This window comes from Neobacillus sp. YIM B06451, from assembly GCF_032667185.1.
Taxonomy (GTDB): domain Bacteria; phylum Bacillota; class Bacilli; order Bacillales; family Cytobacillaceae; genus Bacillus_D.
Map to the genome: position 1 here is coordinate 115,344 of NZ_JAVFKJ010000004.1, position 57,671 is coordinate 173,014.

General features: G+C 44.8%; 55 protein-coding genes (1 of these 55 only partly in view). 34 read left to right on the plus strand and 21 right to left on the minus strand.

The window, feature by feature from the left end; translation table 11 throughout:
• Positions 1-44: 44 nt before the first annotated feature.
• Genes RB160_RS10315 through RB160_RS10325 form a run of 3 tightly spaced genes read left to right on the plus strand, consistent with a single transcriptional unit; the run spans position 45 to position 3,321 of the window.
• On the plus strand, positions 45-1,175 hold the full coding sequence (locus RB160_RS10315; RefSeq protein WP_316570172.1) for an ROK family protein: 1,131 nt from the start codon (positions 45-47) through the stop codon (positions 1,173-1,175).
• A gap of 11 nt (positions 1,176-1,186) precedes the next feature.
• Positions 1,187-1,939, plus strand: a complete 753-nt coding sequence (locus RB160_RS10320) for a 6-phosphogluconolactonase (RefSeq protein ID WP_316570173.1) — start codon at positions 1,187-1,189, stop codon at positions 1,937-1,939.
• A complete protein-coding gene (locus RB160_RS10325; protein WP_316570175.1) occupies positions 1,936-3,321 on the plus strand; it encodes a family 4 glycosyl hydrolase in 1,386 nt (461 codons plus the stop codon). Before RB160_RS10320 ends, RB160_RS10325 begins: the two co-directional genes overlap by 4 nt.
• Before the next feature lie 72 nt (positions 3,322-3,393).
• On the opposite strand, the gene RB160_RS10330 is transcribed toward RB160_RS10325, so the two are convergent.
• The gene (locus RB160_RS10330) at positions 3,394-4,206 is read right to left on the minus strand and encodes a CPBP family intramembrane glutamic endopeptidase (RefSeq protein ID WP_316570176.1); all 813 of its coding nucleotides are present in this window, start codon (positions 4,204-4,206) and stop codon (positions 3,394-3,396) included.
• Between the two features lie 191 nt (positions 4,207-4,397).
• Here RB160_RS10330 and RB160_RS10335 point away from each other — a divergent pair, with 191 nt between their 5' ends.
• Positions 4,398-5,366 (plus strand): NAD(P)-dependent alcohol dehydrogenase, encoded by a 969-nt coding sequence (locus RB160_RS10335; RefSeq protein ID WP_316570396.1) that lies wholly within the window; start codon positions 4,398-4,400, stop codon positions 5,364-5,366.
• 62 nt (positions 5,367-5,428) lie between these two features.
• Positions 5,429-6,040: a class I SAM-dependent methyltransferase gene (locus RB160_RS10340; RefSeq protein WP_316570178.1), complete on the plus strand. Its 612-nt coding sequence runs from the start codon at positions 5,429-5,431 to the stop codon at positions 6,038-6,040.
• 71 nt (positions 6,041-6,111) lie between these two features.
• Here the strand turns inward: RB160_RS10340 and RB160_RS10345 are convergent, their stop codons facing one another.
• The 4 genes from RB160_RS10345 to rbsK form a co-directional block, all read right to left on the minus strand.
• Positions 6,112-6,567: a GNAT family N-acetyltransferase gene (locus RB160_RS10345; protein ID WP_316570180.1), complete on the minus strand. Its 456-nt coding sequence runs from the start codon at positions 6,565-6,567 to the stop codon at positions 6,112-6,114.
• 154 nt (positions 6,568-6,721) lie between these two features.
• Complete coding sequence (locus RB160_RS10350; RefSeq protein ID WP_316570182.1) at positions 6,722-7,204, minus strand: hypothetical protein; 483 nt, start codon at positions 7,202-7,204, stop codon at positions 6,722-6,724.
• A complete protein-coding gene (locus RB160_RS10355; protein WP_316570183.1) occupies positions 7,173-7,871 on the minus strand; it encodes a class I SAM-dependent methyltransferase in 699 nt (232 codons plus the stop codon). The genes RB160_RS10350 and RB160_RS10355 overlap by 32 nt, the downstream gene beginning before the upstream one ends.
• Positions 7,872-8,017: 146 nt before the next feature.
• Entirely contained in the window at positions 8,018-8,911 is an 894-nt protein-coding gene (gene rbsK, locus RB160_RS10360) for a ribokinase (protein ID WP_316570185.1), read from the minus strand.
• A 360-nt stretch (positions 8,912-9,271) separates the two neighbouring features.
• On the opposite strand from rbsK, the gene RB160_RS10365 reads away from it, so the two are divergent.
• Entirely contained in the window at positions 9,272-10,177 is a 906-nt protein-coding gene (locus tag RB160_RS10365) for a hypothetical protein (RefSeq protein WP_316570187.1), read from the plus strand.
• Positions 10,178-10,257: 80 nt separating this feature from the next.
• Here RB160_RS10365 and RB160_RS10370 read toward each other — a convergent pair whose 3' ends face one another.
• A complete protein-coding gene (locus RB160_RS10370; protein ID WP_316570188.1) occupies positions 10,258-11,049 on the minus strand; it encodes a CAP domain-containing protein in 792 nt (263 codons plus the stop codon).
• Positions 11,050-11,442: 393 nt separating this feature from the next.
• On the opposite strand from RB160_RS10370, the gene RB160_RS10375 reads away from it, so the two are divergent.
• The 4 genes from RB160_RS10375 (at position 11,443) to RB160_RS10390 (ending at position 13,978) form a co-directional block, all read left to right on the plus strand.
• On the plus strand, positions 11,443-12,387 hold the full coding sequence (locus RB160_RS10375) for a hypothetical protein (RefSeq protein ID WP_316570190.1): 945 nt from the start codon (positions 11,443-11,445) through the stop codon (positions 12,385-12,387).
• 96 nt (positions 12,388-12,483) lie between these two features.
• Positions 12,484-12,654, plus strand: a complete 171-nt coding sequence (locus tag RB160_RS10380) for a hypothetical protein (protein WP_316570191.1) — start codon at positions 12,484-12,486, stop codon at positions 12,652-12,654.
• 267 nt (positions 12,655-12,921) lie between these two features.
• Complete coding sequence (locus RB160_RS10385) at positions 12,922-13,317, plus strand: CidA/LrgA family protein (RefSeq protein WP_316570192.1); 396 nt, start codon at positions 12,922-12,924, stop codon at positions 13,315-13,317.
• Entirely contained in the window at positions 13,295-13,978 is a 684-nt protein-coding gene (locus RB160_RS10390) for an LrgB family protein (protein ID WP_316570193.1), read from the plus strand. The genes RB160_RS10385 and RB160_RS10390 overlap by 23 nt, the downstream gene beginning before the upstream one ends.
• Positions 13,979-14,066: 88 nt before the next feature.
• Here the strand turns inward: RB160_RS10390 and RB160_RS10395 are convergent, their stop codons facing one another.
• Together RB160_RS10395 and RB160_RS10400 are read right to left on the minus strand one after the other, a co-directional pair.
• Entirely contained in the window at positions 14,067-14,957 is an 891-nt protein-coding gene (locus RB160_RS10395) for a manganese catalase family protein (RefSeq protein ID WP_316570195.1), read from the minus strand.
• A 78-nt stretch (positions 14,958-15,035) separates the two neighbouring features.
• Positions 15,036-15,260, minus strand: coding sequence for a YuzF family protein (locus RB160_RS10400; protein ID WP_316570196.1), 225 nt, complete (start codon positions 15,258-15,260; stop codon positions 15,036-15,038).
• A 233-nt stretch (positions 15,261-15,493) separates the two neighbouring features.
• On the opposite strand from RB160_RS10400, the gene RB160_RS10405 reads away from it, so the two are divergent.
• Positions 15,494-18,922 carry a trypsin-like peptidase domain-containing protein gene (locus tag RB160_RS10405; RefSeq protein WP_316570197.1) on the plus strand — a complete coding sequence of 1,143 codons (3,429 nt, stop codon included), beginning with the start codon at positions 15,494-15,496 and terminating at the stop codon, positions 18,920-18,922.
• Between the two features lie 151 nt (positions 18,923-19,073).
• Here the strand turns inward: RB160_RS10405 and RB160_RS10410 are convergent, their stop codons facing one another.
• Positions 19,074-19,286 (minus strand): hypothetical protein, encoded by a 213-nt coding sequence (locus tag RB160_RS10410; RefSeq protein ID WP_316570199.1) that lies wholly within the window; start codon positions 19,284-19,286, stop codon positions 19,074-19,076.
• 180 nt (positions 19,287-19,466) lie between these two features.
• On the opposite strand from RB160_RS10410, the gene RB160_RS10415 reads away from it, so the two are divergent.
• The 8 genes from RB160_RS10415 (at position 19,467) to RB160_RS10450 (ending at position 28,709) form a co-directional block, all read left to right on the plus strand.
• Complete coding sequence (locus tag RB160_RS10415) at positions 19,467-19,754, plus strand: DUF5658 family protein (RefSeq protein WP_316570200.1); 288 nt, start codon at positions 19,467-19,469, stop codon at positions 19,752-19,754.
• Between the two features lie 1,206 nt (positions 19,755-20,960).
• Complete coding sequence (locus tag RB160_RS10420; RefSeq protein WP_316570202.1) at positions 20,961-22,178, plus strand: S-layer homology domain-containing protein; 1,218 nt, start codon at positions 20,961-20,963, stop codon at positions 22,176-22,178.
• Positions 22,179-22,194: 16 nt separating this feature from the next.
• Positions 22,195-23,802 carry an ABC transporter substrate-binding protein gene (locus RB160_RS10425; protein WP_316570204.1) on the plus strand — a complete coding sequence of 536 codons (1,608 nt, stop codon included), beginning with the start codon at positions 22,195-22,197 and terminating at the stop codon, positions 23,800-23,802.
• Positions 23,803-23,968: 166 nt separating this feature from the next.
• Positions 23,969-24,931 carry an ABC transporter permease gene (locus RB160_RS10430; RefSeq protein ID WP_316570205.1) on the plus strand — a complete coding sequence of 321 codons (963 nt, stop codon included), beginning with the start codon at positions 23,969-23,971 and terminating at the stop codon, positions 24,929-24,931.
• Between the two features lie 15 nt (positions 24,932-24,946).
• Positions 24,947-25,858 (plus strand): oligopeptide ABC transporter permease, encoded by a 912-nt coding sequence (opp4C, locus tag RB160_RS10435; RefSeq protein ID WP_316570206.1) that lies wholly within the window; start codon positions 24,947-24,949, stop codon positions 25,856-25,858.
• A gap of 14 nt (positions 25,859-25,872) precedes the next feature.
• A complete protein-coding gene (locus RB160_RS10440; RefSeq protein WP_316570207.1) occupies positions 25,873-26,874 on the plus strand; it encodes an ABC transporter ATP-binding protein in 1,002 nt (333 codons plus the stop codon).
• A gap of 5 nt (positions 26,875-26,879) precedes the next feature.
• Complete coding sequence (locus RB160_RS10445; RefSeq protein ID WP_396954703.1) at positions 26,880-27,899, plus strand: ABC transporter ATP-binding protein; 1,020 nt, start codon at positions 26,880-26,882, stop codon at positions 27,897-27,899.
• An 81-nt stretch (positions 27,900-27,980) separates the two neighbouring features.
• Positions 27,981-28,709, plus strand: a complete 729-nt coding sequence (locus RB160_RS10450; protein ID WP_316570208.1) for a response regulator transcription factor — start codon at positions 27,981-27,983, stop codon at positions 28,707-28,709.
• A gap of 155 nt (positions 28,710-28,864) precedes the next feature.
• Here RB160_RS10450 and RB160_RS10455 read toward each other — a convergent pair whose 3' ends face one another.
• Positions 28,865-29,353, minus strand: coding sequence for an STAS domain-containing protein (locus RB160_RS10455; RefSeq protein ID WP_316570210.1), 489 nt, complete (start codon positions 29,351-29,353; stop codon positions 28,865-28,867).
• Between the two features lie 158 nt (positions 29,354-29,511).
• Here RB160_RS10455 and RB160_RS10460 point away from each other — a divergent pair, with 158 nt between their 5' ends.
• The 10 genes from RB160_RS10460 to RB160_RS10505 all read left to right on the plus strand — a co-directional run bounded on the left by RB160_RS10460 (position 29,512) and on the right by RB160_RS10505 (position 41,736).
• Positions 29,512-30,534 (plus strand): LacI family DNA-binding transcriptional regulator, encoded by a 1,023-nt coding sequence (locus RB160_RS10460; protein WP_316570211.1) that lies wholly within the window; start codon positions 29,512-29,514, stop codon positions 30,532-30,534.
• A gap of 117 nt (positions 30,535-30,651) precedes the next feature.
• Positions 30,652-32,748 (plus strand): amylo-alpha-1,6-glucosidase, encoded by a 2,097-nt coding sequence (locus tag RB160_RS10465; protein ID WP_316570212.1) that lies wholly within the window; start codon positions 30,652-30,654, stop codon positions 32,746-32,748.
• Positions 32,749-32,829: 81 nt separating this feature from the next.
• On the plus strand, positions 32,830-34,095 hold the full coding sequence (locus RB160_RS10470; RefSeq protein WP_316570213.1) for an ABC transporter substrate-binding protein: 1,266 nt from the start codon (positions 32,830-32,832) through the stop codon (positions 34,093-34,095).
• 146 nt (positions 34,096-34,241) lie between these two features.
• A complete protein-coding gene (locus RB160_RS10475) occupies positions 34,242-35,141 on the plus strand; it encodes a carbohydrate ABC transporter permease (protein ID WP_316570214.1) in 900 nt (299 codons plus the stop codon).
• Between the two features lie 16 nt (positions 35,142-35,157).
• Positions 35,158-35,985, plus strand: a complete 828-nt coding sequence (locus RB160_RS10480; RefSeq protein ID WP_316570215.1) for a carbohydrate ABC transporter permease — start codon at positions 35,158-35,160, stop codon at positions 35,983-35,985.
• Positions 35,986-36,055: 70 nt separating this feature from the next.
• Positions 36,056-37,696, plus strand: a complete 1,641-nt coding sequence (locus RB160_RS10485) for a glycoside hydrolase family 13 protein (protein WP_316570216.1) — start codon at positions 36,056-36,058, stop codon at positions 37,694-37,696.
• 73 nt (positions 37,697-37,769) lie between these two features.
• Positions 37,770-37,925 carry a DUF1540 domain-containing protein gene (locus tag RB160_RS10490; protein ID WP_316570217.1) on the plus strand — a complete coding sequence of 52 codons (156 nt, stop codon included), beginning with the start codon at positions 37,770-37,772 and terminating at the stop codon, positions 37,923-37,925.
• Positions 37,926-38,110: 185 nt separating this feature from the next.
• The gene (locus RB160_RS10495) at positions 38,111-39,361 is read left to right on the plus strand and encodes an ATP-binding protein (RefSeq protein ID WP_316570218.1); all 1,251 of its coding nucleotides are present in this window, start codon (positions 38,111-38,113) and stop codon (positions 39,359-39,361) included.
• Positions 39,362-39,555: 194 nt separating this feature from the next.
• Positions 39,556-41,238, plus strand: a complete 1,683-nt coding sequence (locus RB160_RS10500; RefSeq protein WP_316570219.1) for a glycoside hydrolase family 13 protein — start codon at positions 39,556-39,558, stop codon at positions 41,236-41,238.
• A gap of 117 nt (positions 41,239-41,355) precedes the next feature.
• Positions 41,356-41,736, plus strand: coding sequence for a RidA family protein (locus RB160_RS10505; protein ID WP_316570220.1), 381 nt, complete (start codon positions 41,356-41,358; stop codon positions 41,734-41,736).
• A 39-nt stretch (positions 41,737-41,775) separates the two neighbouring features.
• On the opposite strand, the gene RB160_RS10510 is transcribed toward RB160_RS10505, so the two are convergent.
• Entirely contained in the window at positions 41,776-42,288 is a 513-nt protein-coding gene (locus RB160_RS10510) for a hypothetical protein (protein ID WP_316570221.1), read from the minus strand.
• 96 nt (positions 42,289-42,384) lie between these two features.
• Here RB160_RS10510 and RB160_RS10515 point away from each other — a divergent pair, with 96 nt between their 5' ends.
• The 4 genes from RB160_RS10515 (at position 42,385) to RB160_RS10530 (ending at position 47,243) form a co-directional block, all read left to right on the plus strand.
• Entirely contained in the window at positions 42,385-42,972 is a 588-nt protein-coding gene (locus RB160_RS10515) for a vWA domain-containing protein (RefSeq protein WP_316570222.1), read from the plus strand.
• A gap of 11 nt (positions 42,973-42,983) precedes the next feature.
• Positions 42,984-43,538, plus strand: coding sequence for a DUF4352 domain-containing protein (locus RB160_RS10520; protein WP_316570224.1), 555 nt, complete (start codon positions 42,984-42,986; stop codon positions 43,536-43,538).
• A 379-nt stretch (positions 43,539-43,917) separates the two neighbouring features.
• Positions 43,918-45,645: an ABC transporter ATP-binding protein gene (locus RB160_RS10525; protein ID WP_316570225.1), complete on the plus strand. Its 1,728-nt coding sequence runs from the start codon at positions 43,918-43,920 to the stop codon at positions 45,643-45,645.
• 227 nt (positions 45,646-45,872) lie between these two features.
• Positions 45,873-47,243, plus strand: coding sequence for an MATE family efflux transporter (locus RB160_RS10530; protein ID WP_316570227.1), 1,371 nt, complete (start codon positions 45,873-45,875; stop codon positions 47,241-47,243).
• Between the two features lie 75 nt (positions 47,244-47,318).
• Here RB160_RS10530 and RB160_RS10535 read toward each other — a convergent pair whose 3' ends face one another.
• A complete protein-coding gene (locus tag RB160_RS10535) occupies positions 47,319-47,519 on the minus strand; it encodes a YwbE family protein (protein ID WP_316570229.1) in 201 nt (66 codons plus the stop codon).
• Position 47,520: 1 nt separating this feature from the next.
• A complete protein-coding gene (locus RB160_RS10540; RefSeq protein WP_316570231.1) occupies positions 47,521-47,715 on the minus strand; it encodes a hypothetical protein in 195 nt (64 codons plus the stop codon).
• Positions 47,716-47,915: 200 nt separating this feature from the next.
• Between RB160_RS10540 and RB160_RS10545 the strand changes: the two genes are divergently transcribed.
• A complete protein-coding gene (locus RB160_RS10545) occupies positions 47,916-48,485 on the plus strand; it encodes a hypothetical protein (protein ID WP_316570233.1) in 570 nt (189 codons plus the stop codon).
• Between the two features lie 474 nt (positions 48,486-48,959).
• Here RB160_RS10545 and ilvA read toward each other — a convergent pair whose 3' ends face one another.
• The 8 genes from ilvA to ilvB all read right to left on the minus strand — a co-directional run.
• A complete protein-coding gene (gene ilvA, locus RB160_RS10550) occupies positions 48,960-49,913 on the minus strand; it encodes a threonine ammonia-lyase (protein WP_316570235.1) in 954 nt (317 codons plus the stop codon).
• 73 nt (positions 49,914-49,986) lie between these two features.
• A complete protein-coding gene (leuD, locus tag RB160_RS10555) occupies positions 49,987-50,568 on the minus strand; it encodes a 3-isopropylmalate dehydratase small subunit (RefSeq protein WP_316570236.1) in 582 nt (193 codons plus the stop codon).
• On the minus strand, positions 50,569-51,987 hold the full coding sequence (gene leuC, locus RB160_RS10560) for a 3-isopropylmalate dehydratase large subunit (protein ID WP_316570238.1): 1,419 nt from the start codon (positions 51,985-51,987) through the stop codon (positions 50,569-50,571).
• Positions 51,988-52,002: 15 nt separating this feature from the next.
• Positions 52,003-53,109 carry a 3-isopropylmalate dehydrogenase gene (leuB, locus tag RB160_RS10565; protein WP_316570239.1) on the minus strand — a complete coding sequence of 369 codons (1,107 nt, stop codon included), beginning with the start codon at positions 53,107-53,109 and terminating at the stop codon, positions 52,003-52,005.
• Between the two features lie 34 nt (positions 53,110-53,143).
• Positions 53,144-54,688: a 2-isopropylmalate synthase gene (locus RB160_RS10570; protein WP_316570398.1), complete on the minus strand. Its 1,545-nt coding sequence runs from the start codon at positions 54,686-54,688 to the stop codon at positions 53,144-53,146.
• 272 nt (positions 54,689-54,960) lie between these two features.
• The gene (gene ilvC / locus RB160_RS10575; protein WP_316570240.1) at positions 54,961-55,971 is read right to left on the minus strand and encodes a ketol-acid reductoisomerase; all 1,011 of its coding nucleotides are present in this window, start codon (positions 55,969-55,971) and stop codon (positions 54,961-54,963) included.
• A 44-nt stretch (positions 55,972-56,015) separates the two neighbouring features.
• Positions 56,016-56,537 carry an acetolactate synthase small subunit gene (ilvN, locus tag RB160_RS10580; protein WP_316570242.1) on the minus strand — a complete coding sequence of 174 codons (522 nt, stop codon included), beginning with the start codon at positions 56,535-56,537 and terminating at the stop codon, positions 56,016-56,018.
• Positions 56,534-57,671, minus strand: the 3' portion of a protein-coding gene (gene ilvB, locus RB160_RS10585; protein ID WP_316570399.1) for an acetolactate synthase large subunit. 572 nt of this gene lie beyond the right edge of the window; only the last 1,138 of its 1,710 coding nucleotides appear in the window; its start codon lies off the right edge, out of view; its stop codon occupies positions 56,534-56,536. The genes ilvN and ilvB overlap by 4 nt, the downstream gene beginning before the upstream one ends.

Sequence of the window (57,671 nt, forward strand, 5' to 3'; positions counted from 1 at the left end):
TTTTAACTTTGTTAATTAATGTAGTTAAATAAGAGGGTGAAGCAATGAAATCTTTTTTGCCGCACGATATCAAGGACGAAAATAGAAAAATAATTTTTGATATTGTCATGCAGCACCCTGAGCTCGCGAAGGTTGAAATTACCAAGAAGACAGCGATGAGCTTTGTAACGGTTAGCAAGATTGTTCAATATTTTGAGCAACTCGGAATTTTGGTTCCAACGGGTGAAAGCCGCGATGGTTCGGGCGGACTTGGAAGAAAAAGGACTGTATACCGATTTAACGAGAATCGGTATGCAAGTATAGGGCTTCAGGTTATTGGCGGCCAGATAACGGCCGTTCTCATTAATTTGCATTGCAACGTGCTTTATACGTACTCAATTGATACAGGTATTCCTTTTTACAATGAAGAATTTATCGGTGTTTTTAAAAATATTGTCTGCCGCATGAGTGAAAAGGCTGAGGAAACTGGCAGCAAGATTGTTGGGGTTGGTATTGGCGTGGATGGCGCCATCAATAACAGGAACAAAACAATTAGGATGAGAGTTCAAAACGATAAAGAAGGGGATTATTTTTTTGAGCCTATTATTGAAAAACTAAAAATGGCCGTTGGATTGCCTATTATTCTTGAAAATGATGTAAACGCTTCAACGGTTGCGGAATACCGGAAAATCGAGGATCAGGAAAATGGGCTCGAAGATTTAATCCATATTTCTTTGGGCGAGGGAGTAGGCGCGGGAATGATCCTGAATAAAAAGCTGCATAGGGGCGTTCATGCAAGTGCTGGTGAGCTTGAATACATGTGTTTTGATCCGGATTATATAAAAGCGCCACATTCGGTTGGCTGGCTCGAGGGCAAATTGGGAATGAGGGCTTTGCTCAATCAATTCGATTTGAGCCTTGATTCCGGGAGAGAAGCCTTTGTAGAGTATGTATCCAAACATTTGGCTTTAATCATTACAAACATCAATAGCCTTTTGGATGTTGGAACCATCATAATTAGCGGAAAAACAGCATTATTATACCCGGAGGAGCTGTTAGCCAGGACGCAAGCTTATGTTAAACAGTTTACAGATTGGGAGCCATTCATTATTGTCAGCAGGTCTTCGCATTCCACGGCGGTAGGGGCAGCCAATCTTGTTCTTCAGGATAGAATGATGGAAATCATCTCAGGATAGGACGTGAAAGCATGATCCGAATTTTTAATAATGAACAGGAAGTCGCTCTCCAAATTGCCAAGGAGATGGAGGAGCATGTAAGAACAGAAGCAAAGCCGGTATTATGTTTAGCATCAGGCAGCACCCCCAAGATATCCTACCAGCTGTTTGCCGCTGGTATGAAAGGCCAGCCCGCGCTTAAAAAAGTGAAATTGGTAAGCCTTGATGAATGGGTGGGAATAAGAAGGGAATCGGAGGGCAGCTGTTTTCAAATGCTCAATCAGGATTTATTTTCCCATCTGGAACTGGAACCCGGGCAAATTGAATTTTTTGATGGAACCGCTAATGATTTGCAGGAGGAGTGCTCGAAGATTGACAGTTTTATAGAGGAACATCCGATTACATTCAGTTTAATTGGCGTTGGCATGAACGGACATATTGGCTTGAATGAGCCCGGGTGCCAAGTATTGGGCCATAGCAGTGTTGTCGATTTATCCGAAACGACAAAGACAGTTGCCCAGAAGTATTTTTTACAACCAACAGAACTTGAGAAAGGCATTACGTTGGGATTAAGGCAGATAGCGGAAAGCAAGCGGGCCATTGTTGCCATTACAGGTGAAAGGAAGGCTGAAATCGTAAAGGAAATGGCCATTCTTAAGGATAGGAAGCTGCCTGCCCAGGAACTGCTTGGCTATGAACATATTGATTTCTATTTGGATAGGGCGGCAGCGAAATATCTAAAGTGTAAATTTATAGGGGAAAAGTCGGGAGGAGAACAAATATGAAAAAAGTAAAAGTAGCATTAGTCGGGGCGGGCAGCATTTCGTTTGCGCTTGGCTCTCTTCAGGATTTGGTCCTGTCCGAAAGGCTAAAAAATGAAGTGGATCTCGAAATCGCCCTTATGGACATTGTTGATGAAAATTTAACAAAAACGTATATCTATGCGAAGGAAATGTTTACTGAATTCTCTCACCCGGCAAACCTTTGGAAAACGACAAATCTGGAAGAAGCACTGACTGGCGCTGACTTTGTCATTACTGCGATTGAAGTAAACCGATATTTTTACTGGTCACAGGATTTCCATATCCCGCGCCGGTATGGCAGCAAACAGATTTTTGGCGAAAATGGCGGCCCCGGATCGATGTTCCACACACTCCGAAATCTCGGCCCGATGCTCCACATCGCGCGCACCATGGAAAAAGTTTGTCCTGATGCCTGGCTGCTCAACTATACGAATCCCGAAGCGAAATTGGTTGAGGCGATATCAAAGTTAACCTCTATTAAAATAGTAGGCTTGTGCCATGGACTCGATATGGGCGTCGACCAAATCTCAAAGTTCCTGGAAATGGACAGAAATGATTTGGGCTTTGAAGGGGGAGGCTTGAACCATTTTGGTTTCTTCACGAAACTATGGGACAAGAATACAGGGGAGGACATATACCCCCTCTTCAATGAAAAAGAAAAGCAGGCCAATCGCCTTGCCCAGTTTGACCATATTTCTTTATCCCGGACGATGTACCATATTTATGGGCTTTACCCTTATCCGGGTACAAACCATATCGGGGAGTATGTTTCGTTTGCCGGGGATTTTTACGCGGGGCTTCCGCTTCAATTCCATTATGACCCAGTAAGGGAAAGGATATGGGAAAAGGATTCGAGGACTCCTGAATTCGTTTACTGTGCCCATGGCGGGATACTTGATAAAGGCTTGTTTGACGAGAACATGACCTATGAAGAGTGGGCCGAAACGATGTTTGTTTTTAAAAAGGAGAATGTCCATAAGAGTGGCGAGTATGCGATACCAATCATTGAAGCGATTTTCTTTAATGATGAAATCGAAATCAATTCGGCCAATTTGCAAAATAATGGTGCAATCAAAGGCCTGCCGGATGATATGGTTGTCGAAACGCAGGCGGTCGTGAATGGTGATGGAATCAAATTAAAACCAATGACTATTGAGCTGCCAACAGCAATCATCGGAACGATCCACATACAGGGAATGATTCATAGATTGCTGATTGAGGCTTACGTGGAAAATTCGAAAACAAAGCTACTGCAGGCGATTTTGCTTGATCCGCAGGCGCCTAGCTATTATCAGGCATGCGCCATGATTGATGAAATGTACGACCGGCAAAAGGATATTCTTCCTTTGTTGGAATGGAAATGACCAAAATGTTAAACAAGAAAGCCGCCCTTTACATTTGAAAAAGGGCGGCTTTTTCATGTTTTGAATGCTGGGCTACATCGAAGGAGATTTCCCCTGTGGGATGTCATTGCTTCTCGAATCAAGCTTTTTCCGAATGGCCATGACAAAAAGAAACATCAGCAACGGAATGAGATAATTTTTCACCTCTAGAAAAAGGGAAGCGGAATGGTTCGAGGTAAGATTGAAAATACCTCCGTTATCCTGGCCGAGCGTTCCGTTAAAAAGGCCGTAGCATACATTCAGCCCCCAGTGGATTCCTGTAGTTGCCCAGATTGAACCTGACTTGTAAAAGGCATAGGTCAGCGAAAGCCCGACAAGGACGGAGAACAGCGTATTGGAAAGGCTGAAGCCTTCGTTCCAAATATCGTCAAAGGAATACGCAACGATTGAAATAACGAAAATCCAATGGACGGGGATACGGTTCCTGAGCTGGGCGAAAATATACCCTCTCGTGATAATGTCATTAAAAAATGAGCCGATAAAAAATGTCCCCAAAACCATTCCGGTTATCGCAACGGATTCTCCGAATGGCTTTATCCCTGTTAGTTCAAATGAGCCAAATCCCCATGAGAGGAGATAGCTCATAAGCCAGAAAGAAAAACCGGTACCGAAGCCGATTAACAGGTTTCGCGTCCACTTTTGATGGAACCGGATGCCAACGTCCTTAAACCCAACCAGCCCGTTCCATTTTAACAATAAATAAAGGAGAGGCAAGAAGCCGGCAACGAGCAATAGCTGTAAAAAAATATTCCCGGCCCCCGCGATTGCCACATTTAAATACACGTCCAGCAGGATGAAGCCTAAGAAAGCTTTTGCGTAGTCCCATATCGCTTTATTGGTTTTCAAAAAAACCACCGCCATCCATAAGATATTTTTAATCATACCATGGCGAATTGGCAATTGGTAAAAACTTTCCTTTAATGGTCTTTTAAACCATAATAAAGATACATCCAGATACATAATTTTTCCTAACCCAAATAGGCTGTAAATGAATTAGTTTTTTGGAAACAAATCCAACCATAGTAGGGGGAGTCTTTATCAAGGCGATTGTTTGTAGCAAATATGGCGCGCCGGATGTTCTGGAGGTAAAAGAAGTTGAAAAGCCCGTACCTAAGGACAATGAAGTGTTGGTCAAGGTACACGCGGCATCGATTAATTATGGGAATCTCGTTCTTTTAAAAGGGGAACCGTTCCTGGCCCGTTTTGCATTTGGCCTTTTAAAACCGAAATACCCAATTCCAGGGGGCGACATCTCCGGACGTGTGGAGGCGGTTGGCAAGGATGTTAAGCTGTTCAAGCCCGGGGATGAAGTGTTTGGGGACCTTTCCGGAAGCGGCTGGGGCGGGTATGCGGAATATGTGGCTGCTCCCGAGGATGCATTTGCCTCAAAGCCTGCGAATCTATCATTTGAAGAAGCGGCCGCGGTGCCGATGGCAGGAGTCACAGCGCTGCAGAGTTTGCGTGATAAAGGGAAGATTCGCCGTGGACATAAGGTTTTAATTAATGGAGCATCCGGCGGTGTCGGAACGTTTGCGGTCCAAATCGCCAAATCTTTTGGCGCCGAGGTCACCGGGGTGTGCAGCACAAGGAATATAGAAAGAGTCCGTGCCATCGGGGCGGACCATGCCATTGATTACACAAAAGAGAATTTTACAAGAGGGACGGAGCGCTATGACTTGATCATTGGCGCCAATGGGAACCACCCGGTTAGTGCATACAAACGTAATTTGAATCCAAACGGAATCTTTGTCCATGTTGGCGGCGCCGGGGCGCAAATGGCGCAGACCATGTTGCTTGGCCCCTGGATTTCCATGGCCGGCAGCAGAAAAATCAAAAGTTTCTTGCAGCGCCCAAACCAAAAAGACCTATATTTTATGAAGGAGCTGCTGGAAACAGAGAAGGTAAGGCCTGTTATTGACAGGCACTATGCCCTGGACGAAATTTCAGATGCCTTTAGCTATTTTGCCGAAGGCCATGCGCAGGGGAAAGTGGTCATTACAATGTAGGCCTGAAGGGATGCCTCTTTTAACCGAATTGATAAAATTGGCCAATCAAGGAGGCTTGTAAGTTGGAAATCAACCGGCAAATCCAATTGTTTGATAAACAGGTTAAGCGGTATGCGAAGCCACTTAAAGAAAATTCGTCTGAGTACCGTTTAAGGAAAAATCTATTGGGCTCTGCGAATGGAGACATCCTTGAACTTTCAGTGGGAGCGGGAACGAACTTCATATTTTATCCAAAGAATGCGAAAATCACTGCTGTTGATTTCAGCCCATCAATGATTGGACATGCGAGGTTAAAGGCATCTCAGGAAAGGCTTAATGTGGAGTTTATAACCGCTAATGTCGAAGAAGCTGATCTAGAGGCTGGCCAGTATGATACAGTCATCTCCACACTATCGTTATGCTCTTACCCGAATCCGGAAAAGGTGCTTGAACGGATGGCTCATTGGGTAAGGCCGGATGGCCAAATTCTTTTAATGGAGCATGGAATCAGTACGAATCCCGTATATGCCTGGCTGCAGAACAAAGCCAATCCTTTTCTTTTGAAAAAATTTGGCTGCAATCACAACCGGGATATCGTAAAACTGGTGGAAGCATCCCCAGTGAGGGTCAAAAAGGCCGAAAGTTTTTGGCTGAATTCGCTTCACCTGATTTGGGCAAGCCCCAGAAATAAATAAGTAGGGAAGGTTCCAGGAATGGGCCTTCCCTTTTTTCATTTTGGCAAAAAGCATGATGAGCCAGCCGCCGTTCAACCAAAATTCTTCTTGAAAAAATCGATCTCCATAACGGTTGAAATTTCTCTGAAACCAAGCTTTTTGTATAAGGACTTTGCCGGGTTCCCCGCAAAAACGTTGAGCTGGATGGTGCCAATCCCTTGGGACTGAAGTTCGTGGATTGCTGCTTCCATCAGTTTCTTCCCGATGCCAAAATTTCTGTATAGGGGAAAAACGTATAACTGAAGAAGGTTGCCGGTTACTTTGCCGGTCAGCGGATTCCAATTGGAGCCAAGCAGAATCCAGCCCCTAATTTCGCGATTGTGGTCGTCAACCAGGTAATAGGCCCCGTTTTTCACGATGGGCTGAAACATGTTATAGCCATTCTCCAAATTGTTGGTGGCGTATCCCATCGTGCTTTCTTCAATCACATGTCCAGACACCCTCAATATATAGTCAGTCTCCAATTTGCTGGCTTTTCTAATGGTCATACAGCACCTCAAAGAAAATTAAGATGTAATACTATATCCCCTTACCACCCGCCATGTGCCTATCCCTAATGTTGCAATGAGGAAAGGCTGTCCATTCTTATTCCCATTAAGGGACACTACTTCCCGCGTCAGTCAAGAGGGGATTAGTCCCCTGCTACACTGCAAAAACTCGGAACCCAAACATGCTGCTGGGAATAGGTTGTAATTGTAGTGAATCAGAGGAGGTAGACAAATGCAGCATAACAGCAACCCTAATACTTTTGATTTTCAGCGGGATCACAAGGATTTTCATGATAAATGCAAAAAGCATTTGTATCAATAGGATGGGGCAGTCTACCAGGGAATCCTTCATAGCTACGACAAGGAGAAGATGTACATCATCATGCCAAATATACACCATCCAGGAATGCAAACGGAATCGAGTGATGAAAGTAGGCTTTTTCCTTTCTTCGGGCCATTCGGGCTCTTTGGATTCCCGTTTTTTGGCATTCGGGCATTTGGCCCATTTTTCCCATTCTTCATTTGACAGATACAAAAACGCTTGCAGCAGAAACATCCGCTGCAAGCCTTTTAATATGAGAACTATAAAATATGCTGTTAATGCGTTATTTCGTACAAGTGAGAATTCGATAATCAAGAATGTCCTGGTATTTCAGCATAATCATATAATGCTGGTTAAATACCTCGAAAAGTTTCGGTTCAATAACATCTGAATAATGGAATTCTGGCATGTTATGTGGTTGAAAGATGGATTTGCTGTTTCTAGTTATAGAAATATTTTCAAAACCCGTCTGATCAAGTAAAACCGCCCAGTCCGATTCGAATGGAAGGGAATCGAATCCATAAAATGCTTTTATTTCTTCGGCTTCCTTTGGCTTGGGCTGCTTATTGATGGTTAACTCGTTTGCAATAAACCGGCCGCCGTCCTGTAAGACCCGATAAATCTCCAGCAAAGCCTTTTGTTTATTTACAAAGGAAAGCACCGATTCGCAGAGGATAAAGTCGAAGCTTTTGTCCTTCAACGGAATATCCTCGATTGATCCGTGAATGATTTCAACGGGAAGCTTGTGTGTGGCCATTCTATTTTTGGCTTTCTCGACCATTATGGGATTGATGTCCATCCCGGTTATGTTCGCCCGATATTGCAAAGCAAGAAAGGCGGCAGTCTGCCCTGTGCCACAGCCAACATCCAGAATTTTGGATGATTCGTTGATTTGCTCTCCTATGAGAATTTCCTGAGTGAGGTTTAAGCCTCCTGGGTGGGCACCGCCAATCCCAAATTTGGACAAGAAATCTAGATACAATGAAGCCCCAATTGGAAACACCCTCTTCAATTCAGCTTATTTGCATCATATGACAGGAATTTTAGAAGGTTCGCCCCATTTTCATCCAATCAAGAAGGATGTGTAATTTAAAGATTGGCAGGTGCGGGAAAGGAAATGTGGGGAAATTAACTAATCACTGCTTCATTTTTTAAGATAGCTTCAACTTCTTCTTTTTTAGGCATTCCTTTTTGAGCCCCAAGTTTCATCGTTGAAAGGGCGCCGACAGCATTTCCGTATTTGCATGCTTGCTCAAGAGAGAGCCCAGTTCCGAGTGCAAAGGCAAGTCCGCCGTTAAAAGAATCCCCAGCGCCAGTTGTATCGACTGTATTCACCTTGAATGCCGGGATTTCCAGTTGAATACCTTGCTGGAAGAACGCAACGCCCTTGCTTCCTTTCGTCATAATGACCTTTTCTTGTATCGTATTTTGATCCATGTTTTTAATCAGGCTTGCGTATTCATGCTCATTCGGTGTCAAATAAGTAACCTGCTCAAGGATTTCATCCGGCAAATCGCAAATTGGGGCAGGGTTTAATATGGTTTCTACCCCATTTTCGCTCGCAATAGCGACCGCTTTCTTTACTCCTTCCAGAGGTATTTCCAACTGGAGGATTAAAATATCGCTATCGGCAATGATGTCCCTTTTCGATTCAACGAAATCGGCCGTAACGTGCAGATTGGCTCCTGGAACAACGATAATGCTATTATCATTGTCAGAAACGATGATCGTGGCTGTACCGGTTGAATCTGAAACCGGTTCCACATGCGTTATATCAATGCCTTCTTTATGCAAGTGCTGTGTGAGGCTTTCGCCAAAACTGTCATCGCCAACACATCCAATCATCCGAACGTGCGCACCAAGCCTGGCGGCTGCTACCGCCTGATTGGCGCCTTTGCCTCCCGGGTTCATAAAAAATTTCTTGCCCATCAAAGTTTCGCCTTTTTGAGGAACTTGGTCAGTTATCGAAACCAGATCCATATTGATACTGCCAACAACCGTTATTTTTGGCTTTTTCTCCATCCCCAATCATCTTCCTTCCTGTTAATAATCTAGTTGAAAAGCAAATAAATATAAATGGCATAATGTTTCAGAATGTTAGTACCCTAGCCGGTTGATTAACAGATAGGTAACCGGTTACACATATCAAAGTTTATATTGAATTTTTCTTTAAGTCAAATGAAAATTAGGAAACGGAAAGAAATGGGCATGGAAGGTGTGTTTCCTCATTTTCTTCTTAGAGTAGCAATCCTGCCTGCATTTTGAAGGGGAACGTACTTCTGAATTGACGAAAACTCCGTGTTATATCTTAATGGGAAATAACGAATCTTATTTAAGTTCTATTCGTATGTTAGAAAACTAGTTTTGGATAGGGGGACCGAAATGGCCGGGTTTTTAAAGTGGATTGCCTATGGAATAATATGTTTTTCTTATCTAATGGGTATGATTGCTACGAGTGAATGGCTTGCTGACAGGACCCCAAATTATATTGTGGGATATTTGGCCATGGGGCTTGGCGCCTTTCTCATCGGCCTTCTCCTTTTAAGAGGAAGAGACTTATTTTCAACGTATATTTTTAAAAGCAAAGCCTTGCGTACGTATTTGTTTTTGACGATTGCGGGTCCTTTATCGTATTCATTATTTGAAGCATGGAGCCATGGAAAGTACCAGGAATTCGCCAACCTGAAGGATGTGTGGCTGTCTCCCGGTTCAGTGGGCTGGCTGGATTATTTTTTATGCATTGCAGGGGCGGCTTTTTTCTTTACCGCGGGGTGCCTCTTTATTGCGGGAATAAAGGAAGCCGGCAAATATTGTGCATCGCTCTGTGCTTTTTCATTTCTGTTAACAGCTACATTGGTCTATGTTACAAATAATGACTATGAAGCGATTAGGACGGACGGTATTGTGATTCAAAAACTTGGTGAAAAAGAGGAAATTGGCTGGTCCGAAGTCAGCCACGTCGATATCATCGGTTATCTTTCACGGGATGGGGCGTCAGCGAACAGTACCCGAAGCTTTAAATGGGAGTTTGTTTTTTACCTGAAAGACGGAACAAAGAAAGTCATTGGTCCGTTTCTATATAACGACTATTTTATAAATGGTTCCTTGGAGATAAAAAAGCTTGTTATGGAAAAGAAAATCCGAATGGCAACTGACAAAATCACTAAGGAAGAATGGCAATTTATAAAAGTCGACATGGATTATGAAAAAGGGAACCCGGAAGATTTTTACGCTGTCTTTCAATTCGACCCAAATACCGGGGAGTATTATAGCATTCCGTATGAATGATACAAAATGAAGCAGGGAACGTTACCCCGCTTCATTCGTGTACCGAAAGTAGCGCTGGATCCGTTCCCTGTTAAGAAATATTACTTTCCGATAAACTCCTGAGTCCAATAGTTGCCTTTAGCGATGTGCCCTACACCGATGTGGGTGAACTTAGGATTGAGAATGTTTTTGCGGTGCCCTTCGCTGTTCATCCAGGCAGTGACAACTTCCTGAGGACTGCGTTGGCCCATGGCGATATTTTCTCCTGCAGAGGAGTAGGTGATCCCAAATTTCTTCATCATATCAAACGGAGATCCATAAGTCGGGCTGTTATGGTCAAAGTAGCCGTTAGCGGACATATCCCGGGACTTTTCCCGTGCCATTTTGCTTAAATTCGTATCCACTTTAAGCGCTGACAGACCAGCTTTTGCGCGCTCCTCATTTGTAAGGGTGACGACCTGCTGCTCAAACTCGCTGAGTGTGCCTTGTTGTTGTTGGGCTGGCGCGGATTGTTTCGCTGGTGTTGATTTTTTTGCTGGCGCCGGTGTTGATTCTTTAGCCGGTGCTTTAAGTGCTTTAGCCGCTGATGACGGTTGGGCAGGTTTAGGGTCTTTTGCTTTTTCCGGTGCCCTTGGAGCTGGCGCAGCCTGCTTAGCGGGAGCGTTGTCCGGTTTTTGCTCATGTTTCAGGTAATCCTCCAGCCCAAGGCGTTGAAGGGTTTCTTCTATAAATCTATTAAACTCGTTCATATTTAAATTCTTGCTTTGATACACAAACACGTGTTTCTGGTCTGCTGGGGTGAGGGACGATGCTTCCGTTTTGTCCGCCATTGGCCCGGCCATCCAAAGTGCTGAAGCCACTGCAAAAGAAAGAATGACTTTTTTCTTCTTCATCTTCCATACCTCCTGTTTATAAAAAAATGATTGTTTGTCAGCTTGTTGCCGCAAGCACATTTATCGTAACATACGTTTTTTGTCATATTTATGGTTAACCCTGCCATCGGTTCCTCGGTGCCGTCGGATAAAATTTTGAAATGCATGTTAAGCGTTGATATAAAAGGCATTTAGAGAGTTAGAGAGAGGCCATGCCGCTTACCAGTTTTCTCAAAGTCTAGCAGGCTTTCCAAATATTTAGGAGTTTGAAGGGTTGACAGCCTTTTAGAATCCGCATTTATGTTACAGTTTCTTTAGAATTATGTAACAACATTAGTAAAACTCGTTGACGTATCTCTTAAATGAAAATAGGAAACGCCCCTGTTTAAAATGTTTTGAAGGGAGGGAATGGATTTGGCGTTAATAGCGAGAGGAAAAAAGTATACTGCTTATGCAATTATTTTAATAGCCCATGTAATGGGTTTGATTGCGATAGGGGAAATGATTAAGGAACGCGATTTTTCCATGCTCGCGATGTATACCCTTTTTGGATTGCTTCCATTTCTCGGGGGCTTCATTCTCATGAGGGGCAAACAAATTTTATACCGGTATTCAAAGGGGAAATATGTTTTTACGATAAAGAAGCTATATAGCCCAAATCTTCGGGTCTATCTGTTTATTACGATTGCCATTCCGTTTTTTCTGTCCGCACTAGAGTTCTGGAACCTTAAGAAATATCAAAAGCTTGCAAACATAAAGGATGTATGGCTTATTCCCGCATCCTATATGTGGCTTGACTACTTCCTGATCTTAACAGCCCTTCTTGCATTGATGTTTGCCGGGCGTATCTTTGTCGCAGGATTGAAAGAAGTGGAAAGGTCTTCTATTGCGGTTTTTGCTTTTTCGTTCTTGTTAACTGCAACAATTGTCCTTTTGACAAACAATGATTTTGAGGCGGTAAGAAAAGATGGAATTGTTACACAGAAACTGGGCAAAATGGAGAGTATCGCCTGGGCGGACGTTACACAAGTTGATATAAATGGTTACCTTTCGAAAGATGGATTTTCCTCCACCTCTTCGCAAAGCTTTAAATGGGAGTTCATTTTTTATATTAAAAATGGAAAGGAAAAGGTGATTGGCCCGTTCTATTACGGAAACAGCTATTTGGACGCATCACTTGACATAAAAAAACTAATCATCGAAAAAAGGATTCCGATGTCCACAGACAGGATTTCGAAAAAGGAATGGGGTTTTATCGAAGTAGATATGGAGTATGATGAAGGAAATCCGGAAGACTTGTATAAAGTATTCCAATATGATCCAGTCAGCAAAGAATATTATAATATTCCGTATGAATGAGCTGTCCGACGGTTGGGGCAGCCCTTTTATTAAATAGGAAGCAATTCTGCTTTAAAAGGCCTGGCCAGGGATGCTTCTGTTTATCAGTCTAATTCAATGAGTGACAAAGATTTGGGCAAAAGCCTGAAAAGTGTCACTCAAATCAGGATGAGCGACAAAGATTTGGGCAAAAGTCGAAAAGGTGTCGCACAAATCAGGATGAGCGACAAAGATTTGTGCAAAAGCCGAAAAAGTGTCGCACAAATCAGGATGAGCGACACAGATTAAGGTAAAAGCTGAAAAGGTGTCGCACAAATTCAGATGAGCGACAAAGCCTTGCCAAAAATCGAAAAAGTTGTCACTCAATCACGGATTAGTTAGAATGAATGGTTATATTCCGGAAAAGGGTTCACCCGAGATATTTGGATACAGCCTGTACAATTTTATAAAAACGGGTATCGTTGAAATCAGGAATGTTCCTATCTTATATGAAACGCGCCTATTGGTTGATGGAAGGTTCACTTGATATCATTTTTTTATGAGGGGGTGAGGTGGTTGTTTCGTGTAAAACAAACGCTTCTTTTTTTCGCCCAGCTGTTTTTTATTTGTGCTATATATGCCGTGGCGGTGTTTGTGGTAGGATTTTTTCATTTGCCTATACCCGGTAGCGTCCTGGGAATGCTAATTTTATTTTTCCTGCTGGCGTCAGGGATTGTAAAGCTTAGCTATGTTGAGTTGGCTGGATCTTTTTTGAACAGGCACCTCGGCTTCTTTTTTGTTCCTATAACGGTCGGTTTAATGGACTTTGGCGGGCTGATAAAGGTGAGTGGCCTGCAAATTTTTGTGATGATTGCCGGCAGTACGATGGTGGGGTTATTGGTAACTGGGGGACTTGCACATTATTTTTCAAAAGGAGAACAAAACGAGCATGAACGGCATAACACTCTTTAGCATCATTTTTACAATCGCGGTCTATTGCGCGGCTCTTGTCCTGTCCAGGAGAATACCTTCTCCTTTCACATCGCCTATCATAACTTCGACTGCAGTAATCATACTTGTTCTTTCATTCATGGATATCGATTACCAGGAATATACCCCTGCAAAGGATTGGATGACGCTATTACTGGGCCCGGCAACGGTGGCGCTTGCCTTGCCTTTATATCAAACAAGAAAGGTTCTAATGGAAAGATTTAAATCTGCCATAGCGGGTCTGGCTATTGGGACGCTTGCTACGATCCTTTCGGCGGTTTGGCTCGCTAAAGCGCTTGGACTTTCTAAAGACCTACAGGCCGCCGCGGCTGTCAAGGCGGTTACATCCCCAGTGGCAATCGATGTTGCGCATTTGGTTGGAGCAAATCCAGCAATCGCCGTGGCATTTGTGATGATTGCGGGGGTTCTAGGCGCAGTGCTTGGACCGATGATTTTATCGTGGGCGAAAATTACAGACCCATTTGCCCGCGGCCTTGGAATCGGAACAGTCTCCCACGGAATGGGCACGAGCCAAATCATGAGGGAAGGCTACCTGCAAGGAGCTGCTTCGAGCATTGCCATGGGGGTAGCCGCCATCATAACTTCCCTTATTTTGCCGTGGCTTTATCCGCTTATTAAATGAAACGAGGGGTATCATCTGGTTCCATCCACCAACGAAAGAAACATTGGCTACGTACCCTGCCCCACATCTCAATTTGATTCTCTCGTTTCTACATATTCGCCATGAGTCTTTTAAGGATGCGTTCATAGTCGTCGCGGTCGATGCCTGGGGCAAATTGCTCGGGTTTTTCCTCAAAATCTGGCACCGGGGCACCTTCAGGCATACCGTCAATGACGTGGAGCGGTTCACCGGTCTCAGGGTTCGGCCCTTTCCAGATTCGAGCAATATCCCGGTATTCCGGTTCTCCCCATGTGTACAGAACATTATAGAGGCCTTTTGCCATGAATTTTTTCGCATAATCGAATTTATTGTTATCAAGGCTCGGCACCGGGAGCATTTTGCCGACTTCCACACCGGTTGCGACTTCAAGGGCCTTTGCATAGGCAATGATATGTGTGCCGCCACGTACAAGCAGGTAACCGATCATTTCCCTTGCAACAGGGTTTGTTGTCATCTCATAAACTCGCATTTTATGTGTCCGGGCGCCGATTTCAAGTAGGTAATTATGGAGGAGATCTGCAACAAGGTTTCCGCTATTGGTGACAAATTCCCCGTTCCATGGCCGTCCCATCCCGTCTCCCGGATAGGCAGTTTGGGCGGTTGTTGTAAAATGGAGCGAATACCTCGCATCCTTTCCGTTCATAAGCGGAGCCAAATCCGGATCGGCTTCAAATGTATTGCCAAATGAGAGCAGGTTAATCGTATTGGCAACGAGCTCAACATGGCCGAATTCCTCGGCAGTGATGCTTGCAATCAAATCATAAAAAGGTTTAAATTTCTTTTTCCCGCGAAAGTTAAAGGACTGGAACATATAATTGTTCAAGGTCGACATTTCACCAAATTTTCCACCCATTAACTCCTGGACCGCGGCTGCCGCATTTGGGTCCCCGTGTTCGGGCCGTGGCAGTTCAATTGCAATCCGGTTGACACGCTTCATCATAAGGGCCACCCCCAAAAAAGAATTTTAATACTGTCCGTCCTGAATGAAGCAGAAAGTACGTGCCCCGCTCTTACTACTTCATTCCATCACCAAGTCGGGGTTCGGCACAACCCAGATGATTTGTGCTGTCCGGATAAAAAACATGTTTCGGCCCAGTTCCACCACAATATGGTCCGGTTGAACGTTGGCAAGCCTGCCCCGGACGGCACCTCTGCACGTTTCAACCGCCACGTTCGAGCCAAGGATTCCTGAAAGCGCCTGATACACATATGGATCACTGATCTTCCATTCAATATTATCCATTATTTCTTTCCCCTCCTGTAGGCATATCTAAAGAAGTATATGTTTGAGGATAGGGATTTATTTTTGAAATCGTTAACCTTTTATGAAAAACGAAGCAGGAAGCCAATACGAGAATAATCAAACGAATCCGCTCTCCTGCCTTACCTCAAATTCCCAGTGTTTCCTATTATTATTGATGTTAAAATAAATTGCCGGTTTAGGTAAATTTAGCATTTTGCGAGGAAGGGACATCGATGAAACACAGAATCACAGTCATTATGATGACAATTTTCTTTTTTACCGGTACTGTCGGAACAATGCCGGGAATGGCGAAAACGTACACGCCGGACCAGCTTGTCGGGATATCCGAATCGTACATTAGGCAAATTTCACCTCTTATTAACTATGAAAAAAGCAAAATGGTGAAAGCTGTCCCATCGAAATTAATGGCAAGTACAAAAACTAGCCTGGCCAATGCCGCCGCGGCGGTCAAAAAACTGAAAAGCGGGACGACCCGGCGAAAGCTTGAGGCGCGGATCTCGGCGGCAGAAGGTACATATGCCCGGGCGGTCGCTTATAACAACACAATCGGTGTCGGCGAGCGAATGAAACTCATGTCGCAAAATCTCATGTCAGCATATCAAAAAAATCCGTCCAGTGACGGGACTTTTACAGCCTATAATTCTTTGAAGTTTGAACTTGGAAAATTTGCCCGGTCACTCGGGCTTGTATACGGAAAATCGACCAGGGACGCTCTATCAAAGAAATATAAACCGGTACCTGAAGGAAGCCTGAGGAAAACCAAGACCGCGGCTGTTTTAAAAGGGGAATTGAACCTCCTAGCGAAGGTTATCGATTCTGGAAAGAATGAAACCATTTTCAGCCAGGTTGAAAGGATGAACTCTCAGCTCGGAACTATTTGGGGCAATCCGGCACTCTACCATCCGTTTGCGGATGCGTATGAACTTCTTTTAAAACAAAAAGGGCTATCCGCGAATGGGATGCCAACTATTATCATGAAAAAAATCATCGCCAGTGAGAATAATATTGTGTATCTCGAGGTTTATGACGAGAAAGATGAGCCGTTAAGCCAGGGCAGCGGTTTCGTCGTTGGGAAAAGCACGATCCTTACAAACTTTCATGTTATTGAAGGCGGATACCGTGTTAGGGCCTTTTCGAATGACGGAAAAGAGATCCAAATACGCGGCGTTGTGAAATACGATGCGCACAAAGACCTTGCCCTACTCGGAACAGCGAGCGACATGGCACTTCGAGGATTGCAGGTTGGGAATATTAATTATCTGGAAAAAGGCGATCCGGTTGTAGCCATTGGAAGTCCAGAGGGATTGATGAACACGGTCTCGACAGGAATTATTAGCAATCTCCATAATGCTGTTTACGAAGGAATTGAGACGAATTTTATTCAATTTACTGCGCCAATTACGCACGGAAGCTCGGGAGGCGCGCTGTTTAATAAATATGGGGAAGTCATCGGGGTTACAGCTGCAGGATTCGAAACAGGAAATTTAAATTTTGCTGTTGGAATCAACCACGCTTTCGCATGGATTCAGGCATATAAAAACCACCCGGCAACAAAGCTTGCCATCATCCCTTATGAGGCGCTGCCTCGATACGCCGATGAGGATACGGAAGAGGCTCTGCCTGCAAATCCCGGCACGCAGCCTCCGCCATCTACAACTCCAGCAGGGCCATTCCCTGACAGCGTGGAGAAAATCGCACCCGGGATAAAGCTTCGCGAGGTTGCCATCAATCCTGATAAACCGATCCTGTACGGTCTAACGGATGGCAGAGACGTGATAGAAATCAACCTTGAAACAAAGCAGGCAAGAAAAATCACCCTGAACCTAGTACCAGAGCGTCTCTTCTTCGCAAATAATGAATTGTATGTTACCCTGCCGAAGGGGCAGCACAGTTCCTATTGGTGGGAAGAGGACCAGGAGGGCGCCTTTGCGGTTATCAATGCGGAAACAATGACACTCATTGAGCAGGTCGATATTCCGTTGGACCCATTTGATATTGTCGCAGATTCACAGTCTATTTATATCATAAGCGGCTCGGGCCAATGGACGAATATGAAAGTTTTCTCGAGGAAATCCTTCCTCGAGACAGCAAACGTTTGGGGCGTTCGCGAAAGATCTTTCCTTGAGATGCATCCTGATGGGAATAAGGTATATTCAATCACGACAGAAACGTCCCCAAGGGATGTTGAATCGTATCAGTTTAATAATGGAAAAAGTGCGGGCAAATACGATTCCCCGTATCATGGCCACTACCCGCTTGATACGAACATAGATGTTTCGCCTGATGGAAAGTATTTGTTCAATGGGTCTGGAGTGGTCTTCAATGCCTCGCTTTCAAGGAGCACAGACTTGACGTACTTGGCAAAGCTGCCTCAAACCTATAAACAAATCACTTTTGATATTGCCAATAGCCGTTTTTACACAAGCACGAAAAATGGAATAGACGTATATGATTACTCAACCTTCCAAAAGCTTGCCCATTATACGCTACAATATGACGTGGACCAAATGTTTGTCCGAGACAGGCAGCTAATCGTTGTTTACAAGGACACCGCTAACACTTTGCCGAAACAGTTGATAAAGATTTATCCATTAACCGCCGAAGGCCTCTTGACCAATCCTTCTGTCGGGACAAAAGAGTCTGCCGAGCAGCCTGTAACGATTGTGAAAACAGGGCTGGCGCTGCCAAAGGTCCCGGGGCCGTTTGATAAGGCGGCCATGCCGATTGATATTAATGAAGAAGTCCTTCATCCGTCGAAGCCAGTGCTTTATGGATTGAACGGGAATGACCTGGTAGAATACAATCTTGAAACGAAGCAAACACGGAAGCTAACATTCACTTATCCGCTTGGCCAGCTGTTTTTTGCCAATAACGAGATATACGTAACACTTAAAAAGCGGCAAGGCTATGCATATGGCCAGGTGATTGAAGGGGCATTCGCCGTTGTAGATGCAACAAGCTTCTCTTTGGTAAAGCAGCTCGATATACCAATGGACCCGGCGGATATTGTCGCCGACGAGCGGTATATCTACATTTCCAATAACGGAGGCTTCAGTTGGACAGACTTGAGGGCCTATTCCCGCGCTACATTTGAAGAAACCGGTAAATTCACCTCGGTGCTCAGAGGTTCCACCCTGGCAATTGTTCCGGCAGGAGGCAAATTATATGCGACAGATAGCGGAACAAGCCCGCGGGATATCCAGATGTATCAGTTCACTGATGGAAAGGAAGCTTCCACCTATGATTCACCGTATCATGGGCACTATTCTTTTAATGTAAATATGGAGGTCTCCCCCGATGGGAACTATATTTTCAATGGATCGGGCGTTGTCCTGCAAACCGGCTCCAAGTACGGCGAAGATATGAAGTATGTGGGGAAACTGTACAGCCCTTTTAAAAAAATAACATTTGACCTGAAAAACAACAGGATATATGCAAGCTCAGGCAAAGGGCTCGACATTTATGATTACTCAACGCTTGAAAGAATTAAGCACTATGAACTGGGCTTTGAAATTAATTACTTGGCGGTAACAGGCGGCAGCCTGCTTGTCACCTATAAAGAGGCGGCGGCGGGAACGCTTCTTCCTAAAAAAACCGTTATGAAATATGTCCTGGCTGCTGATGGCACGCTGGCTATTTAGGCCCAATAGTATACTATCGAAACACCCGGTCTTATGGATTGGGTGATTTTTTTATGAATAAGAAAACCAGGGCAAACTACACTCTGGTCCTCCTGAAAATGAGAGTACTTTTAGGAACCGAATTAGCGTTTGCAGCGGTGATCGATCATTATTATCTACGTCGGCGCAGGCAGCGTCGAACCGCACGGCAAAATCTGCTCCTTCTAAAAGGTCGTCTCCTGAAATCTTCTTCGTCAAAAATACCTGCTACATCTTCAAAATCAAAATCATCCTCAAAAACACCTGCCACATTATCAAAATCAAATTCTTCTTCAAAGTTTCTTCTGCGGCAATTGTTTCTGTGACCTGAAAAATTGCGTCCCATATTTTTCCCTCCTTCCATCTTTTGTTGGAATATACTAAGCGCTTTTTGTACAAGCTGTATGGGGCATGTACCTTTTTTTAGAAAAATGGGCGCCCGTTTTTCCGAGTATTATTTAACTGGAATAAATGGCGCTACTCAAGGAGTAACCTTTCATATAGGGCGAAGAGGAGGGGGAGGTGGATGATTAAATGGATGTACCTTTTGGCAGCATTGAATTTTATGGACGGAATCGCTACATATGCCGGTATGAAAGCATTCCTGATAGAGGAAGCTAATCCATTGTTAGCGAGTATGTCTCCTGGGTTTATCATAATCATGAAACTGGCGTTAAGCCTGGCCCTTCTTTTTCTGGCAAAAAGGGCGGATTTGGCTAAGCCGATTTTTAAAATTTGTATTGGAGTCGGGAATGGCGTGTATCTCATGATAGCTGTTCTCCATATCTATTGGATTTCAATTGTTATAGCATGAAAAGAACTTCCGGAAATAAACAATTTTGGGTCAACCTATATAGCAAACTATATAAATTTGTAAGATTATTAAGGTGCCGCGATTAAGGAACTTGTCAGGTTGATAGGATTTGAGGAAAGTTTGTAAGATTATTGGGGAAATGAGGTATGAGCAATAGAGTTTACTATGACAGTTATTAGGACGAAGAAAATATACTAATGAAGAAATACTCAAAAATCACCGTTTCGAATATCTTTAGGTGGTTTTTTTGTTTATGGGTATAGATAAAGTTTCCAAATTCGGTTGATTAAGTCAAGATTCCATTTTTTCGTTTGGGGCCAATAGTGATGATTTGATTAAAACAAAACTAACAATTTAACAATTGTTAAAAAAAGCAGATGGTTCAACAGAAATTTCGTTTAGAAACTCATGGACGAAGGAATAGGGAAAAAGAACTATATAATGGAGAGGTTTTTCTTTTACTTTAGGAAGAAAAACAATTTTTCGGCCTTGTAATTTAAAAATAAAGCTCACTTTAAAAAGAAATCCACCAAGAGATAGCTTGGTTCCAGCGAGCCTACGGTACTTTTTTACTATAAAACTTCTATGTGCAAAAGTAACTTTTTCTTAATTAATCTTTTCACAACCTTGGGTACTTAAAAATAAATCTTCTTATTTCAATCCTTTAGATAATAGAAATAGCTAAATATAGGGAGAAAAGAAATATATGGCGAATGAGGAAGAATTTCTTTCATTGAAAATTAGAATTCATCTTCCTGTAAATGTAACAATTGAGGGTAATTTTTCCTATTTTTCTCGCTTAACTTTAAAAATAAAAAGAGATTTTAAGAGGATATTTTTCCTATAATGAATTAAATATAAGAAAAAAGTAACCTTTTTGTTAGAGTTTTGTTAAACTTCGGTTGAATTTCCGCATTGGTCACCCTAATTTATTGGAAAAAATATAGGGTTTTCTATTAAAAAGACTATTATTAGGCTTATTAACTATTAAAATCAGAATCTTTCGTTTTTCGAATAAGTTTGATAATTGTTAATCTTTTTTTAGCGAAACGAGAGTATTTTCCAAGGAAATATATGTTATAAATACTATAGAAGTATCGCAATTTTCCAATAAGTACAAAAAATAATAAAAAGGAGGGCTTTTCACTTTAATCGACAACCTTACCAAGATAAAGAAAAGAAACTCAAGAGAGGGGAAACAACAAAATGAATTTTAAGAAGTTGCTTTTAGTCGGAGCATTATCCTGCTCCCTGATCTTACCTAGCTTCGCAGTAGTTAACAATGCCTACGCAGTGGAATTTGCCGATACGTCAGGTTCCCAGGGCGAAACATCTATTAACAAGCTAGTTTCCCTAGGAGTCATCAAAAACCCTGGCGATGTATTCGACCCTGAAGGTGAACTCACAAGGATCGAGTTCGCATACATTGTCAACCAGGTGATGTCTTTAGGAACTGGCAAGAAAGTCGCTTTCAAAGATTTATCTTCAAAGAACTCCAATTATACGAATACTCTTAAATTGGTGAACAATGGGTATCTTTCCTTGAGCAAAGGGAATGTTGAACCGCAAAAGGGTGTTACATATGCGGAAATGAGTAAAGCATTGGCACAAGGCTTAGGCTTGAAGAAGGCATGGACAAATCGCCCGATCGACTTCTTGTTCTATCTGGTCCGCAAGGATGTCCTTGATATCGACGTCGACCTTGATGAAGTTGTAACAAGGGAAGCAGCCGCGGTTGCGTTTGACAAGTTCATTACCCTTAAAGGCAACTTTACTACGGATGAAGGCGTTGTCGTAGCTGTTTCGGAAAAGGGCTTCACATTGAATAACGGTTCCGACACAACTGAATACACATTTGCGTCAAATATCTCGCTTTTCGTAGGTGACCAGGCTGTAACAGCAGAGGACGTCCAAGTCGGAAGCCCAGCTACAGTCATTCTGAACAAAAATGGCCAGGCTGCATTCTATGCAGGCGAAATCCTTGATGCTGAAGAAGGCGCGCTGAAGGTGACAGCTGGGAAATGGAACATCGGAACATTTACAAAGGATATGAACCTGAATGCGTTCGTTGCATCCCTGCCAAACAGCCCTACTCAGGAATTCACAATCAAATTGATCACTGAATACTTGGGGAACGGCGCTGAATTCGGTGCACAGGCATTCTTTACGAAGGATGATGAAGTAACTGGGATCTATCCTTTCATATCCAAAGTAACGAACAAAGATATCGCCATTAATGGGAAGCAATTGACAGTTACCCTTACTGCAGCCTACAAAGAGACTTTCACAATTAACGATGAAGTGAAAGTTACCCTTGATGGCAAAGAAGCCAAACTCGAAGATTTGAAAGGCGCACTTACTGCAACCATCACTGCTGAAAAGTTCGGTTCAGTGCTGACGATCGACGCAACCACGAAAAAATAATTGAGGGGGAATCAACTTGTTCAAGAAGTTTAAAACACTATTTCTATCAGGAATAGCTTTAATCCTGATCTTGTCGACATTTGCGACGCCTGCCGATGCGGCAGCCCGCAAAGGCTTCGATCCAAAGAAAGTCGGTGGCAAACTTGTATTCAGTACATTTGCTGACGCTACTCGCCTGACTCCTGGTACAACTAGCGATGCTGTATCCAACCGACTCCAGGGCATGATGTTTGATGGACTGGTATCAACCGACATCAAAAACAATATCATCCCTAGCTTAGCTACAAGCTGGAAAATTGAAAACAATACAAAGAGATACACTTTCAACCTTCGTAAAGATGTAAAGTTCCATGATGGCAAGCCTTTGACTGCCCATGACGTAGTATTTACATTTGATATGCTGCTTCACAAAGATTCAATTAACCCATACAAGGGTTCCATTTCAATGATTGATAAAGTTACCGCAAAGGACAACTACACAGTTGTTTTCGATTTGAAGGATCCATCACCGCTTTTCTTGTACACAGTGGGCTACGCGATCATTCCGAAGCATAAGTTCCCTAACGGAGTTAAGAGCTTTAACGACTCCAGCTTCCACCGTAATCCTGTAGGTTCCGGACCGTTCAAGTTCAAGGAGTGGAAAACAGCCCAGCGCGTTGTGCTTGTTGCTAACAAGACCTATTGGGATGGCCGCCCTTATATGGATCAGCTCACAATGAAAATTCTTCCGGATGCGAACGTTGAAGTTGTTAACCTTCTGAAGTATCAGGTAGACTTCGTTGAATCAGTCGGCCCGAAAAGTGTGGCAACTGTCCAAAAGAACAAGAACCTGAAAATTGTTAAGTATGACCAGGGCCGTTATGACTATATCGGCTTGAACCAGAAAGATCCACTGTTTGCTGATAAGAAAGTTCGCCAGGCGTTGTCTTATGGCCTTAACCGCCCGGCAATCGTCAACACAGTTCTATTGAAAAATGCCCAGCTAGCAAGCGGGCCGATTCATCCGATGGAAGCACCATACAACAAAAACGTAAAGCCACTTGCATATGATGTGAAGAAAGCGAACGACCTTCTCGATGATGCTGGCTGGAAAATGGGTTCAAGCGGTTACCGCGAAAAGGGCGGCAAGGTAATGGAAGTTACACTGACTTACAACAACGGTAACAAAGTACGTGAAGACATTGCCAAGATGGCCCAGCAGGACTGGAAGAAGATTGGCGTAAAAACGACTATCCGTTCTTACGACTTCTCAATCTGGCTCGATAAAATCGATTCTGGTGAAGTAACTGCACACGTTAGCGCATGGTCTCTCGGAACAAACCCAGACAAATATGGTCTATGGCATTCCAGCCAGTATCCGAACAACAACAACCAAGCCGTTAAAGATGCGCGTATTGACAAGATCATGGAAGATTTCCGTAAGGAGCCAAATGCTGCAAAGCGTAACGCTCTTTACCAGGAGCTTCACAAAATCCTGAACGATGACGCACACAGCCTGTGGCTGCACCATCCGAAAGGATTCGCAGGCATGCACAAAGACTTGGGCGGAGTTAAATTCTCACTTTATTCCCGTTACTTCAACATTTATGATTGGTACTGGACTAACGCTAAGAAGAGGAAATAGTAGAGTACCTTGGCCAAAAGCCAATCGCATCAATTGAAATTTAAGCATAATAACTAGAAATGACCTGACATAAGCAGCCGTAGGTGACAGTCTAGTCCCTACGGCTCTTATTCTTAAAAGGTTAAATAAATCACCATTCGTGCAATGGAAAGTGGGGGAAGTTTAAATGTGGAAGTATATCATACGGCGTAGTCTCCAAGCTATTCCTCTATTAATCATCATCTCTATAATTTCATTCCTTTTAATGACATTGGCTCCAGGAAGCCCTCTCGATGTATATAGAAGCAGTGAAGGTGCGGAAGCGGTCGATACATCAGCGATTGAAGAAAGACTGGGCTTGAACCAACCCATTTACATACAGTATCTTAAATGGCTGAAGCTCCTCGTACTAGAAGGGGATCTTGGTTATTCATTCGAGGATGGCCGCCCTGTAATGGAGAAAATCTCTGAACGGATACCCGCAACCATGCTCCTGATGGGGGTAGCCATTGTATTATCCGTCATCCTTGCGGTTCCGATCGGGGTTTACTCCGCTGTAAAAAAATATTCTTTGTTTGACAACTTCTTTACCTCATTCACCTATGTGGGGATTGCGGTGCCTTCGTTCTACCTGTCCTTAATGGCAATATTATTATTTTCTTTAAAACTTGATTTATTCCCTCCGAGTGACATGATGTCCGTCTATGATCGCTTCGATTTTATGGACCGCTTGAAGCATCTCGTTTTGCCGGCTTCCGTACTATGCTTTGGCTTGATTGCCAGCAAGTCCCGTTATATGCGTTCAAGTATGTTGGAAGTCATTAAACAGGACTACGTTAGGACGGCAAGGGCAAAAGGGGTATCGGAAAACAAGGTTATTTACAAGCACGCATTAAGGAATGCCCTTCTTCCGCTCATTACAATCTTGGGACTACAGTTGCCTGCCCTATTTGGCGGCGCATTGTTTGTAGAGCAGATATTTGCATGGCCGGGAATGGGCCGCTTGGCGGTAAATGCCATTTTTGTCCGGGACTATCAAGTAATCATGGGGACAACAATGTTTGCGGGAATAATGGTTGTACTAGGGAACTTGCTTGCGGACATCCTTTATGCAGTCGTGGACCCACGCATCCAATATGGAAAGAACTAGAGGAGGTAGCCTAAGATGAGCGTCCCAAAATTAGCAGATAATCAAGCAATATTGACCGAGTGGCAGGAGCAGGGGAAAATCGAGACCCGCTCAGCTGCCGTCTGGAAAAGATTCAAAAAGAATAAATTGGCTGTTACAGGCCTCATAGTGTTCTGCGGTTTAATCCTAATGGCAATATTCGCTCCCTTGATTGCCCCATATGATCCTTACACACTTGATTATGAGGCTGCGAGTTTACCGCCAAGCCTCGAGCATCCTTTTGGGACTGATGGCCTGGGCGGGGATGTATTCAGCAAGGCGGTTTATGGAACGAGGATATCGCTGACTGTTGCGTTGACGGCAATGGTATTCACTTTGCTCATCGGCATTACGTATGGGGCGGTTGCAGGATATTTTGGCGGAGTTGTGGATAATATCATGATGAGGGTTGTTGATGCCATTCAATCAATTCCATCCCTGTTTTTGCTGCTTATCATCGCATCAATTATCCCCCCTACCATTTGGACAACTGTATTTGTTTTAAGTATCGTAGGCTGGACAGGCATGTCACGTATAGTCCGCGGTGAAATCCTCACATTGAAGCAACGTGATTTTGTTGAAGCCGCCCGGGCTACCGGGGAAGTGAAGCCAAGCATTATTTTCTATCATATACTTCCAAATGCAATTGCGCCGATTACGGTAATTGCAACATTAGACATTGCTGGTAATATCCTTTCTGAAGCGGGCTTAAGCTTCTTGGGGTTGGGAATCCAGCCACCAACGCCAAGCTGGGGAAATATGCTTACACAGGCTCAGGACTTGTCCACGTTGTTGTACTATCCGTGGGTCGCGATTTTTCCTGGTTTATTAATACTAATATCTGTAATGTCTGTTAACTTTGTCGGAGACGGTTTACGCGACGCTTTGGATCCGCGTAACAAGAACTAGGAGGGAGGACAAGCATGAGTACAACGATAACAGAGAAAAAAACTCTTTTGGAGATTAAAAACTTAAAGACCCATTATTTCACCGAAGACGGGGTAGTCCCGGCTGTGGACGGCGTTGATTTTAAAATTAAAAAGGGTGAGACACTGGCGATAGTTGGCGAGTCGGGTTCCGGAAAAAGCCAGACTTCATTGTCCATTATCCGCCTCATTCCATCCCCTCCAGGTAAAATTGTTGCCGGCGAAATTAATTATGACGGGGAAAACCTGTTGGAAAAATCCGAAACACAGATGCGCCAAATCAGAGGAAATAAGATCTCAATGATTTTCCAGGAACCTATGACATCTCTTAACCCGGTTTTCCGAGTTGGCGACCAGATTTCCGAGTCTCTAATTTTGCATCAGGGAATGACACCGAAGCAGGCAATGGAACAATCTATTAAACTACTGAAATTGGTTGGAATTCCAGAGGCCGAACGCCGTGTCCAGGCATTCCCGCATGAACTGAGCGGCGGGATGAGGCAGCGTGTCATGATTGCAATTGCGCTTGCCTGTAACCCTGAACTATTAATCGCGGATGAGCCGACAACTGCATTGGATGTTACGATTCAAAATCAGATTTTGGAACTAATGAAAGACCTAAAAGCCAAGCTTGATACTTCCATTATGCTTATCACACACGACCTAGGAGTAGTAGCGGAAATGGCAGACCGCGTAGTCGTAATGTATTCCGGACAAATTGTTGAGCAGGGCGATGTATTTACGATTTTTGAAAACCCAAAACATCCGTACACCGAAGGACTTTTGAAATCAATGCCGACCCCGGAAAAGAAACAAGGCCAACTGTATGCAATTGATGGCGTTGTACCGAATCCATTGAATCTGCCGCCTGGCTGCCGTTTTGCACCACGCTGTGAATATGCAAGGGATTTGTGCCGTGCGGAAATGCCGGAAACAGTCGTCATTTCGGAAGAAGAACAAGTACGTTGCTGGAAATATACTAATCGCTGGGAGGCATAAGAAGCATGCTGAATACGATGTTAGAGCGAGAACAAGACACAAATAAAGAGTCTTCAGTTATTCTGAGCGCCCGGGGCGTTACAAAACATTTTCCTATTAAAGGTGGCCTGCTTGGACGGGTCCAGGGATATGTAAAGGCAGTTGATGGTGTAAGCCTGGATATTTATCGCGGGGAAACACTGGGCCTTGTAGGGGAAAGCGGTTGCGGCAAGTCCACGATCGGACGGGTCTTGCTGAATTTGCTCGAACCAACAGCTGGAAGCGTCGAATTTGAAGGCCAAAACATCTTTGATTTATCTAGTGAGAATATGCGCCAGACCCGCAAAGATTTGCAGCTCATTTTCCAGGACCCGTACTCCTCGCTGAATCCAAGGCTGAGCGTTGGTGATACGATCGGGCGGGTACTCAAAATCCACGGCATGAAAGATCCGGCCGAAAGGGAAAAGCGCGTTCAGGAACTGATGGGGATTGTTGGCTTAAGCCCTTACCATATCAGGAGATATCCACATGAGTTTAGCGGCGGCCAAAGGCAAAGGATTGGCATTGCGAGAGCATTGGCACTGAACCCGAAGTTCCTTGTCCTTGATGAAGCCGTTTCCGCATTGGACGTTTCAATCCAGGCGCAAATTATCAATCTTTTGGAAGAACTTCAAAAGGAAATGGACCTTACATATCTATTCGTTTCCCATGGATTGAACGTTGTAAGGCATATTAGCAAGCGTGTTGGGGTAATGTATTTAGGTAAACTGGTAGAACTGGCGGACGTGGACGAGCTTTTTGACAATCCAAAGCATCCTTATACTCTTGCATTGATTTCCGCAAACCCTGTTACGAACCCAAGATTAAGAGATCAGAAGAATAGAATTGTCCTTGAAGGGGACGTACCAAGCCCAATCAATCCTCCTTCAGGCTGCTATTTCCATACCCGATGCCCATTTGCCCAGGCAAAATGCCGGGAAGAAGCACCAGCGTTTGCTAAAACGGATAACGAACATTTTGTTGCTTGCCATTATCCATTATCGTAGGTAATATTTACCGCCATCAAAGCAACTGCTATAATATTAAAAAGGCCAATCTGCCTTTAGTGCTGTTTGGGGGCGTACTAAATGGAAAAGAAGATATTAATAATAGAAGAAGATAGTCAGAGATGCGCAAAGCTTTTGCAATTTTTCGGATCTTACTTCTCAGTCACCTCCTATAACAATGGTTTGCAGGGTTTAATCAGTGCGATTGAATGGAGACCAAACGTCGTTATTATCAATCATTCATTAATAGATGTGAATAGTATTGAACTATGCCGCCAAATTCGCCAAAAGTTTCAAACGATCATCATCATTATCGGCAAGCCTTTACCTGAAGATCAAATTATCAAATACTTTGAAGCCGGCGCGGACGACGTTGTCCTGAATCCAATCAGCTATCCCGTCCTGTTATGTAAAATAAACGTCTTGCTAGATCTTGTTGCTATGAAGAGAAGCGGCGAGGAAGAAGTAATCCAATTCGGAAAGCTTAAAATGAACCGGAATAACTATAAGGTGTATCATGGGAAAAAGGAATTGAATTTTACGAAAAAAGAATTCGCCATCCTTTGGATCCTTGCCAAGAAACAAGATGTTGTCGTGACAAGAGAAGAACTGCTTAAGGTTGTATGGAGTTACGAACATCTTGAGGATGATCGGATGATTGATACGCATCTTAATAGAATTCGCAAAAAGCTTAAGCAAAACGAAGTTAACCTGGCAATTAAAACGGTTTGGGGTATAGGATATAAACTGCAAAACGAGGAAGTGGATGTAGTAGAATCCATTGGAATACCAGCTGAATCACAAAAGTGAAACCCCTGAAACAGGGGTTTCAGACTGTAGGAAACACCGACATGCTCGGGTTTTCCTACAGTCTTTTTGTTTTATCCGAATCTGGTGCCGCTCAATGCCCCATTAATGTGTATTACCCGCACATTAGGGCTTTCAAACCTCTTTTATTTAAAAAATTATACTTTTTTTATTAAAGACAATCCTTTTTTCTTCATTAAGTATTGAAGTGCTGATTTAAAGGTCGAGAAAGTTTGCAATTCCTTGATGAATTGCAATTGCGATTTGGCCAATTCCTGGGCAAAACGAGGAGTAATACCAACTACCAAAACCTGAGAACCGACAAGCCTTAGTGAAGAGGTTAAATTGATGAGGTAGTGTCCCAGAATTTTTAGATCATCCAACCCCTTTATGCTAATCGCGGTAAAGTCAAGAATGGCCGTGTCAATATCCTCTCCGCCGGCCTGTTCCAACAGTTGCGGTATGATTAGGTCGAACTTGGAGGATGATACTGTCCCTGCAAGGGGGATAAGCAGCACTCCGGGAATAATTGAGGGGATTATGGGAGCCGAAACGGTTCTGACCAGGTCTTCCAATTCCGTAATCCTATTTGCGAGCCTTTTATTTTCTTCTCGGAGACTTTCAAGTTCACTTTTATTTTCAGTCATATAAACCTCACGCTCATATTTATTTTTTCATTGATTTTAGTATATACCGTTTTGGAAAATTAGGAAAATTAAAGGCTGAGTAATTCAAAGTATTGCAAACGGTTTCAAACTGGTTTATGCTTTAAGTATCAAGGTACCAAAACGTTTCGGAGGATTCCATGGCTACGACGATTAAAGATATTGCAAAAACTGCCGGAGTTTCGGTTACAACGGTTTCCAGGGCGCTTAATGGTTATTCCGATGTTAGTGAAAAGACCAGGCAAAGAATCATGGATATCGCAAAGGAGCTGAATTACAGCCCGAATATCCTAGCGAGAGGGCTCGTAATGAACGTCTCAAAGACAATTGGGCTGCTCGTATCAGGCTTGAACAGGGAAAGTGAAAAGGATCAAATCATCTTGTCGATTCTGTCCGGAGTAAATGATTCCGTATCCGAAAAGGAATATGATTTGATTTTATTTAATACAAATACATCAAAGCAACGTGAAAAAACATACTCCCAGTTATGCAGGGAAAGGCGGGTGGACGGTGTAATCATTCAGGGGATTAAAACGGACGATCCGTATTTAAAGGAAGTAGTGGAAAGTGACATTCCCTGTGTCCTTATCGATATTCCAGTCCACTCTGAAAATGTTGGCTACGTGACGACCGATAACGTTACAGGTGCGCGGAAAGCCGTAGAGCATTTAATAGGCCTCGGGCACGAAAAAATTGCCATGATCAATGGCCATGGCCAGGCTTTTGTGAGCCGGAAAAGGCTCGAGGGATATATGGATGCACTAAAAGAACATGGTTTGCCCGTTAATCCTGAATGGGTTTGCAACGGCCAATTTGAGGAAGAAACAGCCTTTGAGGAAGCAAGAAGGCTCCTCATCAAGCATCCAGATATAACGGCCATTTTTTGTGCGAGCGATATCATGGCCCTTGGCGCACTGAAAGCGGCTAAATCCATCGGACTAAGAGTACCCGAAGATTTATCGGTGATTGGATATGATGATATCATTCTTGCATCCTACTCAAATCCTCAGCTAACTACGGTATCACAGAACTTTTTCCAATTGGGGTACCAGGCCGCGCATCTGTTGGTGAATATGCTTGATGGAAAGTCGGAGCCGCAAATTGTAACGATGTCGACAAAACTTGTGATAAGAGAATCGGCTGCAAAAAACAGAAGGAAATAGTTTTTTGCCGATTTAATCCGAAACGTTTAAGTAAAATAAAACAAAGCTTTACACACTTTAAATATATTGTATCAAAATCCGAAACGTTTCGGATAAACTGTTTGCAGGAGGCGCATAATGGATTACCGTGTAATTAAAGAAAATGACCTATTTTTATTAACCGATAAGCAAGGAGACATTCCGGTCGGCCATCCATATGGGTTGGGTCTTTATACGAAGGATACGCGTTTTTTGAGCAAGCTGAATCTTTATATTAACGGGGAAAAACCTATCTTGTTATCCTCTGATGCAGATGAAAACTACATGGCAAAAATTCTCCTTACAAATCCCCATATGGAAAATCACGATGGATTGATTTTGTGGAGGGAATCCGTTGAAATTGAAAGGTCACGATTCATATCAGACGATGTTCTCTATGAAACAATCAAGGTAAAAAACTATTTTCCAAAACAGGTATCATTTGAAATTACCCTTGAAATGGATGCCGATTTCAAAGATATGTTCATTATCAGGGGCTTCCAGAAAGGAAAGGTTGGAAGCAGGACCGGCCAGGAGATTAATGGAAATTCCCTCACCTTTGGGTATGTGGGATCAGATAACATTACGCGGAAAACTGTGGTTAGTTGGGATAAGACCGCAAAAGCGGCAGAAGCTGACGGCCGTGTAACTTTCAGTTTTACCCTCGGGCATGAAGAAGAGGACAGCGTGACATTTTTTATTCAGCCACATATTGGCAATGCCAGCTATAGAAAACCTGTACCGGTTAATACAGCCCTTGGCCAATTACAGGATTCATATGACAGGTGGGCCAGGGAAACCACCACAGTTAAAACAGATTATTCCCCGTTGCAGACACTTGTACAAAGAGGCATCGACGACCTTAGGGTCCTGCTGACTGACGTTGGCTTTGGTCCGTTCCCTGTCGCCGGGCTTCCGTGGTTCGGAGTTCCGTTTGGCCGGGACAGTATCATTGCGGCATTGCAAATGCTAGCCTTTAATCCGCAAATAGCAAAGGGTACCATTTTGACAATGGCAAACTATCAGGGTAAAAAGCTCGATCCATGGCGTGATGAACAGCCCGGAAAGATTATGCATGAAATCCGCTATGGTGAACTCGCAAGCACTGGACAGATTCCATTTACCCCATATTACGGAACTATCGATGCAACCCCGCTTTTTCTAATCCTGGTGAAAGAATATGTAAACTGGACAGGCGATTATGAGATTCTTGAGGACATTGAAAGCAATATTGAAAGCGCTTTAAAATGGATCGATTCCTTTGGGGACAGAGATGGGGACCTGTTCGTTGAATACCATCAAGAATCAAGCAAGGGCATAGCCAATCAGGGTTGGAAGGATTCAGGAGACTCAATCGTCCACCGAAATGGGCACTATGCCAAGTCACCAATTGCCTTATCGGAAGTGCAGGGCTATGTATACCAGGCAAAAGCAGGCATCGCTGACTTATATGATCATTTAGGGAAAACCGAAAAGGCAGAAAAGCTCAGGGCGGACACTCAAAAATTAAAGGATAAATTCAATGATTCTTTCTGGATGGAAGATCGGGAGTTTTACGCCATCGCCCTTGATGCGGAAAAGAAACAGGTAGGGACAATCACATCGAATCCAGGGCACCTCCTGTATTCCGGCATTTTAAACGAGGAGAGAGCCAATGCGGTAAGCAATATGCTTTTATCTCCCAAAATGTTCTCAGGATACGGCATCCGCACAATGGGTGAAGGAGAAGCCGGCTATAATCCGATGAGCTACCATGACGGAAGCATCTGGCCACATGACAATAGCCTGATTTTGCTGGGATTGAGTAAAACAGGACGCCAAGACAAAGCGAATCAAGTGATTGGCGGACTGATAAAGGCCTCAGGATTTTTTGAATATAATCGGCTCCCGGAACTGTTTTGCGGTTACGGCGATTCGCTTGGAAAGGCTGTAAAGTATCCGGTGGCGTGTTCTCCCCAGGCTTGGGCCGCGGGGACTCCGCTCGTTTTTATCCAGACCATTCTCGGGCTGTTCCCGGACTGCGCCACAAGGGAAATGAGGATATCGCCGCTGCTGCTGCCCGAAATGAATGAGCTTTCCGTTTACAACATAAGGATAGGCGAAGGCATTCTGTCGCTTGAAGCTGTGCGCACCAATGATGGCGTAAAGGCAACTATCATTGAAAATACGACTGGGTACGCAATTATCCAGAACTAGGAGTGCCGAATCAGCAACTATAGTCTCTAGAGATTAACTCTCTTAAGATATCAAAAATAAAAATTGAAAGGGGCTCTGATAATGAGAATGAGAAAGTGGCTTTCAACAGTGGGGGTAGCATCAGTACTAATGGCAGGTATTCTTGCCGGCTGCAGCAAAGATTCATCCGGAAACAAAGACAGTGAGGGGTCTAAAGAGAGTGGAAAACCGGTAGAGGTTACCCTGGCAGGATGGGGAGGCAACCCGACTGAAGAAAAACTTCTGAAGCAGGTAATTGAGGATTTTGAATCGAAACATAAGGATGTCAAGGTAAAATACGAAGTCATTTCCGAACAATACATGGATGTTATTAAAACAAGGCTGATTGGCGGCGAAGGCCCGGATGTATTCTATCTAGATGCATTCGAAGCGCCGGCTTTGATTGAAACAGGTGTCCTTGAGCCGCTGGATGAGTATGTAACAGATGACTTTGATGTTGAGGATTTTGAAAAGCCATTGGCAGAAGCATTTATTCAGGATGGAAAAACATACGGCTTCCCTAAGGATTACTCAACACTTGCATTGTTTTATAACAAAAAAATGCTGAGTGATGCGGGTGTGGAGGTTCCGAAAACATTTGAAGAATTCCGCGAGGCTGCAAAGAAACTAACCAAGGATGGAGTGTATGGATTTGGCGTCGCTCCTGAGCTTGCACGCATGTTCTGGCTTGGCGAGTCTACTGGCGGAGATATCGTAAAAGACGGTAAGGCGAACTTTGCTTCACCAGAAGTCGTGAGCGCTCTCCAGCCTATTATCGATATGCATAATGTTGATAAAACCGCAGCCGAGCCAAAAGAAGTAGGAGCGAACTGGGGCGGTGAGATCTTTGGACAGGGCAAATCTGCTATGGTCATAGAAGGAAACTGGGCAATCCCTTTCCTTGCCGATACATTCCCTGATATTGAGTACGGAACTACTGAATTGCCAACAGTAGATGGAAAACATTCGACTATGGCTTACTCTGTTGCTTATGTAATGAATGGTGCTTCGAAAAAGAAAGAGGCTTCCTGGAAGCTAATCTCTTATTTGACAGGTAAGGAAGGCATGGAAACGTGGACCAGCTTAGGGTATGCCCTGCCAACCAGAAAGTCTGTTGCTGAAAAGCTCGGCTATGACAAAGATGAACTGCGTGCCGCCCTTGTTGCCGGTGCATCATACGCGACAGTTTGGTCAGAAGGCACGAATCTTCCAATCATTATGAACAACTTTAATAACCAGTTCTTAAGTGCTTTCCTCGGCAAGCGTCCGCTCGAAGAAGCTCTTAAAGAAGCGGAAAAGCAGGCGAATTCGGAAATTGATTCAAAGTAATGGAGTGTACGGGAAGGGGAATAGGCGATTCCCCTTTCCCTCCTTTTATTCTGCAGGACTCTTTGTGCCGAAGTCTCGGGACTTCGACAGAAACAGTTTTGGCAGCCAAATGGAGCGCCATATTTTTATAAAAGGAGATGCAGAGAATGAAAATCTCATTTTCCCGGAGGAACCTGCGTGAAGCCGGCCAAGGATATACGTTTATATCGCCCGCGTTAGTGGTATTGCTCATATTTATTGTCGGGCCTATTTTTTACACGCTATTCCTTTCGTTCCATAAAGTACAGCTGCTCGGAACAGCCACATTTGATTTTATCGGCTTCGGCAACTATGAACGGATTTTGAATGATACAAGGGCGAAGATCGCTTTATGGAATACGTTCAAATATGTTGTGGTTGTAGTCCCGTGCCAGACGATGCTCGCGCTCATTCTCGCGGCTACACTGAACGCAGGAATTAAGGGGCAAAATTTCTTCCGGATTGTCTACTTTCTCCCAACATTGACATCATCAGCTGTTTTAACCCTTATTTTTATGTGGATGTATAACAAGGAAGGGCTTATTAATACGATTTTGGAGTCTATTGGGCTTCCAACCTATAATTTTCTTGGCGACCCGAACATTGCCTTAAATGCGATCATGATTATGAATATTTGGTCAACTGCGCCGTTTTTTATGGTCATTTATTTGGCAGCCCTTCAGGACATTCCCGATTCGCTATATGAAGCGGCTGAACTTGACGGCGCGAATGCAATCCAGAAGTTTTTGAACATAACCGTCCCGCATTTAAGGCCGGTTACATCGTTTGTCGTTATTATGGGCTTGATTGGGACATTCCAATTGTTTGACCAGTCGTACATATTTTCCGCCGGGTCCGGCGGGCCGGATAACTCCACCTTGACAATCGTTCTTCTTGTTTACCAATATGCGTTTAAAACGTTGGGAACGATGGGCTATGCTTCCGCGCTTGCATTTATATTGGCCATTGTCATCCTTATAGCAACGCTTATTCAACGGAAATTTTCCAAGGAAGAATCATTGTATTAAAAGGGGGTATACAAAAATGAAGAGGAAAACAAGCATCGGAAAGGTATTCCTGTATATCATCCTTGGAGCTTACGCCGTTACGACAATGGTGCCATTTTTATGGGCAGTGTCGTCATCGTTTAAGACACTCTCAGAAATAGTCAGCGGTTCAATGAGCTTTATTCCAAAGAATTTCACACTAGATAACTATAAACAGATTTTCGTAGAGCAGGAGCATTTTCCGCGCTGGATGTTCAATAGCCTTTTTATTGCAAGTGTTGGCACAGTGCTGAATCTGATCTTTAACTCAATGGCGGGCTATTCCCTCGCCCGGCTGAAATTTCCGGGTAGAAAGCCGATCTTTATCCTTATCCTTGCAGTCCTTATGATTCCGGCCCAGGTTACAATGATTCCGAACTACCTGATTTTAAAACAGCTTGGCTGGCTGAATTCCTACCAGGGGATGATCGTCCCCGGGATGATCAATGCAACGTATATTTTTATGATGCGCCAATTCTTCGTCAACTTTCCAAAGGAATTGGAGGAAGCAGCCGAGATGGATGGGCTGAGCCGATTCGGAACCTTCTTCCGGATTGTTCTTCCATTGGCAAAACCGGCGCTTGCCGCCCAGGCAATCTTTATTTTCATGGGATTCTGGAACGATTTTATGCGGCCGTTGATTGTTATGACTGATATTGATATGTTTACGCTCCCTCTTGGCCTGAATACGTTCAAAGGACAATTCGTCAGCTATTGGAACTACATTATGGCGGCCTCAATGGTATTTACTTTGCCTGTGTTATTAATCTATGCGTTCTTTAATCGCTATTTTATAAAAGGAATTTCTTTTACAGGCGGAAAGTAATGCAAAAGTTGCCCTGATTCTGGTTCTTCCGGATTGGGGTTTTTATCTATACAGGAAACGGGGGATGGCATTGAATAACCAATGGTGGAAGGAAAGCGTCGTTTATCAGGTGTATTGGCGGAGCTTTTACGATACAAATGGGGACGGCTACGGCGACCTGCGCGGCGTCATCGAAAGGCTGGACTATATTAAGGGCCTTGGGGTGGATGTTATCTGGCTCAACCCGTTTTATGCGTCGCCGGATAAGGACAACGGGTATGATATTTCTGATTACTATTCTATTATGCCAAAGGCTGGGACGATGGGGGATTTTGAAGAGCTGCTTGATGGGGCGCATAGTCGCGGGTTAAAGGTTATGATGGATTTGGTTGTCAACCATACCTCAGATCAGCATCCATGGTTCCTGGAATCCAAGTCCGGAAAGGATAGCCCGAAGCGTGATTGGTATATTTGGAGGGATGGAGTAGACGGGAGGCCGCCGAACAATTGGCGCTCGTATTTTTGCCCGTCCGCCTGGGAATACGACCCGGCAACCAATCAATATTATTTTCATTCCTTCGCCGTCGAACAGCCGGATTTGAATTGGGAAAACGAAGAAATACGCAAAGAGATCTATAAAATGATGCATTTCTGGCTCCGGAAGGGAATCGACGGCTTCCGCCTGGATGCTATCGCCCTTTTAGCCAAACAGGAAGGGTTTCCGAATGCCGACCAGCCGGAGGACATCAGCTATCTTACGAATAATCCTGGTGTGCATGATTATTTAAAGGAAATGAACAGGGAGGTATTCAGCCATTATGATATCGTGACGGTTGGCGAGGTAGCATTTGTTTCCCCGGAAGAAGGGCTGCTGTATGTAGATGAGCAAAGGAAAGAATTAAATACGTTGTTCCACTTTGAAGTATGCGATGAGATGCCGACATGGGATTTAAAACAGTTTAAGGAAATCCAAAAACGCTGGTACGAAGGGTTATGGGGAAGGGGCTGGAACTCACAATTCCTGAATAACCATGACCATACTAGGCTAGTCACCAGATACGGGAATGATGGCTCTTACAGGGTTCAGTCGGCAAAGCTTTTTGCCGCGATGCTCCATTCCTTGCCCGGGATACCATATATTTATCAGGGTGAGGAAATCGGCATGACCGGGGCGCGTTTCGACTCAATCGATGACTATAACGATATCGCCATGAAAAATAAATACCGGGAATTGTTGGTTGCCGGTATGAGCCCGGAACAGGCTCTTGCTGTTTTGCAGCCTTTAAGCAGGGATAACAGCCGTACGCCCATGCAGTGGGACAGCAGCTCGAATGCAGGTTTCACGGCGGGGGAGCCATGGATAAAGGCCAACCCGAATTATAAGGAAATAAATGTAGAGGCCGAATTGAAGAATCCTGATTCCATTTTTTATTTTTACAAAAAATTGATTGAGTTAAGAAAGACATACAAAGCATTTGTATATGGAGACTACCAGCCGATTCTTGAGAATCAAGAGCACGTTTACGCGTATACGAGGACGTATGGAGAAGAAACTTTGCTGTTCGTTTCGAACTTCCAGGAAAATGCGTATTCCGTCGTGCTTCCTGCAGGATTCAGCATGTCGGAGGGACGGATGCTGATTGGGAATTATGAAACCGTTGGGTATGAAAGGGAAAACACATTACAGTTAAGGCCATATGAGGCGAAAATCTATTTGTTTGCTGAAAAATAGGAACGGGACCGATTGGATTATTGTTCTATTAAAAGGGGTAAAGTTCCATAAATCTTTTCTAGGAGGGCTTCCCTTGAAAATAGAAGTGAAATGCAATGTGGATAATTGCAAGTACTGGGCAGAGGGCGATGAGTGCGTCGCCGATTCAATTTTTGTAATTGGACAAAATGGCAGGGAGGCTGCCAATGTAGAAGAAACAGCCTGCAAAACCTTTGAAAAGCGGGAATAGAACATGTAAACCGGACGGAGTATCGTCCGGTTTTCCTATTATCCTTTTGAGTATTGGCAATGTTACGAGGTTCGGCAAAAAAAATTAACGATTTTCAGAGAAATGAAACAGGGATTGGAGGTTTTTTAGAGAATTTAGATTAATATGTAAAAAGATGCCTAATTAATGTTTAAGGAGAACGGCCAATGCTTGTGAATATTGGACATGTTTTAAACCAGGTACTAGTTGTCCTTTTTCCAATCTGGTTTTACCATTTGTTCTTGCATAAAAACGGAAAAAAGGAAAATGGCTTGAAACCAAGACTCCTGTTTGTGCTTTCTCTCTCGCTCGTCCTGACTCTCACTTTCTCTGTTAACTATTCCGATAAGTTGATTTACGATTTAAAATTAATTCCCATCATCATTGGGTTTTTGTATGGCAACCCATTAACCGGTTCAATCCTCTTGCTAATTGCTATGGGCTACAAGATTCTATTCCAAGAAGGCCATCCTCTCGTAACCGTTCTGAATTTTGCAATTGCAGGTGGCTTGCTGGCGGTAATTTCCAGGAAATTCAGGGACCACTCTTTACGGTTCAAAGTTATAGCCATAAGTGCTGTACACTGGGTCATTACGATAACGCGTGAAATATGGCTTATTGCGAATAAACATTCCGATGAAATTGGAATTGTTTTCATTTTTTCGATTATTGCCTGGCTTACGCTTATGTCCGTCGTTTTCATTTTTGAAAACCTGAAGAGGCAGGTTGAATTGGAAGAAAAGGTCCAGCGGGCTGAACGGTACAATGTGATTGGGCAGCTGGCAGCCTCGGTGGCGCATGAAGTCCGCAACCCGATGACCGCTGTTAGGGGTTTCCTGCAACTAATGAAAAGAGATGACAATTTGACAGATTCACAAAGGAGATATATAGATATCTCGATAGAAGAATTAAATCATTCCCAGGCGATACTGACGGAGTACCTATCCCTGGCAAAACCGGCAAGTACGGATATGGGAATACTTGATTTACAGTATGAACTTCATAAAATCATAGAACTGATGAAATCGTATACGAACCTTCAGACAATCTCGATTACCTCCTCAATCGAAGCCGACCTATTCATCAAAGCCGACAGTTCCGAAATTAAGCAGGTCTTTGTGAACCTGATAAAAAACAGCATTGAAGCGATTGGGTCAAAAGGGGAAATTAATATTCATGCCTGGAAAAAAGGGTCCAATATTTTTGTAGCCATAGAAGATAATGGCGCGGGTATGTCCAAGGAACAGTTAAGGTACCTGGGAACGCCATTTTACTCAACAAAGGATAAGGGAACTGGGGTTGGCCTCTCTGTATCGTATAAAATTATCCACTCCATTAAAGGGTCAATAAAAGTAGAGAGTGAACAGGGGAAGGGGACCAAATTCATCATTCGAATGCCTGCATATAGCACCGACTAATAATAGCTGTAATGTGCTGCCTTCCAGGGCAGTTTTTTTATATGTACGCATTTTTAGAAATAAGGGAATAGGGCAACTTGGAGGAAAGATCCAGCCTGGAATGATACAATGAATGCGACTGTCGAACTGGCAGGATGATGTATGGATACAAATGAAAACTTGATAGATATATATGTGAAAAGAGGGAAGAAGCAATGCGGCAAACGAATTGGTGGAAAAAAAGCGTAGTCTATCAAATCTATCCGAGAAGCTTTTATGATTCGAACGGGGACGGAATTGGAGATATCGCCGGAATTTCACAAAAGCTTGATTACCTGAAGGAGCTTGGGGTCGATGTTATTTGGCTTAGCCCCATCTATGATTCACCTAATGACGACAATGGCTATGATATTCGTGATTATTATAAAGTTATGGAAGAGTTTGGGACGATGGATGATTTTGACGAGCTCTTGGCCGCGGCGCATGAACGCGGACTGAAAATCATCATGGATCTTGTCGTGAACCATACTTCAGATGAGCATGAATGGTTTGTCCTGTCCCAAAGTGGGCGGGATAACGCTTATCGAGACTTTTATTATTGGCAGGATGGAAAAGACGGAAGGGAGCCGAATAATTGGGGATCGATCTTCAGCGGGCCTGCCTGGGAATACGATGAGGAAACCGGACAGTATTACCTTCACATTTTTTCCAGGAAGCAGCCGGATTTAAACTGGGAAAATCCAACATTGCGTAAACAAGTATACAAGATGATGAAATTCTGGCTCGATAAGGGCATTGATGGATTCCGGATGGATGTCATAAATTTCATTTCGAAAGTGGACGGCCTTCCGGATGGGGCTATGGAGGAAGGGGCTCTTTACGGGGATGGAAGCCCGTATTACATGAATGGCCCAAGAATCCATGAATTCCTCCAGGAAATGAACGAGGAAGTACTCTCCAAGTACGACATTTTAACGGTTGGTGAAATGCCTGGGGTAAGGGTGGAGCATGCGAAGGTATACACGGCTCCGGAAAACAAAGAGGTAAATATGATCTTTACCTTTGAACATATGGGACTTGACAGCGGCCCGGGTGAAAAGTGGAATTTAAAGAAGTTAAACCTCGTCGACCTGAAGGAGAATTTTGAAAAATGGCAGAAAGCCCTTCATGGAACCGGATGGAACAGCCTTTATTGGAACAACCATGACCAACCTCGGATCGTCTCCCGGTTTGGAAACGACAGGGAGTATCGGGTTCTTTCCGCCAAGATGCTTGCGACTTGCCTGCATATGCTTCAGGGGACTCCTTATATTTATCAAGGGGAAGAAATCGGCATGACCAATGTGCGGTTTGACTCCATTGAGGAGTATAAGGATGTCGAGACGCTCAACATGTACAAGGAGAAGCGTGGTATGGGTATTCCGCATGAAACGATCATGGAGTCGATTTATGTGAAGGGCCGTGACAATGCCAGGACCCCAATGCAATGGTCCGGCGGGCGGAACGGGGGATTCACAGAAGGAACCCCTTGGATTGGAATGAACCCGCGGTATACGGAAATTAATGTTGAAGAGGCATTGAGTGACCAGGATTCCATCTTTTATCATTACAAGCATCTCATCTCATTACGAAAGAAACTGGATATCATTACAACAGGGGATTTCAACTTGCTCTACCGTGATCATCCGGCGCTGTTTGCCTATGAGCGCAGGTCGGTCGACGAAAAGCTAATTGTGCTCTGCAATTTCGGCGAGGAAGAGATAGTACTGGATGATATGGGTCTTATTGGCGAGGCCAGGGGCTCGGAAGTAATTATACAGAACTACAAAGAGGTCCAACTTGAAGAATCGAGCCTCGTGTTAAAGCCGTATGAAGCAGTTGTTTTTTTAAAAAAATGATTGAGTAAATTTTAAAAAAGCAGCTGCCTGATGTTTCTGGAGGAAAAGAGCAACCCTTCTCGAACTATTTACAATGGAATGGTGCCTGACACCAATTATCGAAAGGGAGATGGTTGAATGGTGAGGAAAGCGTACGAATCGAAGGATGCGAAAGCGGTTGGGCCGTATTCGCATGCTGTGGATGCGGGAGACTTGGTTTATTTATCCGGGCAAACGCCGATTGATCCAACGACAGAGGAATTGGTGAGTGGCGGTATTGGCGAACAGACGAAGCAATGCTTTGCAAATCTATTTGCTGTCCTTGAAGCTGCGGGGCTTACACCGGATAATGTAGTGAAGGTAAATGTCTATTTAACGGATATGAAAAACTTTTCGGAAATGAATGAGGTTTATAAAACACAGTTTTCCGAACCATTCCCCGCAAGGACAACGGTTGCTGTTTTGGCGCTGCCGCTTTGGGCTGATGTGGAAATTGAGATGATTGCGAAAAGGCCATAATTTAAAGAAAAATCCAGGGGTGGCAATATCCCCTGGATTTTATACTGTGAGCCCACCAAGTGGCTTAAGGCTGAAATACTCCAATGCTTCGTTCACCTGATGGATATCATAAATTCCTTTTTCGATGCAAAATTGAATTACGAGGTCGGAAGTATCGCTGTCCGACAAAGAGTAGCCGGCCGAGCTTAATAGCTTGCCGGTTTCTTTTTTATTCAGTTCCAGCGCGAGTGCAAGGGCAATTACCGTATTTTTGCCCGGGCGGTAGTTAGGATTGGAACGGATTTTTGAAAAGTGGCGGCGGTCAACTAAAGCTTTTTTGTAAATATCGGAATCCGTTACTCCCTTCCTGTCAATGTAGTTGAAAAGGACCTCCCTCAGGACTGGCTTCCGTTTCTCTTCGATAAACTCTTTCATCTCGATAGGAGAGATGCTTTCCAAAATAACATCCATTTTAAAGCTTTTGTGGTAGCTCATGGATTCTTCTACAATCAGTACCTCAAGGTGGTCATTTATATATTTCTGCAATTCCTTCAAAAACGTTTGATCGAGCATTGTGGCCGACCTCCATATTTGTCGCCCCGCAGGCGACCAAATGATTGGCTTTTCAAGTTACTATTATATCAATTAAAGCAAAGGAGTTGGCGTATTGTGAAGAAAGATTTAACGGAAATAATTTTTCTGCTAGACCGCAGCGGTTCCATGGCCGGCCTCGAGCAGGATACAATTGGCGGATTCAATTCCTTTTTGAGAAGGCAATCCAGCCTTGAAGGGGAAACGGTTGTCACGGCGGTCCTGTTTGACGACAAGTATGAGACATTATGGAACGGGGTTAATTCGGAAAACGTGACACTGACGGACAAGGAATATTTTGTGAGAGGGTCAACTGCTCTTCTGGACGCGGTAGGAAGGACTATTGTCGATGTCGGATGCAGACTAGGCAGAACGGAAGAGGACAAGCGTCCTGGCAAAGTTATTTTCGTAATTACCACAGATGGGATGGAAAATGCCAGCCGGGAATTCACCTATGAAAAAGTAAAAGAGCTTATCCGGCACCAACAGGAAAAATACAGCTGGGAGTTTATCTTCATGGGGGCGAATATCGATGCCGCTCAGGAAGCGGGAAACCTTGGCATCGAACCAAAGCAGGCTTTTCGTTTTGAGGCATCCCACAAAGGGGTCGAAAAAATGTTTAGCATGGTCTCGGAAGTAGTATCGGAAGCCAGGAAAAGAAGGTAGGGGGAAATGATATGAGGAGCATGGCAAAAAGAAAGATTGGGGCTTTATTGACAGTTTTACTGGCATTGCTATCAGTATCTGGTTGTGGAGAATTGGAGGAAACGCCTGAAAAAGTAAGCCAGGCAGCGGAAGGCGAATCTTCGGAAAAGAAGGAACAGGTAACAGAAGAAAAAGTGGAAGAAGTTTTTAGTGTAGGGGAGCAAGTTAAGCTTGGGGATAATATTCTTACTGTTTCAAAGGTAGATAAGTCTAATGGCAGTGACTTCGATAAGCCAAAGGCCGGACATGAATTTATAATCGTTACAGTCGAAATCAATAATGCCGGCGATAGAAATATCTCCTATAACCCTTTTGATTTTAAGATGGCCAACAGCCAAGGGCAGATTGTTGATCAAGCATTCACAACTGTAGATAGCGATACCTCCCTTCAGTCTGGGGAACTCGCGCCAGGTGGAAAAGTGTCAGGAACCATATCCTTTGAGCAGCCAGCGAATGATCAAGGGCTGCAACTTCATTACACTCCAGGGTTCTGGTCGGACAGCACAATCAAAATCAATCTACAATAAAGAGTAAAGCCAATTTTCCATGGGTGGCCTTTTTCTGTAAAATATCAGAGAGTAGATTGTAGCAGAGAAAAAAGAATAGTATTCGTTTAAGGGAGCGGCCATACCTGGCTGCTCCTTTTATAGTGGGATCGAACTTGTAAAACTAGAAAAAAGGAATAGATGGAAAATGATATAGGCTATGTGGGCCACATTGTGCCTTTCAATTCGACAAATTTCGGGTGGTGCCAGGCACTGTTCGCATTTCGACAAACTTCGGGTGGTGCCAGGCACTGTTCGTATTCCGGTTTCCGATAAAATTATAGAAAGTGAGGATTATAGTGTTGTGAATTGTCCTGGATTTGGCATATAATCACAGGAAGAACATGGGGGGATAGATGGGATGATAAGGCGCTTTTTTACATATTACCGGCCTCATAGAAGGCTATTTATTATTGACTTCAGCAGTGCTGTCATCGTGGCGGCGCTTGAGTTGGCTTTTCCGCTTGCGGTCAAGTGGTTCATTGATGAACTACTGCCGGGCGGTAACTGGAATGCAATTATCGGGGTCAGCATCGGGCTTCTTCTATTATATGTTGTGAGCACCCTCCTCCAGTTTATTGTGAACTACTGGGGGCATAAGCTCGGAATCAATATCGAAACCGATATGAGGCAGGAGCTGTTCCAGCATGTCCAAAAACAATCGTTTCGGTTTTTTGACAACACCAAAACCGGACACATCATGAGCAGGATCACCAATGATCTATTCGATCTCGGAGAACTCGCCCACCACGGCCCGGAGGATTTGTTCATTGCGGTGATGACGTTTGTTGGGGCGTTTTGGATCATGCTGACCATCAATGTCAAGCTTGCGCTCACGGCCATGATTATCGCGCCATTCCTAGTTTGGCTGATTTCCTATGCTAACCGGAAAATGAATGCTGCCTGGAAAAACATGTACAGCGACATCGCGGACGTCAACGCCCGGGTCGAGGATAGTGTAGCCGGGGTTCGCGTCGTCCAGTCTTTTACAAATGAAGAATTTGAAGTTGAACGTTTTACGAAAAATAACAGGAGATTCCGGAGGGCAAAGCTGGCTGCCTACAAGGTAATGTCGTTTAGCTCCTCTGGCATTTATATGTCGACAAGGCTTATGGTCCTGATTGTCCTTGTATACGGCTCTTGGCTAAGCTTCACTGGCAGCTTGAGCTATGGGGAACTGGTCGGCTTTGTCCTGTATGTCAATGTCTTGTTCAAGCCGATTGACAAAATCAGTGCTATTCTCGAGTTATATCCAAAAGGCATGGCCGGCTTCAAGCGGTTTACCGAATTGATGGACCAGAACCCGGATGTAGTCGATGCCCCGGATGCTATAGAAGTTCCTCATTTAAAGGGGGATATCACATTCAAGGATGTTACCTTCAGCTATGATACCAACAAACCCGTCCTCGAAGGAATTAATCTCGATATCCATCATGGTGAGACGGTCGCCTTCGTTGGTCCGTCAGGCGCGGGGAAAACAACAATTTGTTCATTGATTCCGCGTTTCTATGATGTGACTAGCGGAAGCATCTCTATTGATGGAATCGACATCCGTGATATGACGAAAAAATCGCTCCGTTCACAAATCGGCATCGTGCAGCAGGATGTTTTCCTTTTCACCGGAACACTCCGCGAGAATATTGCGTACGGCTCGCTTGGAGCGTCACAGGCAGAAATAGAAGATGCCGCGAGAAAAGCCCATCTTGAGGAGTTTATTGCTTCGCTCCCTGATGGCTATGAAACCCAGATTGGTGAGCGTGGCCTGAAACTTTCAGGAGGCCAAAAACAGCGCATTGCAATTGCCCGGATGTTCCTGAAGAATCCTCCGATCCTTATTCTTGATGAAGCGACATCCGCGCTTGATGCCGAAACCGAGCGGATTATCCAAAAGGCGCTTACCGACTTGTCCAAAAATCGGACAACGCTTGTCATTGCACACAGGCTCGCGACAATCCGTAACGCAGACCGGATTGTCGTCGTTACGGAAGAAGGGATTGCTGAGGAAGGAAGCCACGACGAACTGATTGAACAGGGAGGCATTTTTGCCAACCTCCATAAAGTACAGTTTGAAACATCCCTATCCAACTAAACGACAGCCCGCTGGATGCAAGCCAAAACGGTTGCAACAGCGGGTTGTTTTTTTAAAAAAAGGCACGGTATGCTGTTGTTGTTCAGCTCCCGTACGATATCAATTACCAGCTAAATACAAAGTCATTTTTTTGAAAAAAGTATAGACACAAACTGGAAAATGCACTAGAGTAGGGAAGTTGTATTAAAAAACCGTAAGTGAAGATGTTTTAAAAGAAGGTGGAATACATGGCAGAAGCAGCCAAGAAAAAAAGCTTTATAGAACCTGGATTATTTGCTTTGACATGGCCAATTTTCATTGAGTCTTTTTTGCATATGCTAATGGGCAGCACGGATACGTTCATGCTTTCCTATGTCTCTGACGAAGCGGTGGCGGCCGTTGGGGTGGCTAATCAGCTTGTATTTTTTACGATTCTTATCTTTGGATTCGTGGCTACGGGAACAACGGTGCTTGTCTCGCAGAATCTTGGAGCAGGCCTCGTAAAGGACGCCAGAAGGATATCGGGAATTTCTATATCTCTCAATCTCATTTTTGGGATTGTGATCAGTGCGATTGTCGTCCTGTTCAAAGGGAGTTTTTTAAACCTTTTTGGCCTTACTCCGGAAATCCATCGGCTGGCAGAACAATACCTTACGATTGTAGGGGCAACCTTGTTTTCACAGGCCCTTCTCGTCACAGCATCATCGATTTTGCGCGCGAATGGCTTCTCAAAGGAAGCTATGATGATTTCAATCTTGATGAATATCATCCACCTTGTCGGAAACAGCCTTTTTATTTATGGGCTCTTCGGCATACCGCAGCTTGGAATTCAGGGGGTAGCGATATCGACAGCGATCAGCCGGTTCATCGCGGTTGTGATGATTTTCTGGCTGCTGTATAAGCTCCTTCCGGTAAAAATCAAAAAGGAAGACTATACGAACTTCAGCCCAGTTTTTATTAAAAAAATCCTGAAAATCGGGGTTCCGTCCGCGGGGGAAAACCTTGTCTATAATACAAGCCAGATGGCAATGACCGCCATCATCGCCTTGATTGGCGCGATGGCTTTGACGACTAGGGTTTATACATGGAACATTATGTCGTTCATGATGCTCTTCGCAATCGCGCTTGGGGCAGGGACGCAAATCCTGGTTGGCTACAGAATCGGGGCGGGGGACTATGATGGTGCTTACCACCGTCTTTTGAAAAGCCTTAAGTGGAGTCTCTTGATGACGATTGCCGTCGTTATCCCAATGGTCTTTTTCCGGGAGTCCCTCCTTGATATCTTTACGGATAACGAAAAAATCATTGCCGAAGGGGCGAAATTGCTGTTGCTTGGAATCATTCTTGAGCCAGGAAGGACATTTAATATCGTGATCATCGCGGCATTGAGAGCGGCCGGCGATGCGAATTTCCCTGTAAAAATGGCGTTTTTGTCGATGTGGGGAATCGGCGTGCCTGTCGCCTATTTACTCGGCATTACGATGGGGATGGGCCTCGTCGGAATTTGGATTGCCTTTATTGCAGATGAATGGTTCAGGGCAATCATCATGTACTATAGGTGGAAAAGCCGTGTATGGGAAAGCAAATCCCTTGTCGAGAAAAATATACAGCCGGTATAAGGCTGAAAAACAATTCTTTCAGCATTTCATAAAGTACAAAAAAAGCATTCAAGGATTTCGGTCCCTGAATGCTTTTTAGTTCTCTGCATGGACTTTCTTTACCCGGCCGACCTGGCCGTCCGTGAGCCTGACTTTAATGCCGTGAGGATGATTTGGGGATTTTGTGAGAATATCCTTCACAATCCCTCTCGTTAGCTTGCCTGTTCTCTGGTCCGCTTTCAGGACAATGTCGACAGTAATTCCTGGTGTAATGTCCTTCCGGTTTTGTCCGTCCATTTTAAGAGCCCATTTTCCTGCGTGTATTGCTTGGTTTTTTCGTCATCTGGCTCTTCATTTTTTTCGTTGATGTATCTGTGGCGCCATTCCCCTTTGCCGCGGCCGCCTGGTTTTTCTTGTTGGCAAGCTGCTGCTTCATGGCCTCCTGAAGGCTGATTTTCTTTTTCTCGGTTCCCTGGTTCGTATTCTCAGTCATTGGAAAATCTCCTTTTTAATAGTGATAGTCAATAAAGTATAATCTATTTTCAGTTGTTTGGGAAATAGGGGCCATGGGAAAAATCTAAAATATTCTTAGGTGACTCGCGGGAAAGGGAACCAAAATTTGAGCGAGTATGAAAATATTAACAAGATCTTTATAATTAAATATAATACAAGTGCATTGGGGGAGACGGCTGAATGGAAGGAAACAGGGTTTTGAATTTTACGATAGATAAAGAGTTGATTCAAAAGTTTGAAATGGCTTTAACCTTAAATAATGAAGATTCGCAGGATGTTTTTACCCGATTCATGAAGCAATATGTTTCTGATAGTTTTTCAAAAGCGTCAGAAGGTTTGGGGATTGGAAGGAGCGAAACGAAGGAGAAGTCCGGGAAAATAACGGATGAAATGGCCCATGTTGCTTATACATATGCTAAGAAAGTCTACCATGGTGTATTAAGCAGGACGGACGGCAAATTGGAGATTGCGAGATTAACAGGAATGAACCCGGGGTCAGCGCAAGACTATATTACCGATTTCCTCGCAATGATGGAGGGTAAGGAATACCACCGTGTAATGAGTAATTATGGAACGAAATACTTCTTGGAAAATATTAAAAAGGATTACGGGGAAGCGGCTTACATTAAAGCATTGGAAGCGACTGAAAAGCATATTAAATACTATAACTCCCTTGGGTATGGAAAGTTAAAAGCAAAGGAAGAACTAGTAAAGAAACTGCGGGAAAGAATAGGGCAGGACAATAGCTGAAGAACATTGTTATTAAAACCGTTTTGAGTGGAATTAATGAGTGAAACGGTCTAGACAGGGTTTCTCAAGACCGTTTTGAGTGGAATTAATGAGTGAAACGGTCTTGACGGGGTTTCTTAAGACCGTTTTCAGTGGAATTAATGAGTGAAACAGTCTTGACAGAGGTTCTCCGGACCATTTGGGGTGGCATGTACTCATGAAACGGTCTTTACGAGATTTATGAAGACAGTTTTAAGCTGACATAACCGCCGAAAGTGTCTTCACCAGGTTTATGAAGGCAGTTTTAAGTCGCCTTAACCGCCGAAAGTGTCTTCATCGGGTTTATGAAGACATTTTTGAACCGCTTTGGCCACTGAAACTGTCTTCATCAATTGTAAGGGCGCTGGAACACGGATCAATAAGAAGGTGAATTTTTTAAAAAAGAAAGCCATACCGCTTTAGGAAATGGCTTTCTCTTCTTTATATGGCCACGGTTCACGCCAAAAGGGACACGGTTCCATCCTGGGCTAACTGTTGAATAAAGCCCAGCCGGGATACATCCATGTTGCCGCCGCTGACGATGATGCCGCAGTTTTTGGAGCGGATGGTGCTACGGTTGGCGAGGAGTGCGGCAAACGCTGCCGCACCGGCGCCTTCGACTAATGTTTTTTTCCTTTCAAGCATGTAAACAATTGCAGTGGCGATGTCGCTCTCGCTTACGGTAATCATATCGTCTACATAATGCCGGATGATGGGAAGGGTCAGTTTCCCGGCTTCTTTTACAGCAATGCCTTCCGCGATGGTTCCGACATACCGGCTGCCTGGTGCAGGAAGGTTATGAAAATGATCATGCATAACCTTTGCACCTTCCGCCTGGACGCCGATGATGCGGATGTTCGGCTGCATATGCTTGGCGGCAACGGCAACTCCGGAAATCAGGCCGCCGCCACCAACCGGGACCATCAGTGTATCAAGAAAGGGCTGCTGCATAAGCATTTCCACCGCTATCGTTGCCTGTCCGGCCATGACATGGTAGTCATCGAATGGATGGAGAAAGTAGCTCCCCGCCCTTTTCTGATCGATGCACGCTGCCTCATACGCTTCTTGAAAAGAGGCCCCGGTAATGACTGCCTTCGCACCGTAATTTTCCGTCGCTTTGATTTTGGCATCGGGTGTATTTTCAGGCATGTAGATTTTTGCTGTAATCCCTCTCCTCGAAGCGGCGAATGCAACGCCTTGGGCATGGTTGCCGGCTGATGCGGCAATGACGCCTTTTTGCAATTCCTTTTCCGTCAGACGCGACATTTTATAGCTTGCTCCGCGAATCTTAAATGCTCCGGTCTTTTGCTGATTTTCCATTTTAAAAAAGACATTTTTCCCGACAAGATTATTCAGGAATGTAGAGGTTGTAAGCGGAGTGCGGTAAACCGTCTTCGCCAATTGTTCCATTGCATCGGAAATCATGTTAGTCGTTAAAGAATCCCCAAGGGGTTCACGCTCCTTCAATTTCAAAAATTAAATGTTAAAGCCTGTTTTCAAACTGTGTAATTTTTTCTTCATATAAAAGTGTAATACCGATATCATCCAGTCCGTTATAGAGCATTTCCTTTGAATACTCCGAAATCTCGAATTGATACGAGAATCCTTCCCCGTCTTGGACAGTTTGGGCAGCGAGGTCAACTGTTAACGAATAGCTTCCAGCTTCTGCTTTTGCCATAAGCTGTTGGATTTGCTCATAAGGCATTTCGATTGCCAATATCCCGTTTTTCACGCAATTGTTTTTAAAAATATCGGCATAGCTTGGGGCGATGATAATCTTGAAGCCATAGTCGAGAAGAGCCCATGGGGCATGTTCCCGGGAAGAACCACAGCCGAAGTTGTCACCAGCTAGCAGGATGGACGCGCCGTCATATTTTTTATCATGGAGCGGGAAATCCTCAATCGTCTTGCCCGAATGGTCGAACCGCCAGTTGTAAAACAGGAACTGCCCGAATCCCTGGCGCTCGATCCGTTTTAAAAATTGCTTCGGTATAATCTGGTCGGTGTCCACATTGCTTCGGTCAAGCGGAAACACTAGCCCGGTATGGATTGTGATTGGTTCCATTTACAGCACCTCCACTGCGGCGAATTGGCGAATGTCGACAAAGCGGCCTTCAATTGCGGCTGCTGCGGCCATTTCAGGGCTGACAAGATGGGTTCGGGCACCTGTCCCCTGGCGGCCTTCGAAGTTCCGGTTTGAGGTCGAAGCGCAACGCTCGCCTGGCGGAACGACATCATCATTCATCGCGAGGCACATGCTGCAGCCAGCATCACGCCATTCAAAGCCCGCGTTTTTGAAAATTGCATCCAGGCCTTCCTGTTCGGCGGCGGCTTTCACGCTTTTAGAACCTGGTACAACGATTGCTTTAACCTCAGGATTGACATGGCGTCCCTCGATGACGGAAGCCGCCCTCCGTAAATCGCTCAGCCTTGAATTTGTACACGATCCGATAAACACATGCTCAATTGTGACAGAAGTAATGGGCTGACCGGCTTCAAGGCCCATATAGTCGAGGGCACGCTCAATCTCCTGTTTTTCACTCTCCGAAGCCGCGGATTCCGGAGTTGGAATCATTGCGTCGACAGGGATGCACATTCCAGGATTTGTTCCCCAGGTAACCTGTGGCGCGATCTCAGAGGCTTCAATTTCGATTGTCTTATCGTAAACAGCGCCTTCATCCGTTGCGAGCGCGCGCCACTTCTCGACCGCTTTGTCAAATTCAGACCCTTGTGGAGCATATTTTCTGCCGCGAAGATAGTTGAAAGTTGTTTCGTCTGGAGTAATCAAGCCTGCACGGGCACCTGCCTCAATTGACATGTTGCAGACGGTCATCCTTTCCTCCATTGAAAGGGAACGGATCGCCTCGCCTGTATATTCAATTACATATCCCGTTCCGAACCGGACTCCATTCTGGGCAATGATTGCCAAAATCAAATCCTTCGCTGTCACGCCGAACCCGAGCTTACCGTTTACCTTGATGTTCAATGTTTTCGGGTGCTGCTGCCAAAGGGTTTGCGTAGCAAGGACATGCTCAACTTCGCTTGTGCCGATTCCGAATGCAAGTGCTCCAAACGCGCCGTGCGTAGAAGTATGGCTGTCGCCGCAAACGATTGTCTTGCCAGGTTGGGTAAGGCCAAGCTCCGGGCCGATTACATGGACGATTCCATTGTCGGGATGGGCAATGTCAGCAAGCGGAATGTTGAATTCACGGCAGTTATCAATCAGCGTTTCGATTTGCTTCTTCGAAATTAAATCTTTAATGACAGACTGGTTCTTTGTCGGTACGTTGTGGTCCATTGTTGCAAAAGTAAGGTCAGGCCTCCGGACAGAGCGCCCATTCATCCTTAGTCCTTCAAAGGCCTGAGGAGAAGTCACTTCGTGTACGAGATGTAAATCGATATACAAAAGGTCAGGCCTGCCATCCTCTTGATGGACAACGTGCTGTTCCCATATTTTTTCGATGATTGTCTTTGGCGAGTGCATGGTTATCCCCCTTCTTTAGGCGTAGCAGTCCATAATGCAGTTGGACGCGTTTCTTGTTTTAATCGTGTCGATTATCATTTGGGTCATTTCTTTCGTTCCAACCTTTTGCCCGCTGGCGGCTTTAATGTCTGCTGTGTGGAATCCGTCATTCAGGATGGATTCGACCGTTTCTTCAATTACGTTCGCTTCTTCATTCAGCCCAAAAGAATGCCTCAGCATCATAGCCGCGGATAGGATCATGGCGACAGGATTGGCAATTCCTTTTCCGGCGATGTCAGGCGCTGAGCCGTGGACCGGTTCATAAAGGCCGAATCCATCTTCCCTAAGGCTCGCGGACGGAAGCATTCCAAGCGACCCTGTTAAAACCGAGGCTTCGTCGCTTAAAATATCGCCAAACATGTTCTCGGTTACAATGACATCGAACTGGGAGGGGTTCGTAATCAATTTCATTGCCGCCGCGTCAACAAGCACATGTTCCACTGCAACATCCGGATATTGCTGTTTCTTTTCCTCAACAACTTCCCGCCAAAGCTTGCTCGATTCAAGCACATTGGCCTTGTCTACCGAAGTCAGATGCCCACGGCGCTGCTCGGCGCATTGGAAAGCTTTGTCTACGATTCTTTCAATCTCGGCGCGTGAATAGAAAAGAGTATCGACTGCCGACTGGCCATTGTCTCGCCGCTCGCTTGGAGTTCCGAAATAAAGGCCGCCAGTAAGCTCCCTGACGATAAGGAGATCGCTTCCTTTAACAACGTCTTCCTTAAGAGGGGATGCGTGAAGCAGTTTTTCAAAGCCTTTTATCGGCCTTAGGTTAGCAAAGAGCCCGAGTTCTTTTCTAATTCCCAATAAACCTCTTTCAGGCCTTAAATGGGAAGGGTTCGTATCCCATTTTGGCCCGCCAACCGCTCCAAGGAGTACAGCATCAGCCTTTTTACAGGCGGCCGATGTTTCGGATGGAAGCGGGGTGTCGTGTCTGTCAATCGCAGTTCCGCCAATGTCGTGGCTTTCAAAAGTGAAAGAATGGTTGAATTCCTCGGCGATTGTGTTTAAGACAGCCTTGGCCGAGGCCATTACCTCTTGCCCTATGCCATCTCCGGGCAGCATGACGATATGTTTTTTCATGGACGTGGCCTCCTCGGTTTTTTTGTATGGGCTATTAGCTATTCGCTGTTTGCAGGACCTTCGTGGTTTGTCCGTAAAAGACCCGGTTGACAGCGTTTAAGAATGCTTTTGCGGAGGCTTCGAGAACATCATGTGATGATCCGCGCCCGCTTACAGGCAAATCATTGACAATCATTTTTACATGGACCTCCGCAAGGGCATCTCGTCCTTGGCCTACGGAGTTTAATTGGTATTTCGTCAAATGGATTTCTTCTTTTATCAGCGCTTCAAGAGTGTTATATAGAGCCTCCACCGGGCCTTTTCCAGTACGGGCTGTTTCGGTGCGTATCCCTTCCGGTGTTGTCAATGCAACGGTAGCAGTTGGAAGGTTGATGGAGCCGGATTGAACCTGGTAGGCAAGCAGTTCATATTTTTTAACATCGGATACAGCCGTCTGGATATCCGTAAGAATCGTGAACAAATCTTCGTCGGTGACTTCTTTTTTTCGGTCTGTCAGTGACTTGAATTGCCTGAAAGCTTCTTCCGATTTTTCCTCGGTTAGTGAGAATCCAAGCTTTTCAATTTTCTCCTTAAAGGCATGGCGTCCGGAGTGTTTCCCGAGTACAAGCTCGTTCGATTCGATACCGACCATCGATGGATTGATAATTTCATAGGTTTGCGGGTGTTTCAGGACTCCATCCTGATGGATGCCCGATTCGTGGGCGAAAGCATTCTGCCCGACGACCGCCTTGTTCGGGGCAATCGGCATCCCGGTAAGCTTCCGGACCAAATCGCTCGTCCGCTTGATTTCTTTTAAGTTCAATCCTGTGGAAAAAGGAAACTGGTCCTTGCGGATGCCAAGGGCTACGGCGAATTCCTCGAGTGCCGCGTTCCCGGCGCGTTCACCAATTCCGTTGATCGTTCCTTCAACCTGGGTTGCCCCATTTTCAATGGCGGCGAGGGAATTGGCAATTGCAAGACCAAGGTCATCATGGCAATGCGCCGATAAAATTGCTTTATCAATATTTCGGACATTTTCCCTCACATAACGGAACATCCGGCCATATTCCGCAGGGGTCGCATAACCGACAGTGTCAGGTAAATTGATGACAGTCGCTCCTGCATCAATGACCTTTTCGATGATTTGGACAAGGAAATCAAGGTCAGAACGCGATGCATCCTCAGCGGACCATTCAATCTGCGGAAACTTTGTCTTAGCATAACGAACCATATCGACAGCCAGCTGGGTGACCTGTTCAGGTGATTTTTTTAGCTTGTATGTCATATGGATGGGGGAGGTGGCAATGAATAAATGCAGGCGCGGGGCTTCCGCTTCTTTCAGTGCCTCCCAGCTGGTATCAATATCGTTTTTCGTTGCCCTTGAAAGGCCAGCGATCGATACATTCCTGACGGTTCTGGCTATCGTCCGTACAGCTTCAAAGTCTCCTTGTGAAGAAGCGGGAAACCCGGCTTCCATTACATTCACGCCAAACCGTTCAAGCTGCCTGGCAATCTCCAACTTTTCGAGCTGATTCAAATTGACTCCAGGAGATTGCTCCCCATCGCGCAAGGTCGTATCAAATATGTGAATGTTTTGCACCACTAGAATTCCCTTCCTTCATTTTTAGGTAGGACCCCTTGCCTTAAATAGAAGGGAAGGGGCCTCGGTTTTTATGAAACTAGTTCTATTATTTTAAAAAAACATAAGAATGTATAAAATTTGTCTAGCTCCAACGCCCAGCGCCTAGTGTACTTCGGTCCCCTCGCTACGATAAGTCAACATCGATTCGCATTCGCTCATCGTGTTTCCTTTATCTCCATCGGGGCCCTCCAGTCCATACAGCGCTAAACGTGCGTCTCCGCTTTTCTAATTTAACGTGACATTGCCTTTTGCTTTGGTTTTACGAATGGCATCAGTTCGCGGAGTTCGCGTCCGACCGTTTCGATTGGGTGGCTGTTTTCCCGTGCATTGATTGCGTTGAACTGCGGGCGGTTCGCCTGGTTTTCAAGGATCCAGCCTTTCGCGAATTCACCAGTCTGGATGTCGTGAAGGATTTCCTTCATGCGCGCCTTCGTTTCTTCGTTAACGACCCGTGGGCCGGAAACGAAGTCACCCCATTGCGCGGTATCCGAGATGGAGTAGCGCATGTTTTCGAGACCACCTTCATACATGAGGTCAACAATCAGCTTCAGTTCATGGAGGCATTCGAAGTAGGCGACTTCTGGCTGATATCCGGCTTCTGTCAACGTTTCGAAGCCTGCTTTGACAAGGCTGGTCAGCCCGCCGCAAAGGACTGCCTGCTCACCGAACAGGTCGGTTTCAGTTTCTTCCTGGAATGTAGTTTCCAATACGCCGGCGCGGGCGGAACCAATTCCTTTCGCATAGGCAAGTGCAATTTCTTTCGCCTGGCCTGAGTAATCCTGGTAGACTGCAAACAGGGCAGGGACCCCAGCGCCTTCCTGGTATGTACGGCGGACAAGATGGCCAGGGCCTTTCGGTGCTACAAGGAATACGTCCACATTGGCAGGTGGCACAATCTGATTGAAGTGGACATTGAACCCATGCGCGAAAACAAGGGCGGCTCCAGGCTTGAGGTTATTTTTAATGCTCTCCTCGTACACCTGTGGCTGTTTTTCATCAGGAAGGAGAACCATAACGACATCGGCTTGTGCAGTTGCTTCGGCAACGGAACAAACTGCCACGCCGTCCTCTACAGCTTTGTCCCATGACTTTCCGCCGCGAAGCCCGACTACGACATCATAGCCGCTTTCCTTCAGGTTCAAAGCGTGGGCGTGGCCCTGGGAACCATAGCCGATTACCGCGATTTTTTTCGATTTCAATACCTCTTCAAAAATGTCCTGATTATAAAGTACTTTTGCCATTTGTTATCATCCTTTCGAGTATGTTTGCATGTATTTTTTAATTCTTACCTCTGTAGCGAATAAGAAGGTAATTCGGATACTTGCGGCTGGCTTCCGCGCAAGAGGGCGGTAATGCCGGTCCGTGCTATTTCCTTGATTCCATATGGCCTGAGCAATTCAATCAGCGCTTCGACTTTTTCCGGCTTCCCGGTTACCTGGACAGCAAGGCTTTCCTTGCTGACGTCAATGACTGACGCGCGGAATGGATCAATAATTTCCTTGATTTCCCGGCGAAGCTGGCCGCTGCTCGCAACCCTGATCAGGGCTAGCTCGCGGGAGACAACCGCCTTATCGGTAATATCCGAAACTTTTAAAACATCAATCTGTTTATGAAGCTGCTTCGTCAGCTGTTCAACCTTTTGGCTATCTTCAACGTCGACAACAAGTGTCATTTTTGAGATTCCGTCAATTTCTGTCGGCCCGACCGAAATGCTCTCAATATTGAATTGGCGCCGCTGCAGGAGGCCGGTTACACGGTTAAGGACGCCGCTTTTGTTTTGGACAGTGGCTGTAATGATCCGCTTCATGGTTTCACTCCTATCATTTCGTGCAATCCCTTGCCTGGGGCAATCATCGGGTAGACATTCCCTTCGAGGACGACCCTGCAATCGAGGATAACCGGTCCGTCGTAGGCAAGCGCCTCGGGCAGGATGCGCATCAATTCTTCCTCGGTTTGGATTTTGGCGCCTTTGATTGAATAGCTCTCCGCTAATTTGACAAAGTCGGGCTGGACAGGCAAAAGCGATTCCGAATAGCGTTCTTCATAAAATTCCTCTTGCCATTGGCGGACCATTCCAAGAGCCCCGTTATTAACAATGATGACTTTGACAGGAAGGTTCAGTTCCTGCAGGACGCCGAGCTCCTGAAGTGTCATCTGGAACCCGCCATCGCCGACGAATGCGATCACTGTTTTATCGGGTGCTGCAAGCTGGGCGCCAATTGCAGCAGGGAAGCCGAAGCCCATCGTGCCAAGCCCGCCGGATGTTACCCATCGGTCTGGATTGTCCAATGTGTAATGCTGGGCCGCCCACATTTGGTGCTGGCCTACGTCAGTCGTGACTATCGCTTCACCGCCTGATGCTTCATACACCGCCTGAATAACCTGTTGCGCGCTTAGCCTCTGGTTATAGTCGGTATACCAAAGTGGGTACTTGCTCTTGTTTTCTGCAAGCTTGTTTAGCCATTCGGCATGGTTTTTCATCTCAAACTCGTGTTTCATTAGTTCGTTTAGTGCTTCCTTTGAGTCGGCAACAATCGGGATGCTTGTCGGTACGTTTTTTCCAATTTCCGCCGGGTCGATATCGATATGTGCAACTCTCGCCATTGGAGCGAAATGCTTCAGGTTGCCTGTAAGGCGGTCATCGAATCTGGCGCCGATATTGAGAAGCAGGTCACATTCATATAGAGCCATGTTGGCTGTATAGGTTCCGTGCATCCCAGCCATTCCAAGCGAAAGCTCATGGGTCCCGGGGAAACTGCCTAGCCCAAGAAGTGTTGTTGTGACCGGAATCCGGTACTTCTCGGCTAGCGCCCTCAATTCCGCGGTAGCCTTCCCGTGGAGGATTCCCGCCCCAGCGAGGATGACAGGCTTCTTTGCTTTTGATAACGCATCGGCAAGCTTGTTGATTTGAAGCGGGTTCGGCCTTGTTGTCGGCTGGTAG

What these genes read in the sequence shown, in the direction of transcription:
- opp4C (WP_316570206.1), top strand. Translation starts at nt 24,947, where the DNA reads ATGAGCGTCCCAAAATTAGCAGATAATCAAGCAATATTGACCGAGTGG.
- RB160_RS10475 (WP_316570214.1), top strand. Translation starts at nt 34,242, where the DNA reads ATGAAAATCTCATTTTCCCGGAGGAACCTGCGTGAAGCCGGCCAAGGA.
- leuB (WP_316570239.1), bottom strand. Translation starts at nt 53,109, where the DNA reads ATGAAAAAACATATCGTCATGCTGCCCGGAGATGGCATAGGGCAAGAG.
- RB160_RS10480 (WP_316570215.1), top strand. Translation starts at nt 35,158, where the DNA reads ATGAAGAGGAAAACAAGCATCGGAAAGGTATTCCTGTATATCATCCTT.
- RB160_RS10540 (WP_316570231.1), bottom strand. Translation starts at nt 47,715, where the DNA reads ATGACTGAGAATACGAACCAGGGAACCGAGAAAAAGAAAATCAGCCTT.
- RB160_RS10510 (WP_316570221.1), bottom strand. Translation starts at nt 42,288, where the DNA reads ATGCTCGATCAAACGTTTTTGAAGGAATTGCAGAAATATATAAATGAC.
- RB160_RS10430 (WP_316570205.1), top strand. Translation starts at nt 23,969, where the DNA reads ATGTGGAAGTATATCATACGGCGTAGTCTCCAAGCTATTCCTCTATTA.
- ilvN (WP_316570242.1), bottom strand. Translation starts at nt 56,537, where the DNA reads ATGAAGCGGATCATTACAGCCACTGTCCAAAACAAAAGCGGCGTCCTT.
- RB160_RS10345 (WP_316570180.1), bottom strand. Translation starts at nt 6,567, where the DNA reads ATGACCATTAGAAAAGCCAGCAAATTGGAGACTGACTATATATTGAGG.
- RB160_RS10450 (WP_316570208.1), top strand. Translation starts at nt 27,981, where the DNA reads ATGGAAAAGAAGATATTAATAATAGAAGAAGATAGTCAGAGATGCGCA.
- rbsK (WP_316570185.1), bottom strand. Translation starts at nt 8,911, where the DNA reads ATGGAGAAAAAGCCAAAAATAACGGTTGTTGGCAGTATCAATATGGAT.
- RB160_RS10405 (WP_316570197.1), top strand. Translation starts at nt 15,494, where the DNA reads ATGAAACACAGAATCACAGTCATTATGATGACAATTTTCTTTTTTACC.
- RB160_RS10495 (WP_316570218.1), top strand. Translation starts at nt 38,111, where the DNA reads ATGCTTGTGAATATTGGACATGTTTTAAACCAGGTACTAGTTGTCCTT.
- ilvC (WP_316570240.1), bottom strand. Translation starts at nt 55,971, where the DNA reads ATGGCAAAAGTACTTTATAATCAGGACATTTTTGAAGAGGTATTGAAA.
- RB160_RS10370 (WP_316570188.1), bottom strand. Translation starts at nt 11,049, where the DNA reads ATGAAGAAGAAAAAAGTCATTCTTTCTTTTGCAGTGGCTTCAGCACTT.
- RB160_RS10395 (WP_316570195.1), bottom strand. Translation starts at nt 14,957, where the DNA reads ATGATGAAGCGTGTCAACCGGATTGCAATTGAACTGCCACGGCCCGAA.
- RB160_RS10445 (WP_396954703.1), top strand. Translation starts at nt 26,880, where the DNA reads ATGCTGAATACGATGTTAGAGCGAGAACAAGACACAAATAAAGAGTCT.
- RB160_RS10390 (WP_316570193.1), top strand. Translation starts at nt 13,295, where the DNA reads ATGAACGGCATAACACTCTTTAGCATCATTTTTACAATCGCGGTCTAT.
- leuC (WP_316570238.1), bottom strand. Translation starts at nt 51,987, where the DNA reads ATGCACTCGCCAAAGACAATCATCGAAAAAATATGGGAACAGCACGTT.
- RB160_RS10460 (WP_316570211.1), top strand. Translation starts at nt 29,512, where the DNA reads ATGGCTACGACGATTAAAGATATTGCAAAAACTGCCGGAGTTTCGGTT.
- RB160_RS10415 (WP_316570200.1), top strand. Translation starts at nt 19,467, where the DNA reads ATGATTAAATGGATGTACCTTTTGGCAGCATTGAATTTTATGGACGGA.
- RB160_RS10380 (WP_316570191.1), top strand. Translation starts at nt 12,484, where the DNA reads ATGAGTGACAAAGATTTGGGCAAAAGCCTGAAAAGTGTCACTCAAATC.
- RB160_RS10420 (WP_316570202.1), top strand. Translation starts at nt 20,961, where the DNA reads ATGAATTTTAAGAAGTTGCTTTTAGTCGGAGCATTATCCTGCTCCCTG.
- RB160_RS10320 (WP_316570173.1), top strand. Translation starts at nt 1,187, where the DNA reads ATGATCCGAATTTTTAATAATGAACAGGAAGTCGCTCTCCAAATTGCC.
- RB160_RS10465 (WP_316570212.1), top strand. Translation starts at nt 30,652, where the DNA reads ATGGATTACCGTGTAATTAAAGAAAATGACCTATTTTTATTAACCGAT.
- RB160_RS10535 (WP_316570229.1), bottom strand. Translation starts at nt 47,519, where the DNA reads ATGGACGGACAAAACCGGAAGGACATTACACCAGGAATTACTGTCGAC.
- RB160_RS10530 (WP_316570227.1), top strand. Translation starts at nt 45,873, where the DNA reads ATGGCAGAAGCAGCCAAGAAAAAAAGCTTTATAGAACCTGGATTATTT.
- RB160_RS10440 (WP_316570207.1), top strand. Translation starts at nt 25,873, where the DNA reads ATGAGTACAACGATAACAGAGAAAAAAACTCTTTTGGAGATTAAAAAC.
- RB160_RS10400 (WP_316570196.1), bottom strand. Translation starts at nt 15,260, where the DNA reads ATGGATAATATTGAATGGAAGATCAGTGATCCATATGTGTATCAGGCG.
- RB160_RS10410 (WP_316570199.1), bottom strand. Translation starts at nt 19,286, where the DNA reads ATGGGACGCAATTTTTCAGGTCACAGAAACAATTGCCGCAGAAGAAAC.
- RB160_RS10545 (WP_316570233.1), top strand. Translation starts at nt 47,916, where the DNA reads ATGGAAGGAAACAGGGTTTTGAATTTTACGATAGATAAAGAGTTGATT.
- RB160_RS10455 (WP_316570210.1), bottom strand. Translation starts at nt 29,353, where the DNA reads ATGACTGAAAATAAAAGTGAACTTGAAAGTCTCCGAGAAGAAAATAAA.
- RB160_RS10500 (WP_316570219.1), top strand. Translation starts at nt 39,556, where the DNA reads ATGCGGCAAACGAATTGGTGGAAAAAAAGCGTAGTCTATCAAATCTAT.
- RB160_RS10520 (WP_316570224.1), top strand. Translation starts at nt 42,984, where the DNA reads ATGAGGAGCATGGCAAAAAGAAAGATTGGGGCTTTATTGACAGTTTTA.
- RB160_RS10315 (WP_316570172.1), top strand. Translation starts at nt 45, where the DNA reads ATGAAATCTTTTTTGCCGCACGATATCAAGGACGAAAATAGAAAAATA.
- RB160_RS10505 (WP_316570220.1), top strand. Translation starts at nt 41,356, where the DNA reads ATGGTGAGGAAAGCGTACGAATCGAAGGATGCGAAAGCGGTTGGGCCG.
- RB160_RS10325 (WP_316570175.1), top strand. Translation starts at nt 1,936, where the DNA reads ATGAAAAAAGTAAAAGTAGCATTAGTCGGGGCGGGCAGCATTTCGTTT.
- RB160_RS10470 (WP_316570213.1), top strand. Translation starts at nt 32,830, where the DNA reads ATGAGAATGAGAAAGTGGCTTTCAACAGTGGGGGTAGCATCAGTACTA.
- leuD (WP_316570236.1), bottom strand. Translation starts at nt 50,568, where the DNA reads ATGGAACCAATCACAATCCATACCGGGCTAGTGTTTCCGCTTGACCGA.
- RB160_RS10525 (WP_316570225.1), top strand. Translation starts at nt 43,918, where the DNA reads ATGATAAGGCGCTTTTTTACATATTACCGGCCTCATAGAAGGCTATTT.
- ilvA (WP_316570235.1), bottom strand. Translation starts at nt 49,913, where the DNA reads ATGGAACAATTGGCGAAGACGGTTTACCGCACTCCGCTTACAACCTCT.
- RB160_RS10365 (WP_316570187.1), top strand. Translation starts at nt 9,272, where the DNA reads ATGGCCGGGTTTTTAAAGTGGATTGCCTATGGAATAATATGTTTTTCT.